Annotated in this window: 38 protein-coding genes and 2 pseudogenes (1 of these 40 running past the window's edge); 17 read left to right on the top strand and 23 right to left on the bottom strand. The window is 72.0% G+C overall.

What is annotated here, in order from left to right; all coding sequences use genetic code 11:
- From PV419_RS48935 to PV419_RS48910, 6 genes are all read left to right on the top strand, one after another.
- On the top strand, window positions 1-1,619 hold the 3' portion of the coding sequence (locus PV419_RS48935; protein ID WP_319700328.1) for a fatty acyl-AMP ligase. The gene continues 136 nt to the left of window position 1, outside the view; 1,619 of the gene's 1,755 nt are visible here — the last part of the coding sequence; the start codon falls outside the window, past its left edge; its stop codon occupies window positions 1,617-1,619.
- A 3-nt stretch (window positions 1,620-1,622) separates the two neighbouring features.
- Window positions 1,623-16,337 (top strand): SDR family NAD(P)-dependent oxidoreductase, encoded by a 14,715-nt coding sequence (locus PV419_RS48930; RefSeq protein WP_319700326.1) that lies wholly within the window; start codon window positions 1,623-1,625, stop codon window positions 16,335-16,337.
- Between the two features lie 116 nt (window positions 16,338-16,453).
- A complete protein-coding gene (locus PV419_RS48925) occupies window positions 16,454-18,880 on the top strand; it encodes a thioester reductase domain-containing protein (RefSeq protein WP_319700324.1) in 2,427 nt (808 codons plus the stop codon).
- Entirely contained in the window at window positions 18,880-19,986 is a 1,107-nt protein-coding gene (locus tag PV419_RS48920; protein ID WP_319700322.1) for an alpha/beta hydrolase, read from the top strand. Before PV419_RS48925 ends, PV419_RS48920 begins: the two co-directional genes overlap by 1 nt.
- A 64-nt stretch (window positions 19,987-20,050) precedes the next feature.
- Window positions 20,051-20,833, top strand: a complete 783-nt coding sequence (locus PV419_RS48915) for an alpha/beta hydrolase (RefSeq protein ID WP_319700320.1) — start codon at window positions 20,051-20,053, stop codon at window positions 20,831-20,833.
- 47 nt (window positions 20,834-20,880) lie between these two features.
- Window positions 20,881-21,957: a hypothetical protein gene (locus PV419_RS48910; RefSeq protein WP_319700318.1), complete on the top strand. Its 1,077-nt coding sequence runs from the start codon at window positions 20,881-20,883 to the stop codon at window positions 21,955-21,957.
- Window positions 21,958-21,969: 12 nt separating this feature from the next.
- On the opposite strand, the gene PV419_RS48905 is transcribed toward PV419_RS48910, so the two are convergent.
- The 7 genes from PV419_RS48905 to PV419_RS48875 form a co-directional block, all read right to left on the bottom strand.
- The gene (locus PV419_RS48905) at window positions 21,970-24,057 is read right to left on the bottom strand and encodes a beta-galactosidase (protein ID WP_319700316.1); all 2,088 of its coding nucleotides are present in this window, start codon (window positions 24,055-24,057) and stop codon (window positions 21,970-21,972) included.
- Window positions 24,058-24,088: 31 nt separating this feature from the next.
- Window positions 24,089-24,934 carry a carbohydrate ABC transporter permease gene (locus tag PV419_RS48900; protein WP_319700314.1) on the bottom strand — a complete coding sequence of 282 codons (846 nt, stop codon included), beginning with the start codon at window positions 24,932-24,934 and terminating at the stop codon, window positions 24,089-24,091.
- Window positions 24,931-25,872: a sugar ABC transporter permease gene (locus PV419_RS48895; protein ID WP_319700312.1), complete on the bottom strand. Its 942-nt coding sequence runs from the start codon at window positions 25,870-25,872 to the stop codon at window positions 24,931-24,933. Before PV419_RS48895 ends, PV419_RS48900 begins: the two co-directional genes overlap by 4 nt.
- 44 nt (window positions 25,873-25,916) lie before the next feature.
- Window positions 25,917-27,254 (bottom strand): ABC transporter substrate-binding protein, encoded by a 1,338-nt coding sequence (locus tag PV419_RS48890; RefSeq protein WP_319700311.1) that lies wholly within the window; start codon window positions 27,252-27,254, stop codon window positions 25,917-25,919.
- Between the two features lie 146 nt (window positions 27,255-27,400).
- Entirely contained in the window at window positions 27,401-28,453 is a 1,053-nt protein-coding gene (locus PV419_RS48885) for a LacI family DNA-binding transcriptional regulator (RefSeq protein ID WP_415925541.1), read from the bottom strand.
- Between the two features lie 164 nt (window positions 28,454-28,617).
- The gene (locus PV419_RS48880) at window positions 28,618-31,029 is read right to left on the bottom strand and encodes an Orn/Lys/Arg decarboxylase N-terminal domain-containing protein (RefSeq protein ID WP_319700309.1); all 2,412 of its coding nucleotides are present in this window, start codon (window positions 31,027-31,029) and stop codon (window positions 28,618-28,620) included.
- Window positions 31,030-31,156: 127 nt separating this feature from the next.
- Window positions 31,157-32,926, bottom strand: a complete 1,770-nt coding sequence (locus PV419_RS48875) for a glycoside hydrolase family 9 protein (RefSeq protein WP_319700308.1) — start codon at window positions 32,924-32,926, stop codon at window positions 31,157-31,159.
- A 209-nt stretch (window positions 32,927-33,135) separates the two neighbouring features.
- On the opposite strand from PV419_RS48875, the gene PV419_RS48870 reads away from it, so the two are divergent.
- From PV419_RS48870 to PV419_RS48855, 4 genes are all read left to right on the top strand, one after another.
- A complete protein-coding gene (locus PV419_RS48870; protein ID WP_319700306.1) occupies window positions 33,136-35,361 on the top strand; it encodes a family 43 glycosylhydrolase in 2,226 nt (741 codons plus the stop codon).
- A 251-nt stretch (window positions 35,362-35,612) separates the two neighbouring features.
- Window positions 35,613-36,809, top strand: coding sequence for a hypothetical protein (locus PV419_RS48865; RefSeq protein WP_319700304.1), 1,197 nt, complete (start codon window positions 35,613-35,615; stop codon window positions 36,807-36,809).
- Window positions 36,806-37,423, top strand: a complete 618-nt coding sequence (locus PV419_RS48860) for a hypothetical protein (protein ID WP_319700302.1) — start codon at window positions 36,806-36,808, stop codon at window positions 37,421-37,423. The genes PV419_RS48865 and PV419_RS48860 overlap by 4 nt, the downstream gene beginning before the upstream one ends.
- A 230-nt stretch (window positions 37,424-37,653) precedes the next feature.
- Window positions 37,654-38,490, top strand: a complete 837-nt coding sequence (locus PV419_RS48855) for a hypothetical protein (protein ID WP_319700301.1) — start codon at window positions 37,654-37,656, stop codon at window positions 38,488-38,490.
- Window positions 38,491-38,615: 125 nt separating this feature from the next.
- Here the strand turns inward: PV419_RS48855 and PV419_RS48850 are convergent, their stop codons facing one another.
- Window positions 38,616-39,497: a site-specific integrase gene (locus PV419_RS48850; RefSeq protein WP_319700299.1), complete on the bottom strand. Its 882-nt coding sequence runs from the start codon at window positions 39,495-39,497 to the stop codon at window positions 38,616-38,618.
- 164 nt (window positions 39,498-39,661) lie between these two features.
- On the opposite strand from PV419_RS48850, the gene PV419_RS48845 reads away from it, so the two are divergent.
- From PV419_RS48845 to PV419_RS48835, 3 genes are all read left to right on the top strand, one after another.
- On the top strand, window positions 39,662-40,069 hold the full coding sequence (locus tag PV419_RS48845; protein ID WP_319700297.1) for a hypothetical protein: 408 nt from the start codon (window positions 39,662-39,664) through the stop codon (window positions 40,067-40,069).
- 176 nt (window positions 40,070-40,245) lie between these two features.
- Complete coding sequence (locus PV419_RS48840; RefSeq protein WP_319700295.1) at window positions 40,246-40,608, top strand: hypothetical protein; 363 nt, start codon at window positions 40,246-40,248, stop codon at window positions 40,606-40,608.
- Window positions 40,584-40,769, top strand: coding sequence for a hypothetical protein (locus tag PV419_RS48835; RefSeq protein ID WP_319700293.1), 186 nt, complete (start codon window positions 40,584-40,586; stop codon window positions 40,767-40,769). The genes PV419_RS48840 and PV419_RS48835 overlap by 25 nt, the downstream gene beginning before the upstream one ends.
- Before the next feature lie 76 nt (window positions 40,770-40,845).
- Here PV419_RS48835 and PV419_RS48830 read toward each other — a convergent pair whose 3' ends face one another.
- The 12 genes and pseudogenes from PV419_RS48830 to PV419_RS48775 form a co-directional block, all read right to left on the bottom strand.
- Window positions 40,846-41,763 (bottom strand): recombinase family protein, encoded by a 918-nt coding sequence (locus tag PV419_RS48830; protein ID WP_319700291.1) that lies wholly within the window; start codon window positions 41,761-41,763, stop codon window positions 40,846-40,848.
- A gap of 78 nt (window positions 41,764-41,841) precedes the next feature.
- Window positions 41,842-43,134: an RNA polymerase sigma factor gene (locus PV419_RS48825; RefSeq protein ID WP_319700289.1), complete on the bottom strand. Its 1,293-nt coding sequence runs from the start codon at window positions 43,132-43,134 to the stop codon at window positions 41,842-41,844.
- Window positions 43,131-43,478 carry a YciI family protein gene (locus PV419_RS48820; RefSeq protein WP_319700287.1) on the bottom strand — a complete coding sequence of 116 codons (348 nt, stop codon included), beginning with the start codon at window positions 43,476-43,478 and terminating at the stop codon, window positions 43,131-43,133. The genes PV419_RS48825 and PV419_RS48820 overlap by 4 nt, the downstream gene beginning before the upstream one ends.
- 149 nt (window positions 43,479-43,627) lie before the next feature.
- Entirely contained in the window at window positions 43,628-44,155 is a 528-nt protein-coding gene (locus PV419_RS48815; RefSeq protein WP_319700285.1) for an ATP-binding protein, read from the bottom strand.
- A 46-nt stretch (window positions 44,156-44,201) separates the two neighbouring features.
- Window positions 44,202-44,552: a UBP-type zinc finger domain-containing protein gene (locus PV419_RS48810; protein WP_319700283.1), complete on the bottom strand. Its 351-nt coding sequence runs from the start codon at window positions 44,550-44,552 to the stop codon at window positions 44,202-44,204.
- Window positions 44,549-46,018 carry an ATP-binding protein gene (locus PV419_RS48805; RefSeq protein WP_415925542.1) on the bottom strand — a complete coding sequence of 490 codons (1,470 nt, stop codon included), beginning with the start codon at window positions 46,016-46,018 and terminating at the stop codon, window positions 44,549-44,551. Before PV419_RS48805 ends, PV419_RS48810 begins: the two co-directional genes overlap by 4 nt.
- 11 nt (window positions 46,019-46,029) lie before the next feature.
- Window positions 46,030-47,706 carry an FAD-dependent oxidoreductase gene (locus PV419_RS48800; protein WP_319700280.1) on the bottom strand — a complete coding sequence of 559 codons (1,677 nt, stop codon included), beginning with the start codon at window positions 47,704-47,706 and terminating at the stop codon, window positions 46,030-46,032.
- 99 nt (window positions 47,707-47,805) lie between these two features.
- A pseudogene (locus PV419_RS48795) lies at window positions 47,806-47,943 on the bottom strand (VOC family protein); the annotation flags it as partial.
- 51 nt (window positions 47,944-47,994) lie between these two features.
- Window positions 47,995-48,837: an alpha/beta hydrolase gene (locus PV419_RS48790; protein ID WP_319700278.1), complete on the bottom strand. Its 843-nt coding sequence runs from the start codon at window positions 48,835-48,837 to the stop codon at window positions 47,995-47,997.
- Window positions 48,838-48,945: 108 nt separating this feature from the next.
- Window positions 48,946-49,761 carry an oxidoreductase gene (locus PV419_RS48785; protein WP_319700277.1) on the bottom strand — a complete coding sequence of 272 codons (816 nt, stop codon included), beginning with the start codon at window positions 49,759-49,761 and terminating at the stop codon, window positions 48,946-48,948.
- A 191-nt stretch (window positions 49,762-49,952) separates the two neighbouring features.
- Window positions 49,953-50,162, bottom strand: coding sequence for a hypothetical protein (locus PV419_RS48780; RefSeq protein WP_319700276.1), 210 nt, complete (start codon window positions 50,160-50,162; stop codon window positions 49,953-49,955).
- A 691-nt stretch (window positions 50,163-50,853) separates the two neighbouring features.
- Window positions 50,854-51,477: a TetR/AcrR family transcriptional regulator gene (locus PV419_RS48775; RefSeq protein WP_319700275.1), complete on the bottom strand. Its 624-nt coding sequence runs from the start codon at window positions 51,475-51,477 to the stop codon at window positions 50,854-50,856.
- 294 nt (window positions 51,478-51,771) lie between these two features.
- Here PV419_RS48775 and PV419_RS48770 point away from each other — a divergent pair, with 294 nt between their 5' ends.
- The 4 genes and pseudogenes from PV419_RS48770 to PV419_RS48755 form a co-directional block, all read left to right on the top strand.
- Window positions 51,772-52,713 carry an alpha/beta fold hydrolase gene (locus tag PV419_RS48770; protein WP_319700273.1) on the top strand — a complete coding sequence of 314 codons (942 nt, stop codon included), beginning with the start codon at window positions 51,772-51,774 and terminating at the stop codon, window positions 52,711-52,713.
- A 31-nt stretch (window positions 52,714-52,744) separates the two neighbouring features.
- Window positions 52,745-52,891 (top strand): hypothetical protein, encoded by a 147-nt coding sequence (locus tag PV419_RS48765; RefSeq protein WP_319700271.1) that lies wholly within the window; start codon window positions 52,745-52,747, stop codon window positions 52,889-52,891.
- Window positions 52,892-53,134: 243 nt separating this feature from the next.
- On the top strand, window positions 53,135-54,376 hold the full coding sequence (locus PV419_RS48760) for an FAD-dependent monooxygenase (protein WP_319700269.1): 1,242 nt from the start codon (window positions 53,135-53,137) through the stop codon (window positions 54,374-54,376).
- Window positions 54,377-55,634: 1,258 nt separating this feature from the next.
- Window positions 55,635-55,882, top strand: a pseudogene (locus PV419_RS48755) (IS5/IS1182 family transposase); the annotation flags it as partial.
- Window positions 55,883-55,945: 63 nt separating this feature from the next.
- On the opposite strand, the gene PV419_RS48750 reads toward PV419_RS48755, so the two are convergent.
- The 3 genes from PV419_RS48750 to PV419_RS48740 all read right to left on the bottom strand — a co-directional run bounded on the left by PV419_RS48750 (window position 55,946) and on the right by PV419_RS48740 (window position 57,295).
- Entirely contained in the window at window positions 55,946-56,668 is a 723-nt protein-coding gene (locus tag PV419_RS48750) for a methyltransferase domain-containing protein (protein ID WP_319700360.1), read from the bottom strand.
- A gap of 116 nt (window positions 56,669-56,784) precedes the next feature.
- On the bottom strand, window positions 56,785-56,985 hold the full coding sequence (locus PV419_RS48745) for an alpha/beta hydrolase (RefSeq protein ID WP_319700267.1): 201 nt from the start codon (window positions 56,983-56,985) through the stop codon (window positions 56,785-56,787).
- A gap of 73 nt (window positions 56,986-57,058) precedes the next feature.
- Entirely contained in the window at window positions 57,059-57,295 is a 237-nt protein-coding gene (locus PV419_RS48740) for a hypothetical protein (RefSeq protein WP_319700358.1), read from the bottom strand.
- Window positions 57,296-57,671 lie beyond the last annotated feature (376 nt).

Below are 57,671 nucleotides of genomic sequence, written 5' to 3'. Positions count from 1 at the left end.
CCCGGGCCATCGGTGCCTGGCTTCAGGAGCGCGGCCTCGCGGGTTCCCGTGCGCTGCTGCTGTATCCGCCCGGCGTCGAATTCATCTGTGGCTATATGGGGTGCCTCTCGGCCGGGGTCATCGCGGTGCCGGGCGTGCCGCCGCAGGGGCGGAGGCAGAACCACCGGGCCCTGACCAGGATGAGGCGCCTGATCGCCGACGCGGACGTCAAGGTGATCCTGGGCGGGCGGCAGGTCATCGAGGCCCTGGACGGCATGGCGGAGCACCTTCCCCAACTGGCCGACATCACCTGCGTCGTCACCGAGGAAATACCCGACGAGGCGGAGAATTCCTGGCGCGCACCGGACATCAGGGCGGATTCCGTCGCGTTTCTCCAGTACACGTCCGGATCGACCTCGGCTCCGCGCGGGGTGACGGTGACGCATGGCAATCTGATGGACAACCAGCGGGTCCTTACAAAAGGATTCGGGCACACTCCCGACGCGCTCGCGGAGCGCGAGGGGGATCTCTTCGTCAGCTGGCTGCCGGTGTATCACGACATGGGACTCATCGCTCCCGTACTCAACACCCTCTACCTGGGCGCGACGTCCACCCTCTTCTCCCCGCTGCATTTCCTCCAGCGGCCCGAGCGCTGGCTGACCGCCATTTCCCGGTACCGCCCGCACACCAGCGGGGCGCCCAACTTCGCCTACGAACTGTGTCTGCGGCATGCGACGCCCGAGCTGATGGACCGCCTCGACCTGCGGCGATGGCGGGTGGCGTTCAACGGCGCCGAGCCGGTGCGGGCCGCGACGCTGCGGCGGTTCTCCGACACCTTCGCCGCCGCCGGCTTCCGGCGTGAGGCCTTCCTCCCGTGCTACGGGCTCGCGGAGGCGACACTGATGGTGAGCGGCAGTTCGGTGGACGCGGCGCCGACGCTGGTGGGCAGGCGCGACATCGGTTCGCGCCCCGGGACGGCGGACGCGGAACTGGTCGGCTGCGGTCGACCGGGTCCCGGCATGACGGTGGTGATCGTCGACGGCGAACGCCTGGAGGAGTGCCCCGAAGGCGAGGTCGGCGAGATCTGGGTCGCCGGCGAGAGCGTCGCCCGCGGCTACTGGCGTAACACCCTCGCGACTCGCGAGGTGTTCCGGGCCTCGCTGAAGGACGGCAGGAGCGGTTTCCTCAGGACGGGCGACCTGGGATTCCTGCGGAACGGAGAGCTGTTCATCACCGGCCGGCTCAAGGACCTGATGGTGATCGACGGGCGCAACCACTACCCCCAGGACCTGGAGCTCTCGGCCGAGACGTCCCACCCCGCGCTCCGGCCCGGCTGCACCGCCGCGTTCTCCGTCGAGGACGGGGCGCTGGGCGAGCAGCCGGTCGTCGTCGCGGAAGCGGCGCCGGAGGCCGCGCCCGAGTTCGACCGGATCACCGCCCTGATCCGCAGCACGATCGGCGAGGCCCACGGCCTGGCGGTGCGGGATGTCGTCCTGGTCAGCCCCGGCACCATCCCCAAGACGTCCAGCGGCAAGATCCAGCGCCGCGCCTCCCGGACGGCGTATCTCGAGGGGACGCTGTCCGTGGTGGGCTCGTCGGTCGGCTCGTCGGTCGGTTCCTCCAGCGGCAGCGCCGGCTAGCCCATGTCCGCGAGGAAGCGCACCGGGGCCTCCGCCGAGGCCGTCCAGGCATGGCTGGTCGGGGCCGTCGCCGACCGCACCGGGCTCGATCCGCTGCGGGTCGAGGTCGAGCGGCCGATCGCCGAATTCGGCCTGGGATCGCGCGATCTGGTGACGCTGGCCGTGGGCCTCTCGGAGCGGATCGGCCGTCAGCTGGATCCGTCCCTCCTCTACGACCACCCCACCATCTCCTCGATCGCCGAGGCGCTGTCCGGCGACGGCCCCGCCCCCACGTCCGGCGCCGGGGCACCGCGGGTGGCGGGCCCGGCGGACGACATCGCGATCATCTCGATGGCCTGCCGCTTCCCTGGGGGCGCGGACGACCCGGAGGGGCTGTGGCGGCTGCTGGCCGCGGGCGAGGACGCCATCCGCGACGTCCCCGCGGGCCGTTGGAACACCCAGGCGCTGTACGACCCGGATCCGGAGGCCACCGGCAAGGCGTACACCCTGCGCGGCGGGTTCCTCACCGACATCGACCGCTTCGACGCCTCGTTCTTCGGGATCGCACCGCGCGAGGCCGCCGCGATGGACCCCCAGCAGCGGCTGCTGCTGCAGACCGGCTGGGAGGCGATCGAGCGGGCCGGGATGGCCCCCAGGGCGCTGAGCGGCAGCTCCACCGGCGTCTACCTCGGCCTGTACGACAGCGGATACGGATACCTGGTCTCGGCCGGGCTGGGGCAGCTGGACGGGCACGTCGGCACGGGCGCGGCGGCGAGCGTCGCCTCCGGCCGGCTCGCCTACGCGCTGGATCTGCGGGGCCCGGCCGTGACGGTCGACACCGCCTGCTCCTCCTCGCTGGTCGCCCTGCACCTGGCCGCTCGGGCTTTGGCGGGCCGCGAATGCGATCTCGCGCTGGCCGGCGGCGTCACGCTGATGGTCACCCCGCGCGGCCACGTCGAGTTCAGCAGACTCCGCGGGCTGTCGCCCACCGGGCGGTGCCGGCCGTTCTCGAACGACGCGGACGGTGTGGTGTGGGCCGAGGGCTGCGGCCTGGTGCTGCTCAAGCGGCTGGCCGACGCGCGGCGGGACGGCGACCGGGTCCTCGCGGTCGTCAAGGGCTCGGCGATCAACCAGGACGGCCGCAGCCAGGGGCTGAGCGCCCCCAGCGGCCCGGCGCAGGAGCGGGTCGTACGCGCCGCCCTGAACACCGCGGGCCTCCAACCGCACGACGTGGACTATGTGGAGGCGCACGGCACCGGCACCCGGCTCGGCGACCCCATCGAGGGCCGCGCTCTGGCCTCCGTCTTCGGCCCCGGCCGCGCGGCCGACCGGCCGTTGCGCGTGGGGTCCCTGAAATCGAACATCGGCCACGCGCAGGCCGCGGCGGGGATCGCCGGCGTCATCAAGACGGTGCTGGCCCTGCGGCACGAGCTGCTTCCGGCGTCGCTGTACGCCGAGAACCCGACCGAGCAGATCGACTGGGCGGACGGCGGCCTGGCGGTGCCCGGCCGTGCGCGGGCGTGGCCGCGCGGCGAGCGGGTCCGCCGCGCCGGGGTGAGCGCGTTCGGAATCAGCGGGACCAACGCGCATGTGGTGATCGAGGAGGCGCCGGAGGACCTGGCGCCACCCGCCGCGCCGTCGCGGCCGGACCTTGGAGGCGAGCCGCCGGAGGTGACGCTCTTCCCGCTGTCGGCCCGCGGCCTGCCCGCGCTGCGTGGACAGGCCGGCCGGCTCCTGGACGCCCTGACGGCCGAACCGGGCCCGCCCCTGTCCGCCGTCGCCGCGACGCTGGCGCATCACCGTACGCACTTCGAGCAGCGCGCCGTCGTCGTGGCGCGCCACCGCGACGAGTTGCTGAGCGGGCTGCGCGGCCTGGCCTCCGGGCGGCCCGAGGAAGCACTGGTCGTGGGGGTGCGCGAGACGCTTCCGCCGGGGAAGCTGGCCTTCGTGTTCCCCGGCCAGGGCGCGCAGTGGGCCGGGATGGCCCGCGATCTGCTGGCCCGCTCCCCGCTGTTCGCGGACGAGCTCGACCGCTGTGACGCGGCCCTGCGTCCGTACACCGCCTGGTCGGTGGCGGCCGTCCTGCGCGGCGACGCGCAGGCACCTCCGCTGGAGCGGGTCGATGTGGTCCAGCCGGTGCTGTTCGCCGTCATGGTGTCCCTGGCGGCGGTGTGGCGGGCCCGTGGGGTGCGGCCGGACGCCGTGGTGGGGCACAGCCAGGGCGAGGTCGCCGCGGCGTGTGTCGCCGGGGCGCTCAGTCTGCACGACGCTGCGGCCGTGGTCGCGCTGCGCAGCCAGGCGCTGACGGGCGTGGTGGGGACCGGTGCCATGGCCGTGGTGGCCCTGCCGTACGAGGAGGTCGAGGCCCGCCTCGCGGAGCTGGGCGGGAAGGTGTCCGTCGCGGCGGTCAACAGCGGCAGGTCGACGGTGGTGGCCGGGGACGTGGCGCCGCTGGAGACCCTGCTGACCGGCCTGGAGCGGGAGCAGGTGTTCATCCGGCGGCTCGGGGTCGACTACGCGTCCCACAGCGCGCAGGTCGAGCCCGTACGCGAGGCGATCCTGTCCGAACTCGACGGCATCGTCACCTGTCCGGCGGCCGTGGCGTGGTATTCGACGGTCTTCGGCGGGCCGGTCGGCGAGGAGTTGGAGGCCGACTACTGGTACCGCAACCTGCGCGAGCCGGTCCGCTTCGCCGCCACCGTGGAGCGCATGGCAGCCGACGGATACCGGTGTTTCGTCGAGCTCAGTCCGCATCCGTCGCTGATCACGGCCCTGCGGACGGTCGCCGAGGACACCGGACACGACCTGGTCGCCGTCGGTTCCCTGCGGCGCGACGAGGACGGGCCCGGCGCTCTGGACCGGGCGGCGGCCGAACTGCATGTCCACGGGCGCGAGATCGATTGGTCGCGCCTGGTCGCCGACGGCCCGTGGGCCGAGTTGCCGACGTACGCGTGGGATCCGCAGCGGTACTGGACCGAGCCCGGCTCCTCGGCCGGTGCCTCGGGCCTGCTCCCCCGCGCCGGACATCCGCTGCTCGGGGTCCAGCTGCGGTCGCCGGACGCGACGCGCTGGACGTTCCGGGGCGAGTGGTCCCGCGCCACGGCCGAATGGCTGCCCGACCACGCGGTGTTCGGGCAGGTCGTGGTCTCGGGGACGACGTTGGCGGAGCTGTGCCGGGCCGCGCTCGCCGTGGCCCGCCCCGACGGTCCGGTCGACGTGGCCGGCCTGCTGCTGCTCGCGCCGCTGACGCTGCCCGCCTCGGGCACGGTGGAGGTGTCCGTCGAGGTCGTGGCCGCGGACCCGCGGGCCGTGCCGGAGGTCTTCGTGCACAGCCGGCCGTGCGGGCAGGAGTCCGAGTCCTCGGAGTGGACACTGCACGCCACCGCGTCGGCCGGCGAGCCCGCCACCGGCGCCTTCGGCCCGCCGCCGGTGTGGCCGGATGCGCCGGAGCCGTGCTGGGGCCCGGAGGCCTATGCGCGTCTCGCCGAGGCGGGCCTCGCCTACGGTCCGGCGTTCCAGGGCGTCCGGTCGGCGGTGCGCACCGGCGACGGTGAGCTGCTGGCCCGTCTGTCACTGCCGTCGCGGGCCCGCGACGTGGCGGACCTGTATCCGGTCCATCCGGCCCTGCTGGACGCCGCGTTGCATGTGGCCGCCGCGTTCGACACCTCGGGCCGGGTGCTGCTCCCGGTCGCCGTCGGCCGGTGCGAACTGCCGCCGGGCGGTGCGGCCGACCTCATCGCGTCCGTGCGGCGGACCGGCGGCTCGGGGGCGGATGTCACGCTGGATGTGACGCTGTGGGACTCCGACGGCCTTCCGGCGGGGCGTCTGGAGGGCGTACGGCTGCGCGCGGCCGATCCGGCGGATCTGCGGGGCGCCGCCGAGAGCGCCCGGCATCTGTACGAGGTGGCGTGGACGGCGGTGGCCACCGAGGCCGAGCCGGACGGCACTTTGTCGCCGGGCGGTGGCTGGGCCCTGCTCGGCGACCCCTCGGACGGGCAGGTGGCGGCGGCCCTGAGGAGTCTCGACCCGGCCGGGGCCGAGGTGCGTAGGGCCGCCACGGTGGACGCGGTGCCGGATGGCGCCGACACGCTGGTCAGGTTCTGGCCGGCCTCCGGTTCGGAGACCGACCCGGCCACCGGCGCGGAGGAGTTGGCGGCCGCGGGCCTCACCGAGCTGCGGGCTCTCCTCGCCCTCCCGCGGGGCCGGGCGCCGTCACGGGTCGTCTGGGTGACCCGCGGCGCGGTCGCGGCGGACGGCGGCGACACGGTGCCGGGTCTGGCCCAGTCGGCGCTGTGGGGCCTGGCCCGCGGCGCGCGCACCGAACACCCTGAGCTCGGACTGCGCCTGGTCGACCTCGACGGCCCCGGCCCCTGGCCCGCCCTGCCCGCCGCCGTGGCGGAGTCCGGCGAGCCGGAACTCGCGGTCCGCGGCGGCAGGTTGCTCGCGCCACGCCTCGTACGCGCCCGCGCCGGCGACGACCTGCGGCCCCCGGCCGACGACTGCTACGAGCTGGCCTACCGCCCGGATGCCCCGCGTCCCGTGCCCCTCGACGACTGGTCGGACCTGGAGCTGCGCGCCGTGCCCCGGCCGGACCTGCCGCCCGGCCGGGTACGGATCGAGGTGCGCGCGGGCGCGGCGCCCGGCTCCCGGGGCGCGACCTCCGAGTGCGCCGGTGTGATCGCGGAGGTGGGCGCGGGCGTCGAAGGGCTGTCGCCGGGGCAGCGGGTGATCGCCCTCGCCGATACGGCGCTCGGCTCCCAGGCGGTCGCCGACGCGCGGCTGGTCGCGGTGATCCCGGAAGACCTTTCGTTCACCGTCGGGGCCTCACTCCCCCTCACGTACGCCACCGCCCATCACGCCCTGCGCGGCCTCGTCGACGTCCAGCCTGGCGAGCGGGTGCGCATCGCGCCGGATACCGGCAGGCGCGGCGCGGCGGCCGCCCGGCTCGCGGAGGCGCTCGGCGCCCGGCCGACCCAGGACGCCACCGAACCGGCCGATGTCCTGCTGGTGGCGGCGGACGCCGAGCGGCACGCCGAGGCCGCGCCCGGCGGCAGGGTGGTCGCCCTCGGCTCGTCCGACGCCCCGTCCCCTGTCGGCTCATCCGGCGCCGGCTCGGCCCGCACCGGCCTTTCCGACGACAGCCTTCGCGAACGGCTCGGCGCGTCCCTGCGCGCGGTCGTGGCGCTGATCGGCTCCGGCCGCCTCCACCCGCCACCGCCACAGGTGCTGCCCATCACGGCGGCGCGCGAGGCCGCGCGCCGAGGGGCCGTGGACCGGAGCCCGGTCGTCCTGGAGCTGGCCGGCCGCGGCGCCGTGGTGCCCACCGACGGCACGGTGCTGGTCACCGGTGGCCTGGGCGCGGTGGGTGGGCACATCGCACGGTGGCTGGCGAAGAGCGGTGTCCCGCGGCTGCTGCTGACCTCCCGGCGGGGCCCGGACGACCCGCGCCACGCCGAGGTCACCGCGGAGCTGTCCGCGCTCGGCGCCGAGGTCGAGGTGGTGGCGTGCGATGTGGCGGACGGGGCGGCGCTCGCCGAGGTGCTCGGCCGCGTCGGCCGTGAACTGCCGCTGCGCGGCGTCGTGCACTGCGCGGGCGTGCTGGCCGACGGGGTACTCGCCGAGCAGACGCCCGAGCGGTTCGCGGAGGTGCTGCGCCCGAAGGTGGCGGGCGCGGCCAACCTCCACCGGCTCACCGCCGGCGCACCGCTCGACCTGTTCCTGCTGGTGTCCTCGGCCGCCGGGGTGGTGGGGAACGCCGGGCAGGGCAACTACGCCGCCGCCAACGTCTTCCTCGACCAACTGGCCCATCACCGGAGGGCCTTGGGCCTGCCGGGCGTCGCAGTCTCCTTCGGAGCCTGGTCGGGAGCCGGGCTCGCCGCGGAACACGCGGATCTGGAGCGGATGGCCCGGGCCGGATTCCGCGCCCTGACCCCCGATCAGGCCTGCGAGCTGGTCGAGCTCTCGCTGTCGCGCCGGGCACCGCATCTGGTCGCCTGGGCGCTGGACCGGTCGCGGCTGCGCGATACCTTCGCCCGTGACGGCGGTCCGGCGCCGCTGTGGCGCACGCTGCTGCCCGCTCCCCGGGCGGGCCGGGACGGCGCCGAGCCGGCGGACCGGCTGGCCCGGCTCCCGGAGGCCGAGCGGGCCGAACGAGTGCTGTCCCTGGTCCGCGAGGAGGCGTCCGGGGTCCTGGGGCTGCGCTCGCCCGACGCCATCCGCCCCGACCAGCCGCTGCGCGAGCTGGGCATGGACTCGCTCATGGCCGTCGAGCTGCGCAACCGGATCGGTGCCCGGCTCGGCTCCCGGCTGGCGGCCACCGTGCTGTTCGACCATCCGACGACGGCCCGGCTCGCGGACCATCTGCTGGACACCGTGCTCGCTTCCGGAGACCGTGCCGCCAGGCGGCCCGCGACCGGCGCGCCGCGGGCGCGCAGCGCGTCCGACGAGCCGGTGGCCGTGGTCTCCATGGCCTGCCGGCTGCCGGGCGGCGTCGCCGACCCCGAGGCGCTGTGGCAACTGCTGGCCGACGGCCGCGACGCGGTCGGGCCGTTCCCGGCGGACCGCTGGGACGTCGCGTCGCTGTACGACCCCGACCCGGAGGCCCCGGGCAAGACCTACGCCCGGGAGGGCGGGTTCCTCCAGGGCATCGACGCCTTCGACGCGGGCTTCTTCGAGATCACCCCGCGCGAGGCCGCCGCGATGGACCCCCAGCAGCGGCTGCTGCTGGAGACTGCGTGGGAGGCGCTGGAGCGCGCCGGGATCGTGCCGGCCGCGCTCGCGGGCAGCACCACCGGTGTGTACATCGGCATGTTCGGCAGCAACTACCTGGCCGGGTCCCGGCTCGACCAGTTGGACGGCCATGTCGGCACCGGGTCGGCGCTCAGCGTGGCCTCGGGCCGGCTCGCCTACGCCCTGGGGCTGCACGGCCCGGCCCTGACCGTGGACACCGCCTGCTCCTCCTCGCTCGCCGCGGTGCACCTGGCCGCCCAGGCGCTGCGTTCCGGCGAGTGCGACCTGGCGCTGACCGGCGGGGTGACGCTGATGGTGACGCCGCAGACGTTCGTGGAGTTCAGCCGGTTGCGGGGGCTGTCCCCGACCGGCCGGTGCCGGTCGTTCTCCGACGACGCCGACGGCGCCGTGTGGGCCGAGGGCGCGGGGATGGTGGTGCTCAAGCGGCTGGGCGACGCGCGGCGCGACGGCGACGAGGTGCTCGCCGTGCTGCGCGGCACCGCGGTCAACCAGGACGGCCGCAGTCAGGGCCTCTCGGCGCCGAACGGCCCGGCCCAGGAGCGGGTCGTCCGCCGTGCCCTGGGGCTGTCGGGCCTGGCGCCCGCGGACATCGACTACGTGGAAGCACACGGCACGGGCACCACACTGGGCGACCCGATCGAGGCAGGCGCCCTGTCGGAGGTGTTCGGCGCCTCCCGCCCGCAGGGCCGCCCGCTGTACTTGGGCTCGCTCAAGTCGAACCTCGGCCATCTGCAGGCGGCTTCGGGCATCGCCGGGCTGATCAAGGTGGTGCTCGCGCTGCGCCACGAGACGCTGCCGCGCACCCTGCACGCCGCCCGGCCCAGCCGCCACGTGGACTGGGACAGCAGCGGGCTGCGGCTGCTGCGGGAGCCGGTGGCCTGGCCGTCGGGCCCGCGGGTGCGGCGCGCGGGAGTCAGCGCGTTCGGGATCAGCGGCACCAACGCCCACGTCGTCGTGGAGGAAGCCCCGCCTCAGGCGCCGGTCCCGCCGGTCTCCCCGCGCGCCGACGAGGCCCCAAAGCGGCAGCTGTTCGTGGTGTCCGCGCGCAGCGACGCCGCCCTGCGCGGCCAGGCCGCCCGGCTCGCCGGACACCTGGCCGCGCTCCCGGCCGACGGCCCCGCCCCCGCGCTGCCGAACATCGCCCATACGCTGGCCCGCCACCGGAGCCACTTCGAGCGGCGCGCGGCGGTGCTGGCTGGCGACCGGGCGGAGTTGTTGGCCGGTCTCGACGCGGTGACGAGAGGAGAGGCCCGAACAGAGGCGCGAGCGGATGTGTCGCTGTCGCGGGCGGGGGCCGCGCCCGGCGGCAAGGTGGCGTTCGTCTTCCCCGGGCACGGCGGGCAGTGGCCGGGCATGGGCGTGGAGCTGATGGCCGGCTCGGAAGCGTTCCGGGAGGAGCTGTCCCGCTGCGACGAGGCGATCGCCCGCCACACCGGCTGGTCGGTGCTCGCGGTGCTGCGCGGCCAGGAGGACGCGCCCGGCCTCGAGGGAACGGATGTCCTGCAGCCGGTGCTGTTCGCGGTCAACGCCGCGCTGGCCGCCGCCTGGCGCTCCCTGGGGGTGGTCCCCGACGCGGTGGTCGGCCACAGCCTGGGCGAGATCGCCGCGGCGTACGGGGCGGGTGCCCTCACGCTGGACGACGCCGCGGCCGTGGTGACCCGGCGGGCCCACGCGGTGGTGCCGCTGGCGGGTGCGGGCGGGCTGCTGTCCGTGGAGCTGCCGCGCGAGGAGGTCGAGCGCCTCCTCGCCCCGTACCCGGACCGGCTGTTCGTGGCGGCCGTCAACAGCGGGACGTCCACCGCCGTCTCCGGCGACCTCGACGCCCTGGCCGAACTGCGGCGGCGGCTCGACGAGGAGGGAGTACCCGCGCGGCGGCTGTCGACGGCGTTCGCCTCCCACAGCCCGCTGATGGCTCCGCTGCGCGGGGAACTGCTCGATGCGCTGGACGGTGTCCGGGGCACGTGGGCGCCGACCCCGCTGTACTCGACGGTGCTGGCGGAACCCGTCGCCGGCGACCGGCTGGACGCCGACTACTGGTACGCGAATCTGCGGGAACCGGTCCGGTTCGCCGACACGGTGCGGCGCATGCTGGCCGATGGCTACCGCTGCTTCGTCGAGCTGAGCCCGCATCCGTCGCTGGGCCCGGCGATCGAGTCCGTCGCCGCCGAGGCCGGGGTCGACGCGGTGAGCGTCGGCTCGCTGCGCCGCGACGACGGCGGCCGGGACGGGCTGCTGCGCCGGCTCGGGCGGCTGTACGGCGCGGGGCACACGCCCGACTGGTCGGCCCTGTTTCCGGCGGGCCGCCGCGCCGACCTGCCCACCTACGCCTTCGCCCGGGAGCGCCACTGGCTGTCGGCCGCTCCCGCGCTGCCGCCGGGGCCGGGCACCTCGCCACTGCTCGGCACGCATGTGGAGGCCAGCGACGAACCGGACCGGCACCTCTTCCAGACCGACATCGACCTGCGGGACAGCCGGTTCGGCTATCTGTTTGACCACCGGGTCGCCGGGGAGGTGTGGCTGCCCGCCTCGGCTTTCCTGGAGATGGCGCTCGCGGCGGCGGCCGCACTCCACAACGACGGGGACCGCCGACGGATACGACTGGCCGAGGTCGAGTTCGAAGCGCCGCTGCGCCTGGAGGCGGAGGCGCCCGTACGGCTGCAACTGGTCCTGCGGCCCGAGGAGAACGGCGTCCGGAGCCTCACCATCGCCTCGATGGAGGTGAACGAGCGGCGGCCGACGTGGGTACGGCATGTCAGCGGGCATGTCACCCACGCCGGCGCCGAGCCCGGCGCCGCCCGCGAAGGGCTCGCCGCGCTGCGGGACATGTGCGCCGAAGCGGTCGACCTGGCCGGTGTCCACGCCGGCCTCGCCGCCCTGGGCATCGACTACGGCCCGGCGTTCCGGCGCCTTTCGGAGGGCCGGCGCTCGGATGCGGCGGCGCTCGGCCGGCTGGCCGAGACGCCCGCCTCCGGGCATCTGCTGCACCCCGCGATCCTCGACGCCGCGTTCCAGACGGCCGCCCTGCCGGGCGACGCCCCCGCGGGCCGGGCGTTCGTACCCGCCGGGGTCGGACGGCTGACGTTCACGGGACCGGGCACCGCACCGGCCTGGGCGACCTGCCGGCTGCGGGCGGTGGACGGGGACACCGTGACCCTGGATCTGCGGCTCTGGGACGAGCGGGAACAACCCGTCCTGGACATCGAGGGATTCCGGCTGGCCGCGCCGGCCGCGCTGTCTCCGCTCGACGGGGCGCTCTTCGAGACGCGGTGGCTGCCCCGGCCGGCCGCGCGGGAGGTGCCCGCCCAGGGCAGCTGGCTGATCCTGTCCGACGAGTCGGGTGTGGGGGCCGCGCTCAGCGGTCTGCTCGGCCCGGTGCCGCACGTGGTGGCCCGCAGGGGCGACACCTTCGCGGCCGAGGCGCCGGGGCGCTACCGGCTCGATCCGCTGAACCCGGAGCACGTGGCGCGCCTGCTGGAGGAGGCGTTCCCCGAGGGCCCGCCCGAGCGGGTGGTCCAGCTGTCCGCCCTGGACGCCCCGGCGATCACCCCGGCCACCGACCCGGCGATCGAGCCGAACGAAGCGGCCGCCCGGGCCGCCCGGCTGTGCTGCCTGACCACCCTGCACCTGGTACGGGCGCTCGCCGAGCGCCCCCGCGGCCGGACCCCGCGCCTGTTCCTCGTCGTAAGGGGCACCCAGGCCGCCGGGGACAGCACCGAGGTGACACACCCGCAGCAGGCGCTCGGCTGGGGCTTCGGCCTCGCGGTGGCCCAGGAGTACCCGGAGCTGGCCACCACGCTGATCGACCTGCCGGCCGACGGCGGCCTCGACGCCCTGTGGACCGAGCTGCGGCACGCCGACGACGAGCGCCTGGTCGCGCTGCGCGGGACGGGCCGCCTGGTGCCGCGCCTCGTACGCACCCGCCCGGACGACGCCGGGCGCGGCGGGATCCGCCCCGACGGCACGTATCTGATCACCGGTGGCCTCGGCGGCCTCGGCCGGGTCGTCGCCGAGCGCCTGGTGGGGCGCGGGGCACGCCGGCTGGCGCTGCTGACCCGGGGCGCTCCCACGCCCGAGGCGGCGCTCTGGCTCGAGGCCCTGCGGGAGCGCGGCGTCACCGTATGCCACGCCCGGGCGGATGTCGCCGACCGGGAGGGCCTGGCCACCGCGCTGGACGGCCTGCGGCGCGCACTCGGCCCGGTCACCTGCGTCGTCCACACCGCGGGCGTCCTCGACGACGCCACCCTGCCGAATCTGACGAACGAGCGGGTGCTGCGCGTCCTCGCCCCCAAGGTGCTGGGCACGGTCCTGCTCACGGAGCTGGTGCCGGAGGCGGAGAGCCTGGTGCTGTTCTCCTCGGCGGCGGGCCTGCTCGGCTCGGCAGGGCAGAGCCCGTACTGCGCGGCGAACGCCTTCCTGGACGCCTGGGCGCACCATCTCGCCCACGCCGACCGGCCGGCGCTCAGCCTCGACTGGGGCGCCTGGACGGGCGTCGGGCTGGTCGCCGAGTCCGACACCCGGGCCGCGTCGGTGAGCCGGTCGGGCCTGGACGGCTTCTCCCCGCAGGAGGGAGGCGAGCTGTTCGAACGGCTGCTGCCCACGGCGCGCCGCCAACTCGCGCCGCTCGCCCTGGACTGGGAAGCGCTCGCACTCGACCCGGACGCGGCACGGTCGCGGCCGTTGCTGTCCGGCCTGGTCACCACCCTGGTCGCGGACCCGGACGCCGCGCCGGGCGCAGACGGGCTGGTCGACCGGGTGCTCGGGGCCACGACGGCCCAGGAGCGGACCGACCGGCTGGAGGCCTATGTACGAGCCCGGGTCGGCGAGGTGGCCGGTCTCGGGGCCACGGACACCGCCCCCACCACGGCCTTGAAGGAGCTGGGGCTCGACTCCTTGATGATCGTCAGGCTGCGCAACGCCTTCACCCGCGAACTCGGCGTCGAACTGCCCGCCTCCGCGGTGTTCTCGGCGGCCGACATCCGCGGCCTCGCGCGGGACCTGGCGGCGGCGCTGATCGAGCGGGACACCGCCACCGGGCCGGGTGCGGTCCACAGCGGGCCGCCACCGGCCGACGTCCCGGCCGACGTGCCCACGGCCGAACTGCGGCCCGCGACCCGTGACGTGGTGCGGCTGTTGCGCAGCGCCCGACAGGACACCCCGAGTGCCGCGCACGCCATCGGCCTCGCGGTCCGGCTCACCGCGCCCACCACGCGGCGGCGGCTGACGCACATCCTCACCCGGCTGGCCGGGCGGCACGCGGCGCTGCGTACGGCGATCCTCGCCGGCACGGGGGAAGGGCCGCTGCTGCGGGTGGAGCGGAATCCGGCCGGGTCCCTGCTGCGCTGGACCGAGCTCGGCGACAGCGCGGACGCGGGCGCGGAGGACGCGGAAGTCGAGGGTCGGCTGCGGGAGCTGCTGGAGCCGCCGTTCGACCTGGCGGCCGCGCCGCTGTGGCGGTTCGAGCTGCTCGACCGCGGCTCCCGGGGCCAGATCCTGGTGTTCGGCGCGCACCACGCGGTGAGCGATCTGCAGTCGCTGCTGCTCGTGGCGGCCGAGATCGACCGTGAGCTGTCCGGCACCCCGCTGGGCGACACCGTCTCCAACCGCGACATCGACCTGCTGCTCCAGGCCCAGGAGGCGCGGCAGGCGCGGCCCACTGACCACCCCGACGACCGGGCTGACGGCGCGGCGGCCGACTGGCGCGAGGCGTTCACCGGCAGCGCCCGGCTCGACCTGACGCTCGCCCGGCCGCGCCCGTCGGTGCGCTCCTTCCGGGCGGGCAGTGTGACCCTGGCGATTCCCGACCGGCTGATGGAGCGGGTGTCGTCCCGGGCGAGCCGGCTGGCGATCACCCCGGCCGCCTTCTGCCTGGGCACCCTGACCGTGCTGCTCGCCCGCGAGCGGGAGCGCGACCGGTTCGTGCTCGCCGTCCCGGTGGACACCCGTATCCACGTCGACGCGTACGACGCGGTGGGGTTCTTCGGGGTGCCGGTGCCCATCCCGGCCCAGGCCGCGCCCGGCGAGGCGATCCACGACGTGCTGCGACGCACCGACGGCCGCCTGGACCGGGTCCTGACGAAGGGTGCCATGTTCTCCGACGCCCTGTCGGCGCTCGCCGCGCAGGGGCTCCACCGGGCGAACGCGCCGCTGGTCGAGGTGTACTTCAACTACGTACGGTCCTCGGCGGCGCGGCTGGACAACCTGGAGGTCCTTCCGGCCGGGACCGGATACTCCGATCTCGACCTGATGGTCACCATGACGCCGGACGCCGGGCGGCTGCGGCTGGACTACAACCTGGACATCATGGACGAGGCCGGCTGCACCGCGCTCGGCGAGGGGTTCCTGCGGCTGCTCGCAGAAGCGGCCGACGATCCCGCGGCACCGGTCCGCCCCGCGGCACCGCGGCCCTCGCTCGCCCTCGCGGCCACCTTCGCCCTCGGCAACCTGCCGCTGCTGTGCGGGACGGCCCTGAATGACACCTCGTCAGGAGACGGCGGCGGGGTGACGGTCGTGGAGGCGCCCTATCACCACGTCCTGGCGAGCCTGCGGGATCCCTCCGGCGTCTTCGCCGACTCCTCGACGGCGCTCGGCGTGGTGCTGCTGAGGGCCGTCGACCTGGAACGGTTCGGGCCGGTCAGCGACGCGCTGCTCGCCGAGCTGCGCACGGAGTACCCGGCCGCGCTGCGGGCCCTGTCCGAGCGGACCGGGACGCCGCTGGTCGTCGGGTTCCTGCCGTCCTCGTACGGCGACGACCGACTGGAGCGGTGGCAGCGCGAGATGGCCGCCGAGCTCTCGGACCTGCCCGGCGTCGCGGTGCTGCGCGCCGACGACTGGACCCGGCACCATGCCGTCGAGGAATGGTTCGACGACCACACCGACAAACTGGCACACCTGCCGTTCACCCCGTCGTTCCAGGCGGCCGTGGCCCTCACCCTGGCCGAGGTGGTACGGGCCGTACGCCGCACACCGCCGAAGGTGATCGCGGTGGACGGCGACCAGACGCTGTGGAGCGGTGTGGCCGGGGAGATCGGCCCTGACAGCGTGGACCTCGGCGGCCCCCGGGCGCTGCTGGCCCGCCGACTGCTCCAGTGGCGTGCCGCCGGGGCCCTGCTGGTCCTGGTCAGCAACAACGACGAGGCCACGGTACGGGCCGTCCTTGACCGCCCGGACAGCCTCCTGCGGGCGGAGCACTTCAGCGTGGTCTCCGCCACGTGGGGCCGCAAGGCGGAACGCCTGGAGGCCGCGGCGCGCACCCTCAATCTGGGCCTCGACAGCTTCGTGTTCCTCGACGACAACCCGGTCGAGATCGCCGCCATGCGGTCCGCGCTGCCCGAGGTGCTGTCCGTGACCTGCCCGTCGGCCGGGGAACTGGCGCCCTTCCTGGCCCGGCTGTGGCCGCTGGTCCCCGCGGCGGCCACGGCGGAGGACTCGCTGCGCGCGGAGTTCTACCGCCAGGAGCGGGCCCGTGACGTGGTGCGCGAACGGGCCGGGTTCGAGGAGTTTCTCGCCCAGCTGGGCCTGGAGGTCGACATCCGGCCGCTGTCCGGACCCGACGTCCAGCGCGCCGAGCAGCTCGTACGCCGCACCAACCAGTTCACCCTGCGAGCCCGGTCGGGCGACGGCGGCGATCTGGAGCGGTGGCGCCGGGAGGGCGAGGTGTGGACGGCCGCGGCCCGCGACCGGTTCGGGGACTACGGGCAGATCGGGCTGCTCGCGGTCCGCCAGGAGGGCGACCGACTCGACGTCCTGGCCTGGATGCTCAGCTGCCGTGCGCTCGGCCGCGGGGTGGAGGAGCGGCTGCTGGGGTGGCTGGCCGACCGCGCCGATGCCCTGGGGTGCGCGAAGGTGTGCCTGACAGCGGAGCGGACACCCCGCAACGCGCCGGCCCGGCGGCTGCTCGCCGCGCTCGGCGGCGGCGAACCGGACGATACGCGGCTGACGCTCATCACGACGCCGGAGCGCCTGCGGGCGTTCCGGTCCTGGCAACAATGACTTTGACGAGAGGACGGAAGGACTTCGTGAGCGACGCACGCGAGGCCGCCCAGCCGCGCCACGCCATACAAGCCGCGGATTCGCCTCGCGGGCGGAGAAGCGAACAGAAGGTCCCAGTGCGTGACGAGGCCATGCAGATGGGCGCGGCGGACGAGGGGCAGCGGCTGACCGGCGAGTCGATCGAGCGGGGCGGGGGCGGGCTCAGCGTGGCCGATCTGCTGGCCCGGGCCCTCCCCGGGGCCGCGTCGGCCCCGGCCTCGGCACCCACAGCGTCGGGCGACGGGCCCCAAGATGGGCCGGCCCCGGACCTCGGCGCGGACGTCGACGCGGACGTCGATGCCGAGGTGGACCGGCTGACGGAGGCCATCGCCGCCGTGGCGGCCCGCTTTCTGCCCGACGGCCGGATGGGGCCCGACACCGACTTCTTCGACGCCGGGGGCACCTCCGTCGACGCGGTGGAACTGGTCGCCGCCGTGGCCCGGGAGTCGGGGGTGGAGCTTGCCCTGGACGATGTGTTCGCCGATGCCCGGCCGCGCCGTCTCGCCGAACGCCAACTCTCGGCCGCCGGGACCGAGGCCGTGCACACCCCGCCCGCGAACACCCCTCCCGCCGGCCCCCCGTCAAGCGCCCCGGCCGCCGACACCCCGGCCCCGAGCCCGACGGCGCCCGTCCCCGCGACGCAAGCCGCCCCCGCCGCCCGCGCCCTCCCCGTGGGCGCCGCCGACGAGGACCTCGACCTGGTCCTGGCCGATCTCGCCCGCGCCGACGCCCTGCCGTGGACGGGCCCGCCGGAGCCCGCCGTACCCCGCCGGATCCTGCTGACCGGGGCGACCGGCTTCCTCGGCGGCCATATGCTCCTCGATCTGCTGCGGTACAGCGACGCCCACGTCTACTGCCTGGTCCGCGCGGCCGACGAGGAAGAGGCCACGCAGCGGCTCGGCACCGCGCTGTCCGGCTTCGCCCTGCCGTGGTCCTCGGAGATCCGCAGGCGGGTCACCGTGGTACCGGGCGACCTCCGCCGGCCGCGCCTCGGCCTGCCGGACGACCGCTGGAGCGGGCTGGCCGAGGAGTTGGACTCCGTCGTCAGCGTGGCGGCGGCGGTGGACTTCCTGCGCGGCTACCCCTCGCTGCGGCAGAGCAACGTGATCGGGCCGCTGACGCTGGCGGAGCTGGCGGCGACCGGGCGGCCCAAGCCGCTGCACCACATCTCCTCGATCGCGGTCTTCAATCAGGTCGGCATCGCCTCCATGGGCGAGGACGACCCGCTCGCCCGCATCGACCGCCTCGTCGCCGGCTACGACAAGTCCAAGTGGGCCGCCGAGACCGCGCTGCGCCGCGCCCGTGACCACGGCCTGGTGGTCACCATGATGCGCCCGGGAGGCATCGGCGGGCACACCCGGACGGGCGCGTACAACGCCCAGGACCTCAGCAGCGGGCTGATCTCGGCGTTCGGCCGGTTCCGTACCGTGCCCGCCTTCCGCTACCTGAACGCCGCCCCGGTGGACTGGGTGAGCCGGGTGGCGGCGGCCGTGGTCTGCGAACCCGAAGCCTGGGGCTACAACTACAACCTGACGGGCGTCCCGAACACCCTGGACGACGTGGTGCGGGACATGGGGTTCGGCGGCATGAACGTGACCGTGCGGGACTGGGACGAGTGGCGGGCCGACGCCCTGGCCCGTCTGGAGGCCGAGCCGGTCCCCGGGCTGGACTTCCTGACCAGGGTGTTGCGCAGCCCCGCGGCCCTGAAGCTGTGCGAGGCGACGCTGAAGGGGCCGGCGGCCACCGATGAGCGCACCGAGGCGTTCGTCGCCGCACACGATCTGCCGGCCGCGGCCCGGTACGACACCCAGGCTCAGCTGAAGACGTTCGAACGGCTGGCCGAGGACGGCCTCGGCCGGCTGCCCGACCGCCAGGACCCGCCGTACCTGTGGTTCCCGGAGACGATCGAGGGGAGCCTGGGGTCGGTCGGCGGGCCCGCGCACAGCAGGTGCACGCTGTCGCTGACCCTGTCGATCGCGAGCATGTACCAGCTGGTGCGGGAGCGCCGGGTCGATGTCCGCGGAGAGCTCTCCTGTGCGCTGCTGCACCCCGATCCGGTCCTGGTGGAGCGGGGCGACCTGTGGGTCCGCCCGCAGGAGGGGATACCTCTGCGGCATGGCCTGCGGCATCAACTGCTGCTCTACCGGCTGTGGTTGTGTGACGCCGACGGCCGGCGGTGGTGGCTGGAGGGCCGGAAGTTCGCCCGCGCGCGGCGCGATGTGTGGCGGCAGACGCGGGCGCTGACCGTCGAGATCGGCCGCGAGGGCGAGCCCGCGAGCCTGGCGGGCGAGGTCGTCGTCCCCGCCGACAGCTATGTGCGCGACCAGATCGACGGCATCCGGGTCGATCCGCGCCTCTCCAGCCAGGAGAAGCGGGTCGCCAAGCTGACCTGGCTGGCCTGGTTCGGCCGCGAGGTGGGCCGCGGCCTGCTCGGCCCGTTCGCCCGGGTGGGGGCGGACCTGCTCGACCTTCGCCGGAACCCGACGCTGACGGAGCGCTCCTGATGACCCCGCTGACCCCGCCGACCCTGCGACCGCTGTACGCCCGGCTCGACGAGGCGACCGTCGAGGAGATGCCCTTCCGGACCAGGGACGGGACCCGGCTCGGCCTGAGCAGGGTCACCACCGGCTCGTCCCCCGGCCAGGGGCACCGGCCCGCGGTGCTGCTGCTGCACGGCCACACCGCGTCCTCCGACATGTTCCTGCTGCCCGAGACCCGGAACCTGGTCGAGGTCCTGCTGGACGACGGGTACGAGCCGTGGCTGCTCGACTGGCGGGGCAGCTGTCGGCTCCCGTACAACGAGACCGGCCGCCGGTACACCTACGACGACGTCGCCGTGTACGACATCCCCGAGGCGGTGGCGCTGATCCGCCGGCGGATCGGCGACCGGCCGCTGTTCGTCGTGGCCCACTGCATGGGCGCGCTCGCGCTGTCGATGAGCATGGCGGCGGGCCTGGTGCCCGGGCTCGCCGGGGTGGTGGCGCAGGGGGTGTTCCTGACGCCGAAGCTGGCGGGCCGGACGTCCCTGCGGATGACGCTGGCCGCCGAGCTGCTGAAGTCCCGTGTCGACCACATCCCCGTGGACTTCCGCAAGGTGGGCTTCTGGTCGCGGTACACCCCGCTGTTCGCCCTGGCCTCCCGGAAGGCGAGCTGCCCGGACCCGACCTGCCAGATCCTGCACAACTCGGCCTGGGGGACGGGCGCTTCGCTGTTCGTGCACGAGCACCTGTCCGCCACCACCCACAACCGGCTGGCGGAGTTGCTCGGCCCCGCGCCGCTGTGGATCCTGCCGCATCTGCGCCGGATCGAGCTGGCGCGCAGCGTGGTGCGCTGGCACCACGGGGACGACCGCTACCGGGCGCTGCCGGAGAACGCGCTGGACCACGCCGGTCGTATCGACTGCCCCGTCCTGCTGCTCTCCGGCAGCGAGAACGGGCTGTGGCTGGACTCCCAGAAGCTTTGCCACGAGGTCCTCGCCGCGCGTCAGCCGCAGCTGGAAGTGGCGTACGCCGAGGTCCCCGGCTACGGTCACCTCGACACGTTCATCGGCCGGGGCGCCGCCCTCGATGTGTTCGGGCACATCCTCGACTTCCTGGGCAAGCGACGGTGATCGACCTGTCGTTCGCAGCTCCCGTACCAGCACCGCACGCACCACAGCCCGGAGGTCATGCCCCATGCCGCAGCTCGAAGTCGGTGGCGCCAGACTGACGTTCGACGACGAGGGTCGCCGCGACGGTGTGCCGCTGGTGTTCATCCACGGCTGGACGGCCAATCGGCACCGCTGGGACCACCAGATGGCGCACTTCGCCCCGCACCGGCGAGTGATCCGCCTCGATCTGCGCGGGCACGGCGAGAGCGACGGCGTACCGCGCACCGTCGCGGAGCTGGCGGGCGACGTGTCCGCCCTGCTCGACCGGCTGGAGGTCGACCGCTTCGTCCCGGTCGGCCATTCGATGGGCGGCATGGTGGCCCAGACGCTGGCGCTGGACCACCCGGAGCGGATCGAACGCATGGTGCTGGTGAGCTCGATCAGCCGGATGGTCTACAGCCGCGGCCGCGGCCTGCTGATGGCGGCCTCGACACTGCTGCCGTTCCGCGCCTTCGTCACTCTGAACATCCAGCGGGCCTTCGGCCCCGGCCACCCGCGCGCCGAGGTGCGCGCATACGCCCGCGCCTCCGCGACCACGCCGCGCGAGGTGGTCATGACGTGCTACGACGCGATGCGGGCCTTCGATGTGCTGGATCGGGTCGGTGAGATCCGGACGCCCACCTTGCTGCTGCACGGCTATCACGACATCCAGCTTCCGGTGTCGCAGATGCTGCGGATGGCCAAGGGCTACCCGGACGCGGTGGTACGGATCGTCGACGCGGGGCACGAGCTGCCGCTGGAGAACCCCGCCGCGGTCAGCTCGGCCGTCGACTGGTTCCTCACGGCGGGAGGTCCGGACACCGCGTAGCGGGGGTGTCGATCCGGTGGTGTGCACGGCTCCTTAGAGTCACGTCCATGACGAGGACCACACCGCCACGCCCGCTGGATGTCGAGGCGCTCTTCCCGGAACTGGCCGCCCACCGCTCCACGACGACCCGGCTGCACCCGCGGCCGGGCAGCCCGGGGGTGTCGGACAGTTCGGTGGGCGGTCCGCTGCTGTGGCCGGCGGACGAGCCGTGGCCGGTGTGCACCGAGCCGCACCGGCGCGGGCGCGGGCGCCGCCCCGCGGACATCCACCGGGCGCGGCGGATGCTGGCCGCCGCGTGGGCCCGCGACCAGGCCTCGGGTCCCACGGAGGAGGAGCGGCGGCTCCTGACGGAGCTGCGCCGTGAGCACCGTGTCGCGGGGATCGGGGACACCGACCCGCTGCCGATGATCGGGGTCGCCCAGTTGTACCGGCGGGACGTCCCCGACCTGGCCGCGGGGCCGGACGGCTGCGATCTTCTCCAGGTGTTCTGGTGCCCCTTCGACCGGCACGGCAGGACGGGGTACGGCATGTCGCCGCGGCTGCTCTGGCGCCGGTCGTGGGAGGTCGGTGAGGTGCTGGCCGCGCCGCCGCGGCCGGAGGTCGTGGGCTTCGAGGGGTATGTGGCGGAGCCCTGTGTGCTCCACCCGGAGCAGGTGGTCACCTATCCGTTCGCCGGGCTGCTGCCCGAGGACCTGACAGCCCGGATAGACGCCAGGGAGGAAGCCCTCGAGGAGGCGGCCGAAGCGGCGGAGGCGGAAGCGGAGGCCGAGGTGGGCTACGGCGAGGAGGGAGACGAGCACGGGGTCGAGCCGCCCCCCTACTACCAGTACGACCTGTCCATTCCGCCCGGCTGGCGCGCCGGCGGTTTCGCGTCGTGGCATCTGACCGACCCCGCCCCCATGAACTGCCGGGCCTGCGCGACGCCGATGGAGCTGCTGCTGACGATCGACAGTTCGGAGTGGGACGGCGGCAGCCGCAGCTGGATCCCGCTGGAGGAGAGGGACCTTCCCGAGGCTCGGCGCTCCGCCACGCCGACCGAGGTGACCGTGGGCCGCTGGGGTGAGTTGAACATCTTCGCCTGCCCGGCCGATCCCGGGCATCCGCACCGCTGGAGCATCCAGTAAGCCCGCCGCGCTTCAGTCGCGGTCGGTGGGGGCCTCCTGTTGCTGGTAGACCCTGACGTCCCAGGCGTCCAGGACGACTTCGTCCCCCGCCGCGTGCTCCTCTCCCGTGAGCACATCACGTGCCGGAGCCGGAAGGGACACGGACACCCGGTCCCAGGACCAGTTGTGCACAAAGCGGACCAGGCGGCCGTCGCGCGAAGTGGCGGTCGTCGAGGTGACACTCGGATGAGCGGCGCGCCAGACGTCCACGGGGGCCGCCCAGCGGAAGAGAGCCGCGGCGAAGTCCGGGTCGGGCACCGTGCCGACGTAGGTGATGCGCCCGGCGCCGTGCCGGTGGGTGGTGGCCGCGGGCCAGCGGCCGAAGTGCGGGTGGTCGTAGGTCGCCAGGGCCTCGGCGCCCCGAAGCGTCAGGCCGTCCGCCCAGTGCAGCGCCCGCGCCTGGGGCGGCAGCGAGAAGTTGCCGATGCCCGTGCCGTGGAGGGCGAGCGGAGCGCCGAGGGTGCTGAACTCGTCGTACGTCACCCCGGCCGCCTTTGCCAGCCGCGCGGGCTGCTCGTCGACGCGCGCCCTGGCCTCGGTGTCGCCGTACCCGGTGCGGGGTCCGAGCACCAGGTGGCCGCCCGCCTCGGCATAGGCCGCCAGCCGGTCGAGGGTGGCGTCGTCCGCCGCGTAGAAGGCGGGGACGACCAGCACACTCGGCAGTTCCGCGGCCGCCAGCTGCCCCGGGTGCAGGATGCGGGTCTGCAGTCCGGCGTCGAACGCGCCACGGTAGAAGGCGTCGCAGATGGTCCGGTACGAGCGCGGGTCCGGGCCCCCGTCGGGGGCGGCCAGGGGCGGCTGGGCCTGGAGGGCCCACTTGCTGGGGTGGGAGTAGAGAAACGCGACGTCGGCGTCCGGGGTGAGCGCCGCGACCAGGTCGCCCGCCGTCTCCAACTCCCCGCCGAGCGCGGCGAGTTCGCGGTAGACACGGCCCGGCTTCCCGTTGTGGGGCAGGATGCCGCCCCAGTATGTCTCGGTGCCGAAGTGCAGGGTGTGCCAGTGCCAGTACTCGATCATCGAGGCGCCGCGGGAGATCAGCGCCCAGGCGGCCTGGCGCCACTGGCCGTCGTAGGCGGGGCGGTTGTTCCAGAGAGCGCCGATGGCCTGGGCGTTGGTCTCGGTGACCAGGAAGGGCTCCTGGCGTGAGGAGTACATGCGGTCGGCGCTCTGGTACAGCGCCCACGTGCCGTTCGTCGTCCAGCTCTGCGCCTGGTCGGTGCGGTCCGGGAGGGCCAGTGCGTCCTGCATCGAGTAGTACGGGTTGCCGGCGGTGACATCGAGGCTTCGGGTCAGCTGGTCGTCCTCGACCGTCGGCCGTTCGTAGGAGATGCAGGTGGTGACGAACTGGCCGGGGCGGGCGTATTCGCGCACGATGCCGGCCTGCCAGGCGATGAACTCGGTGGTCAGGCGGGCCTGGAAGCGGCGCCAGGCGAGCTCGTACTGCGGCTGGGCGTTTCCGTCGGGGGTCCACAGGTCCGCCCACGTCGACAGCCGGTGCGACCAGTAGACCAGTCCCCACTCGCGGTTGAGGGTCTCCACATCGCCGTAGGTCTCCCGGACGTGGTCGGTGAAGCGCTGGAAGACCCCGTGGTTGTGGAAGAGTTCAAGACCGGGCTCATTGTCGACCTGGTAGCCGATGACGGCCGGGTGGGAGGCGTACCGGCCGACGATCTCTCGGATGATCCGCTCGGCGTGGAAGCGGAACGCGGGGTGGGTGAAGTCCACCTCCTGGCGGGCGCCCCACGGGATGCGCTCGCCGGTGCGCCGCTCCCCCGCGATCTCCGGGTACTGCCGGGCGAGCCACGGCGGCACGGCGTACGTCGGCGTCCCCAGGATCACCGATATCCCCCGCTCGTGCGCCCCGTCCAGGACGGGCCGCAGCCAGCCGAGGTCGAAGCGGCCGTTTTCCGGCTCCCAGGTCGACCACACGGACTCCCCGACCCGGATCACCGTGAAGCGGGCCTCGGCCATCAGGTCGAGATCGTCCTTGAGCCGTTCGCAGGGCTGGTACTCGTGGTAGTAGGCGGCACCGAACAGGACTCGGCCCGGCAGCTCGAACATGTTTCTCCTTCAGATGGTGGGGAGGGGTGTGTCAGCCCTTGACCGCGCCCGTGGACAGGCCTTCCAGCAGCTGTTTGCGGAGCAGGACGAAGAGGGCCACGGCCGGGACGACGGCGAGCACGGCACCGGCCATCACCAGGTCGTACTGGCGGTTCTCGGAGACGAAGAGGGTCTGCAGCCCGAGCGGCAGGGTGTACTGCGAGCTGTCGGAGACCAGGACCAGCGGCCACAGGAAGCTGTTGTAGCTCTGCAGAAACGTCCATAGGGCCAGCGCGCCGAGCGAGGGGCGCAGGAGCGGCAGCACGATGCGCCAGAAGATGCCGAACTCGCTCGCCCCGTCGATACGGGCCGCCTCCAGCACCGAGTCCGGGACGGACTGCACGATGTACTGCTGCATCATGAAGATCCCGAACGCGGGCGCCGCCCATGGCACGATCAGGGCGAACCAGGGGCTGCCGAGTCCCGTCTTGACCAGGATCACGAACAGCGGCACAAGGATCACGGCGAACGGGATGGACAGCGAGCTGAACATCACGCCGAACAGCAGCCTTTTGCCCGCGAAGCGGAACTTCGCGAACCCGTAGCCGGCCAGGGCGCAGACGGACACGGAGACGACGGTGGCGATGGCGGCGACCCCGGTGCTCATCAGGAACCAGCGCCAGAACGGCTGCTGGTCGACGAGGTGGCGGTAGTTGTCGAAGGTGAGCGGGTCGGGGATCAGCTTCGGTGGATAGCCGAAGATGTCGCCGCGCGGCTTGAACGAGCCGCTCAGCGCCCACAGCAGCGGGGCGAGGAACGCCAGGAGCAGCAGGAAGAGCGTCGCGTAGAGCAGCGCGCGCCCGCTCCTCACGCGGACGGCTGAGGCGATCGTGCTCATACGGAGGCCCTCCCGATGCCGAGCAGGCGGTTGAAGAGCTGGCTGGCGGCGAAGACGAGCACGAACAGCACCACGGCCGCGGCGGCCGCGTATCCGAACTGCTGGCGCTGAAAGGCCGCCCGGTAGATGAACATCGTCACGGAGAGGGTGGCCTCGGCCGGCCCGCCCCCGGTCAGCAGATAGGGCTCGTCGAAGATCTGGGCGGCCCCGATGAAGGAGGTGACCACGACGAAGGCGGTCACCGGCTTGAGCGCCGGGAGGGTGACGGTGGCGAAGGTGCGCAGGCGCCCGGCGCCGTCGAGGGCGGCCGCTTCGTACAACTCCCGGGGCACCGCCTGGAGTCCCGCGAGGAAGAAGATGGTCAGGTAGCCGGTCCAGCGCCACAGCATCACCAGCCCGATGGTCACCTTGGCCAGACCCGGGTCGCCGAGCCAGTCCACCCCGCCGGTGCCGAACAGGGCGCGCAGCGCGGAGTTCAGCAGCCCGAACTGCCGGTCGAACATCAGGCCGAAGACGAGCGCCACGATGATCGGGGACACCACGATGGGGACGAAGTACGCCGTCCGCCACAGGTCGCGGGCGCGCAGGCCACGGGTGTTGAGGGCCTGGGCGATGAGCAGGGCGAGGGGAACGACGACGCAGACGGCGATCAGCACATACACGCCGGTGTTGCCGATGGCCCGCTGGAAGCTGGCATCGGTGGCGAGCAGCCGGTAGTTGCGCAGGCCCACCCAGCGCGGGCTGCCGAGGCCGACCCATTCGGTCAGGCTCAGCCACAGCGAGACGGCGATGGGGACCAGCATGAACAGGACGTAGAGGAGGTAGAAGGGGGCGATGAAGAGGTACGGGGCTCGCGGACCGCGGGGGCGAGGGGCGGCGCCGCGCCGCGCCGCGCGCGCACCGGTGGTGCGCGCCGTACCGGCGAGGGTGGTGGTCATGGTGGTGTCCTCCCAGGGTCTGTCGTCGCCTTCGATGACAGGCCCTAACGGCCGGCCTGGTCGCGGAAGTCTTCGGTGGTCTGCTTGAGCGCCTGGCGCGGGGTGAGGTCGCCGCGGTAGGCGCGCAGCAGGTTGCCGCCGAGCACGTCGTAGAGGATCGACTGGTCGGGGCTCTGGTGGACGGCCGGCACCTCGGGCAGCAGCTCCCGGTAAAGACCGAGGAGGCGCTGTCCGCCGCAGAAGGTGTCCTTCAGCGCGTGGAGCCGCGGGTCCTGGTAGACGGAGCGGCGGGTGGGCAGATAGCCGATGTCGGTGTAGCGGCGGACCTGGCCGTCGCGGGTGAGCCAGGTGTTCAGAAGGAACTCCGTGGCCGCCCTCGTGTTCGCCTTGTCCTTGATCACGCCGAAGCCGGTGCCGCCGAGGGTGGCCGTACGGCCACCGCCGTTCGCGAACCGCGGCAGGGCGCGGATCCGCCAACGCCCGGACTGATCGGGCACGTTGGGCATGAGGCCGTAGCTCTTGTACCAGGTGGCCATGGGCAGCCCGATGACCTTGCCCTGCTTCAGCGCGGTCTGCATGGCGGCCCCGTAGTAGTCGGAGATGTCGATGACGAAGCCGCCGCGCAGGCCCTCGCAGAGGAAGGTCAGCGCCTCCTCCGCCTCCGGGGAGTCGAGCACAAGTCGCTGGTCGGCGTCGAAGAGGGCGCCGCCGCGCTGGTAGAGCAGCATCTGGAAGGAGGCGACGACCTGACCGACGTCGCTGCCGGTGGCCACGACACACAGCGAGGCGCCGTGGTCCTGGTGCACCCGCGCGCCGAGCTCGGCGAACTCCTCCCAGGTCGGGGTGTCCGCGGGGAGCCCGTACTCGGTGAAGAGATCGTCGCGGTAGTAGTAGACGACCATGGGGGTGTCCGAGTCGAGGGCGTAGATCTTGCCGTCCTTGCTGTACGGGGCGGTGCGGGCGGGCAGCAGATCATCCGCCAGGCCGGGCACGGCGGCTATGTCGGCGGTGAAGTCGTGCAGCAGCCGCGGGGCGATGTCGCCGCGCAGCATCCGGGGGAAGGCCTCGATGACGAAGCCCATCACGTCCGGGGTGCCGCGTCCGGCGACGGCCTGGGCGAGCAGCTTGGTGACGAGGTCGGCCGCCCCGGCCCGGGTGACGGCCAGCTGGTAGGTGTAGTCGGTGCGCCGATCGGCCTCGCGCAGCCCTTTGGAGAAGAAGGCCTGGTAGCCCGGGTCGTGGGTCCACAGGGAGAGGGTGACGGCGCCGGAGGTGCGGACGGTGGCGGCGTCGTGCCCGCAGGCGGCGAGGGCACCGGCCGCGCCGAGGCCGAGGGCGCCTCGCAGCAGGGCGCGGCGCGCCGGACGTGGTGGAGGGTACACACGTGACTCCTCACGTGGTGCGGCTACAGGGTGCGCCTGCGTGGCCGTTCCGGGCGGCGCAGGCGGGCAGGGCGGATCGGGCCGGCGGCGGTGTGCCGTCGGCCGTCCCGCCGACGGTGCGGCGGTACGTGCGGGGAAGGGGTGGGTCAGCGGGGGCGGGCGGTGGAGTCTCGTACGGACAGCGAGGCCACGAGATCGCCGGGCTGGCCCGGGTGGGGCCTGCCCTCGATCATGGCGATCAGGACGGCGACGGCGCGGGTGGCGACGGCGGCGAAGTCCTGTCGGACGGTGGTCAGCGGTGGGGAGAGATAGGCGGCGGCGGGGATGTCGTCGTAGCCCACCACGCTCACCTCGCCGGGCACGCTCAGCCCGGCCTCGGCGAACGCGCGCAGGGCCCCGATCGCCATGTCGTCGTTGGCGGCGAACACGGCGGTGATCTCACGGTTCCCGGCGAGTTTCCGCCCGGCGGCATGGCCGGCGGCCGGGGTCCAGTCGCCGTCCGGCAGCAGCGGGGGCTCGGGGGCGCCGGCGGCGGCCAGCGCCTCGCGCCAGCCGCGGGCGCGGTCCCGCGCGGCCCACCAGTCCTGGGGGCCGGGGATGTGCCACACCGTGCGGTGGCCCAGCCCGAGGAGGTGTTCGGTGGCCATTCGGGCCGCGGCGACGCCGTCGGCGCGGACCACGGCGCTCGGGCCCTTCGCCGGCTCCATGCCCTCGCCGACGCTGACCACCGGTATGTCCGCGCCGATCCTGGGCGGCACACCGTCGTCGATCGGCTCGGACAGGACGATGCCGTCCACGCCCTGCTCCAGCAGGGACTCCACGGCCGCCGCGATGCCGCCGCCCTGCCCTTCAAGGGTGCTGGCCAGCACAAACGAGTACCCCGCCCGCTGCATGGCCCGCTCCAGCGCGATCAGCAGTGTCGAGGGGCCGTAGAGCGCGGTGCCGAGCGTGACCACGCCGATGCGCCGGTAGCGGCCCATCAGCAGGGCCCGCGCCGCGTTGTTCGGACGGTAGTCCAGCTCCCGGATGGCGCTCAGCACGCGGTCGCGGACATCGGCGCTCACATGGGGCTCGCCGTTGACCACCCGGGACACCGTCTTCTGTGAGACGCCGGCGACCCGGGCGACATCCATCATCCCGGGCCGTCCGCGACGGCGCCGAGTCAGCTGGGAGGAGTCCTCTGGACTGGCGGCCGACATGCTGTCTCCTGTGTGGTGCCCACTGGCTGGCTACGTAGTCAATCGCAGGAGACGAGCAACGCCTCGCCGGAATGACTACGTAGTCACAGGAGTTTTCACGGCCTCGTATGAGCGGTCAATACCCGTGCAGCATCCTTGTTCTTCCGTAGCGCTCGGTTCCCCCCTCAGGGCTCGAGAGCGGCGGGCCTGGCGTCCTCGCCGGGGGCCGGGGACGGGACGACCAGCCTGCGCGGATCGTCCAGGGCGCTGCGGTGGGCCTCCTCGCCCCGGGCCAGGCACTCGATCAGATAGTCGCCGGTGTCGGAGTCGATGGTCACCCCGTGGGTCTCGCTGCGGAATCCGGGGAAGCGCCGGTCGAACGACTCGAGCGCGGTCAGATAGCGCAGCAGCGGACCGCTCGCGGTGCCGATGCCCTCGCCGGGCATCAGCACCGGGATACCGGGCGGAGTGACGGTGACCATGGCCGCGGCCACCCGCCCCGCCGCCTCGGCCAGCCGCACCCGCTCGGTGCCACCGCGGATCAGCCGCTGATAGCACAGCTGCGGCGGGACGACCGGCTCCGGCAGCTCCTGGAAGGCGGTGTCCAGCAGCTGGACCAGGCTCACCTCACGCAGGTGGTCGTGCATCTCCTGGCACAGGCCGCGCAGGGTCCGGCCGGTGTAGCGCTGGGGGTACGCGGTGACCAGCTCGGGCAGCACACGGTCGAGCGGCGCGTCCTCGTCGTAGAGGGACTTGAAGTCCATCAGGGCGTCGAGCAGGGTGCCCCACTTGCCCTTGGTGATGCCCATGGAGAACAGGACCAGGGTGGTGTAGCTGTCCGTCTTCTCCACCACGACGTTCCGAGTGGCCAGGTAGGAGGTGAGGACGCGGGCGGGGATGCCCCACTCGGCCATCCGGCCGGTCGCGTCGATCCCCGGGCAGGTCACGGTCACCTTGAGCGGATCGAGCATGCAGTAGCCCTGGCTGAGCCCGGGGAAGCCGTGCCACTCGGCGCCCGGCTCCAGCTCCCAGCACGAGGGTTCGGTACGCAGCAGCTCGACCGGGGCCTCGTCGAAGGGCAGCCGCTCTCCGCCGGCCGGATCGGTCACCACCTCCGGCTGCCAGACCCCGAAGAACCAGGCGGGTCGGTCCCCGGCGGCCTTGATACGACGCCCGATCCGCACCACCGCCTGGCGGAAGCGGACCGCCTCGGTCACCGCCTCGTCGATCAGCCAGCGGCCTTGTAGCCCGTCCATCATCGCGGTGGCGACGTCCAGGGAAGCGATCATCGGATACAGCGGAGAGGTGGTGCCGTGCATCATCAGCACCTCGTTGAACCGATCGTGCTCCACCGGGGCTCGCGGCGCGGGCTTGATGTGCACCATGGCGCTCTGCGACAGCGCGGCCAGCAGCTTGTGGGTGGACTGGGTGGCGAAGACGGTGGGCCGGTCGGGCCCTGGGAAGGTGTCGGGCCCGACCGACATGCCGTAGCGCCCGGCGTAGAGCGGGTGGAAACGGGCATAGGCGAACCAGGCCTCGTCGAAGTGGACCCGGGGAGTACTGGCCGCGAGCCCTCGGGCGGCCTGGACGGCGTCGTAGCACAGGCCGTCGTAGGTGGAGTTGGTGAACACCGCGTACTGGGCCTGAGGGGAGAGCGCCCCGCGCGTCAGCGGGTTTCCCGCGATACGGGCGGTCACCGTCTCCCCCCGGATCTCGCCCGGGGGCAGCGGCCCGGACAGCCCGTAGCCGTTGCGCGTGGGGATCAGATAGACCGGCCGGGAGCCGGAGATGACCAGACCGTGCAGCACCGACTTGTGGCAGTTGCGATCGACCAGGGCAATCTCGTCGCGGGTGACGCAGAAGTGGCCGACCAGGCGGTCACAGGTGGAATCGCCGTGGAGGACGAAGTAGCTGAGGTCGGCGCCGAAGACCCGGGCGGCGTTCCGCTCCGCCTCGCCGATCGGCCCGGTGTGCTCGAACAGGGAGCCGAGCGCTTCCACCGAGATCGACAGATCGCTTCGGAACAGCCGCTCCCCGAAGTAGTCGTGGAAGGACCGGCCCACCGGCGACTTCAGAAAGGCGACACCGCCGGAGTGTGCGGGGGTGTGCCAGGAGTACTCATGCGTGTCGTCGAAGCGTCGCAGCGCTTTGAAGAACGGCGGCAGAAGGGCCTCGCGGTAGGCACGGGCGGCGCTGGAGATCCGTCCGGCGATGAAGGCGGCGGTGTCCTCGGCCGGCCAGACATAGCCGACCACGGTCTCCGACACCCACAGCGGCAGGTCCTCGAAGTGCTCATCGGCCGTGCTCAGGAAGACCGGCAGGTCCTGGAACCGCCGGCCGATGTGGCGCAGCACCACGGCGCCGCCCGGCTCGCCGTCCCACCCGCCGCTGTGCGGGTCGAGGCCCCAGTCCACCAGCGCGGCGGCCAGACCGGCCTCGGTGCGCAGCACGGTCTGGGCGTCGGCGCCGGTGCCGACCCACCGCACCGCAAAGCCGCCGGCCTCGAGCTCATCACGGATCCTGCGCAGCTGCTCGGCTCCGGCCGTGTCGTCCCCGGGGTGCTCCCGGACCGCGAACAGAACGGTATTGCCTGCCATGTCCCCATCCCCCTCCTCGCCCCGCCCCTGTCCGTTCAGTGTCCGAGGGACGGGCCCCGGCACGGCGGCCTAACCCGGGGAGGTCACACGAAAGGAGGAAGTGCCAAACAGACGAACGACAGGATGGTCAGGGTGGTGAAGCGGCTGCCGCCGGCTGGTCGGCGGCGAACGAGACGACCCACGACAGCGCCGCGTTCCAGTTGATGGCGACCTCGTTGGTCGACCACGACCGGATGTCGTCGAGGTAGCAGAACTGCGGCGCGGGCCGCCGGGGCGGATCGACCGTGCGGTCGATCAGCAGCCTGCTCGCCCTCGGGTCCTCCAGGCCGACGCTCGGGCCGCCCGCGAGCGAACCGGCCGGTGGCCGCGGCGACGCAGGGTCGATCTGGTGGCCGTAGAGGCGACTGTGCTGACGGTGGGAGTGGTGTTCGCCGTACCCGGTCACATAGAACTGGTTGAGGGCGTTGCGGCCGAAGAGGTAGTCCAGCCCTTCCAGTACCCCGTCGCGGTACCGCTGGTCACCGGTCAGATCGAAGGCGGTCGCGATGACGACGAGCTTGTTGAGCACCACGCTGTTGGAGCCCTGGACATAATCGCCTTCCCCGAGCGGCATCCCGTACGCCTGGCCGCGTGCCGTCGCGAGATACCGGTCAGCGGCGGCCACCACCGAGGCGCGGGCGGCGTTCCGGTCGGCGTCCGGCAGCGGGCTGGGCACGGTCGCCAGGTCGAGCCTGCCGAGCGCGGCGACCTGCTGCCAGCCGAACCCGGACGGCAAGAACGCCTCGCCGGTGGCATACGGGGAGGCCCGCACCGCGTCGAGGAACGTCTGCTCGCCGGTGGTGACGAACAGTTCGGCGGCCGCCCAGAAGAACTCGTCGGTGACGTCCGCGTCGTCGTACGGGCCACCGCCGATCGCATCGGCCCTGTCGGCGAACAGGTCCTGGTGGGCCTGCGCGGCCGCCCAGGCGGTGCGGGCGGCGGTCCGGCAGCGCTGGGCGAAGCCCTGGTCGTAGGGCGCGTACAGCCGGGCGCCCTGCGCGGCGACCGCGGCCAGGTCGAGCGTCGCCGCCGTGGACGGCGGGTGCAGATGACGCGGCTGCTGGTCCTGGTGCGGAGGCAGCGGCAGCCCGGTCCAGTTGTCGTCGTGCACTTTGTGGTGCGCCATTCCCGCGAGGGGCCGCCCGGCGGGCACCTGCATGCGCAGCAGGAACTCCAACTCCCAGCGCGCCTCGTCGAGGATGTCCGGCACCCCGTCGCCGGTCTCGGGAACGCGCAGGTCACCGTCGCCCGGCGGACCCAGGCGCCCCCGGGGTGCGGTGAGTGTCCGCTCGTACTCGCTGAGGAGTTGGTAGGTGGCGATGGCGCCGCTGACCACGTATTTGCCCTCGTCGCCGGCGTCGTACCAGCCGCCGCTCACGTCCAGCTGGTAGTCGCCGGCACCCGGCCGGCAGGGCACGCTGGTGTCGCCTTTGTTGGGATGGACACCGATGTGTCCGGCCGGCCGCCCGTACCCGGGCGCGAGTGCGTCGGTGATGGGGATGCCGCTGCGCTGGACGTAGAAGAAGTGCAGGGCGTCGGAGCGCAGCTGGTCGTAGACGGTGGCGGAGATGTCGAACGGGTAGCTGGTCTGGCCGTCGACGCTCAGCGTGTATCCGGTGCCGGTCTCGGTCACCGCGCTGAAGTCCAGGGTGTGCACCTGCTGTCCGGAGGATGGGTCCACCCCGGCCGGCGTCGAGGCGCCGGCCGCCACGGCGACGCCGGCGCTGTTGTTCACCTGCCAGGGGATCGATCCGGTGGCGTCGGTCACGACGGTCGCGTGTTTCGGTCCGAACGGCAGATAGCCGACCTGGTTGACCCTGACCCGCGGGCCGGTGTCCGGTCGTGGATCCTGTGCCATGTTTCCAGCCTGTGCGGCGTCCGGCCGGGCATGCCACCCGGGCGGGCCGCGGCATCCGGCAAGGAAACCGACCGTGCCACCGAAACCCACAGCGCGGTCGAAAACTTTCGCTCCCGTGAGCGGCCCGCACCCATTGACGCGTGGGAGTCGACTGACCACACTCAGGCCAGCACTTCAACAGAATCCATCAGACTCCCACAGGATGTTTCATGGCGTCCCGTACAGCCCGAACCCTCCTCCTGCCGCTGCTCGTCCTGTTCACGATGGTGGTGAGCCTCCTGGCCGCATCCCCCAGCCCCGCACAGAGCGGCGAAGCGCCATCGGCGGCGCAGCCGAGACAGAAGTACGCCGGCTATCTCTTCACCTACTTCACCGGTGAGGGCACGGCCGACGGCGAACAGATACGGATGGCCCTCAGCCGCGGTAACGACCCGCTGCACTGGCGCGAGCTGAACGCCGGCAAGCCCGTCCTCACCTCCAGCCTCGGCGAGAAGGGGTTGCGCGACCCGTTCGTCATCCGCTCCCCCAAGGGCGACAAGTTCTATCTGATCGCCACCGACCTGCGGATGTACCAGAACTCCAGCGGCACCTGGGACCAGGTACAGCGCACCGGCAGCAAGTCGATCATGGTGTGGGAGTCGACCGACCTGGTCCACTGGACCGACCAGCGCCTCGTCAAGGTCTCACCGGACACCGCGGGCAACACCTGGGCGCCCGAGGCGTACTACGACGAGGATCTCGGCGAGTACGTCGTCTTCTGGGCCTCGAAGCTCTACGCCGAGGACGACCCGAACCACACCGGCAACACGTACAACAAGATGCTGTACGCGACGACGAAGGACTTCCGCAGCTTCAGCGAGCCCAAGGTGTGGAACGACCCCGGCTACTCGGTCATCGACTCCACCGTCATCAAGGACAAGGGCACGTACTACCGGTTCACCAAGGACGAGCGCGACCCGTCCTCCGGTACGCCCTGCTCGAAGTTCATCACGGCCGAGAAGTCCACCTCGCTGACGGACACCTCGTACGACTTCGTCGCCGACTGCATCGGCAAGGGCGCGATCGACCGCGGCGAGGGGCCGACGATCTTCAAGTCGAACACCGAGGACAAGTGGTATCTGTTCATCGACGAGTTCGGCGGCCGCGGCTACATCCCGTTCGAGACCACCGACCTCGGCTCGGGCAAGTGGACGCCGTCGCAGAACTACCAGTTGCCCGCCAGCCCCCGGCACGGCACCGTGCTCCCGGTGACGCAGGCCGAGTACGACCGGCTGCTGAGCGCCTACCCGGCGTCCTCCACCTCGCTCGCCGACGTCACGGCCAAGGGCCAGAACGGGTACGCGGTCGTCACCGAGGCGAGCGGCAAGGTCGTGCTGCCGATGGACCCGAAAGCCGATCTCCGCCGTCTCGCGCCCCGCTTCGCGCTCCCGGCCGGCGCCACCCTCAGCCCGGCCTCCGGCACCCGGCGGGACTTCCGCAAGGCCCGGACGTACACGCTGAAGACCGCCGACGGGACGACCCGCGACTGGACCGTCGAAGCCGTGCCGATGCGCAGCCCGGTGCTGCCCGGGCTGAACGCCGACCCGGACATCCAGTACTTCGACGGCCGCTACTGGATCTACCCGACGACCGACGGCTTCCGAAGCTGGAGCGGGACCAAGTTCACCGCGTACTCGTCGAAAGACCTGGTCCACTGGGAGAACCACGGAGTCATCCTGGATCTCGGCCCCGATGTGAGCTGGGCGGACAACAACGCGTGGGCGCCCGCGGTGGTCGAGCGCGACGGCAAGTACTACTTCTACTTCTGCGCCGAACAGCAGATCGGCGTCGCGGTCGCCGACTCCCCCGGCGGCCCCTTCAAGGACGCGCTGGGCGAACCGCTGGTGGCCAAGGGCCAGTTCGCCGGCCAGATGATCGACCCGGCGGTGTTCACGGACGACGACGGCCAGGCGTATCTGTACTGGGGCAACGGCCAGGCGTACGGGGTGCCGCTGAACGCCGACATGACGTCCTTCGACACCTCGAAGGTGCGGAAGTTCACCCCGGACAACTTCCGGGAGGGCTCCTTCGTCGTCAAGCGCAAGGGCACGTACTACCTCATGTGGTCCGAGGACGACACCCGCAGCGAGGACTACCACGTCGCCTACGCCACCGGCACGACACCTCTCGGCCCGTGGACCAAGCGGGGCACGATCCTCTCCAAGCGCACCGAGTACGGGATCAAGGGGACGGGCCACCACTCGGTGGTGAACGTCCCCGGTACGGACGACTGGTACATCGCCTACCACCGGTTCGCCGTGAACGGCCCCGGGAAGGCGGGTGGCGACGGCACACACCGCGAGACCACCATCGACCGCATGGAGTTCGCGGCCGACGGGACCATCAAGCCGGTGGTGCCGACCCTGGAGTCCATCGCCCCGGTCCGCGGGCGCTGACCGTTTCGCCCGGAGTCTCGATCGCCACGTGATCGCCACGTGATCGCCACGGCGGCAGGGCGATCGAGACCCGCACCGCCACGCTACTTGGGACCGCCGCTAGGGTCATGGTTCATCACCATCCGTGACGGTTCGCCGGGCGGACGCAGAGAAACCGGGGGTGTCTCCTTATGCCCTTACCGTACGGTGGATCGGACGGGTTCCCGGATGATTCCAGAGCCGAAGTCTTCGTACGTGAGTTCCTGACCGCCGTGGCGCCGGCGCATCGTAAGAACCTGGCGACCAAGCCACCGCTGTTCATCCTGCGGACCCCGGGTGATGCCAGGCAGTACGAGGCCGCCGTTCACCGGGTGCTGGAGGCGCTGCGCCGGTCCATCGACGACAACGGCAGGCTCGTGCCGTACGCGCACCTGACCGCCGCCCCGGACACCGAGCTGCTCTCCGAGCGCGCGGGCACCTGTCTCCAGGTGCCCCAGCACATGGTGCCCGACCGCTTCCCGCACTTCCAGGTGGTCCAAGGCCTGGTGACCTACCTCAGGGAGCGTCCGGAGCGCGGGCCAGGAGCGCGGGCCAGGGAGCTGCGGGAACACGCCTGCGATCGGCAACAGGCCGAGCACCGCGGCCTGTTGGGGAGGCTTCCGGCGAGCGAACCCCCGGCGGACAGCATCCGGGGCTGGCTGCTGCGCGTCGGCTGGCTGTCGTTCGCCCGGAAGCTTCCCCGGAGACTGTGGTCCGGGTGGACATCGCGGAAGGTGATGCGCGCCTGGCTGGCCGGCCTGCCGGTGGCGGCGGGCGGCCGGACGCTGTTTGCGGTGGTGGATCAGGTGGCCGCCGTCCAGGCGGTGCGGCTGAGGACCAACCCCCACCACGAAGAGGCCCTCCAGGAACTGGAGGAGCTGCTGGTGCGGGCCCTGCTGGAGGACCTGCGCACCCCGCCCGTCGGCGGGGTGCTGCCCAGGCGGCGTCGGCGCACCGCACGGCTGGTGCTCCTGGTGGAGTTGCCACCGACCGGGGCACAGGGCGCCCGTGCGGCCGAACGCTTCCTGCGCGCGCTGCACCGGATGCGGGACACCGCGGCGCAGCCGGGGCCGCTGGTCATCGCCGTCGGCCAGCCGTCCCCCGCACTCCTCGCCGAGCTGGGCGGCCCCCCGGAGAGCAACTTCACCCAGGCCGGGCTCCAACTGGGCCAGAAGGACGGCCCGCCGGTCCTGGTGACCTTCAGCGAGGCCGCACTCGCGGGCCCCGGGCTGCCCATGGGCCCGGTGGCGCCGAGGACCTTCGAGCTGAGCTGGCGGACCGCCACGTCCATCGTCGCGGCCCTCGCGGCGCTGGCCCTGGTCGGCGCGGGCCTCACCGTGGCCGGCTCGCTGCCGGACCCCGAGGATAGCTCCTGTCTCGGCGGCAGCCGGTCCGTCGCCGAGTCCGCCCGTGCCACGCCGTCCGCATGACCTCGAAGGCCTGGTACGACGCAGCGCGCAAGGCGATCGACACCGGGAACGAGCGCGCCGAACAATGCGCCGGCCAAGGGCGGACCGTACGGACCGTGGTGGCCTTCGGGTCCAGCAGACCGCGGGACGAGACGGACGCCCTGTTCGACGGGACGACGGAGGTGCGCACCACGGGCGAGAACTTCAAGGACGCCGAACAGGCGGCCCGGCGGCTGGTCGACGAGACCCGTGACGAGGACGCGGCGGGGCGTGAGGACTACGAGAAGGTCGTCGGTGTCCTCGGGTACGCGCAGAGCCGGAACTCGACCAAGGCCGCGCTCCGGGTGCTCGGCAGAGCCGGAATTCCGGCGGTCGGGACCACGGCCACCGCCGACGAGATGCTGGAGGGCCCGGCGAGCCTGAACTACTGGCCTTCCGCCCCCTCCAACTCCACCGAGGCGCGCATCGAGGCCGACTTCGCCGGCCAGGAGAACATCGTGGCGGCACGCGGCGAGAAGCGGAACGTCTGCTCTCCGACGAAACGGGCCCTCGTGATCGAAAGCTCGGCGGACCTCTACAGCCGGAGCCTCGCGGACAAGTTCCGCGCGGAGTTACCGAATCCACCTGGGGTCTGACCGAGATACGGGTCAAAGGGGCCATGAGTTGATCTTGAAGGTCTGACGCGGCAGCCGTTGCCGGTATGCTGCCGGGGCAGGCGGCCACGACCGCCGACCGCTGAAGAGGTCTTCCGCCACGCAGGAGTCCTCGTTGGTAGGCCAAGCCGTCCTTCGACGCATCGTGCACCTGAACCTGCCTGCCTTCAGAGCGGCGTCTGCGTGGGGTGCGCCGCTGTATGGAGTCAGACATGCCTACGAGCCGCCCCCGGAAGTCGCGGAAGCGCATGCGGGAGATCCGTGAGCAGAGCCGGGCCACCGGTACGCGGTACACCGAGGCGATGCGGGCGAACGACCGGGCCCGAGCTGGCGGCCAGCAGTCGCCGCCGCGCCTCACCCCCACCCGCACCTTGCTGTTGCCCCTCGTCCAGGACGCCCTGCCCGGCCTGTACGAACTGGCCGGCCTGCTCCTGAGGCTCCGAATGGACATGGTCTTGGACCATGAGGGGGTGCTGATGGGTTACCGGGACAGCGGAGGGGTGCCGATCCCGGGCGCGCCGATTGAGGACGTCGAAGAGGCGTACTACCGGGTCCGCGACGCGCTGCCCGAGGGGACGGAGGAGTTCGCGGACGGGATGGTGGAGGAGATCCTCCCGCCCACGCCCAACGTCCTGCTGCTGATCGGACCAGACGGTGGGAACGTGGTGCACCTGACCACCATTGAGGTGGCGGAAGCGGACCTCGCGCTGCTCGCCGAGTTCGCCGACGCACTCGACCGCGCGGCCGGCCCGCGTCCCGGCCCGGAGTTCGAAGCACTCACGGAGACGCTGGGCAAAATCGGGCGAGTGCCCTACTACTCGTGGATGCCCGAGGGGGACGAGGCCACCGTCGCCCGCTGGGTGCGGCAGGCGCTGTCAACGGTCCTGCACTCGCCCTTCGAGGGCCCGGGTGGCGCCGCCGACCGCGAGACGCTGTCCAACGTGCTGCGGTACGCCGAGGGCTGGGAGAGCGTCGAGGTGGACCAGGACGAGGAGCAGGCAGCCGAGCGCGCGTTGGTGAGCATGATGCGCGCGGCGGGGTGGACCTGACGGGTCGCCCGGGCCGGGGCAACAGTGAGGTCTTCCCACAGAAGACTGCTCAGCACCGCTGAGCTGCGGCTACGCCGGGCATCGCCCGCTCGGTGTGATCCGGGAGTTGGGCCGGGCCCTGCCAGTCATCCCCGTCGGCGGGCGGCGGGGTCTTGCTGCGCGACGTGCCGGGCGACTGCGTCGACGCCGGGGCGGGCGTAGCGCTCCAGGGAGCGGACGGAGGCGTGGCGGGAGCGGGCCAGCAGCATCGGGGTGGAGGTGCCGCCCTCGGCGTCGTGGGTGAGCGCGGAGTGCCGCAGCCGGTGCAGGGTCCAGCCGTCGAGGTCCTCGATGTCTTCGGGTGAGGCGAGCGGGTTGGCCAGCAGCCGCGTGGCGTACTCGAAGATCTCCTCGGCCCGGCGGTAGGAGAGGCGGGCCCGGCCGGTCTCCTCGCACACGTCCAGCGACGGCGTTCCGGCCGGGGCCTTGCGGCCGGTGAGGAACAGCGGCCCGCGGGTGCGTCCAGCGATGAGCCGGGGCAGCAGCTGGGCGGTGCCGGACTGCCGGTGAATCCACTCCGTCGCCCCGCCCTTGGCGGTGATCTTGCCGCGCTTGTCCTGCGGGTACAGGTTTTCCACGTTCAGGCACAGCACCTCGTCGGCCCGGGCTGCGGACTCGTAGAGCATCTTCCACTGCGTCTTCTCTCGCAGGGTGATGTCCAGGCGCCACAGGGCGGCGATCTGGTTCTCGGCCAGGGCCTTGGTGCGGTCCGGCGGGGCAGGCCGGCGCTCGATGCCGATCGTCGGATCGACGACGATCCAGCCCTGGCGCTGCCACCAGCCGATCGCCTTGCGGGCGATGGACAGCTCCCGGTTGACGGTGTCGGCGTCCATCTCGTCCGCCCGGGCCGCTGCCAGTTCGGCCAGCATCTCGGGCAGCGCCGGGTCGTCGATCGCGGCGACGGGGAAGACGGGCGGCTTCGCGCCCCGGCGGGCGGGTCCGGTCGGCGCCGGTTCGCCGGCGAACATGCATCCCCATGTCGTCAGTGAGATCCGGCTTACGAAGCGGGCGGAGCAGACAGGGGCACCACCCGGGCGCGCGGCAACCGAAGTGCGCCCCCGCTCCCGAGTTCCGTCACCGGTTCGATCGTCATGCCCGCCCCAATCTTCCATCTCTGCCGCAGTAAAGGAGCGTGACCGCACGTGGCTTCCGCGGCTTCGTGCCGTTCCGTGAACTGCCCGGCAGCAACGTCCCCACCGGGCACGGAATCTACGTGGTGATCCGCACGGACACCTCGCCCCCGTCGTTCCTCCCCACCAGCCCTGCCGGGCACCTCAAGGGCCGCGACCCGTCCGTGACCGCCGACACCTCGGACGCACTGCTCGTCGCCTGGCGGCCGAGGACCGAGGACGACCCGGGTGAGGCCGAGCAGGACCTGATCGACGAATTAAAAGAACTCCACGGAGGAGCTCTGCCCTTCGCCAACCTCAGGAACAACGCCCGAAAGACTCCGGAGGCAGACGCCAGCCTCAACTCATCCCGGTCACCCTGTACCGCCCAGCGGCCGCGGCCCCTGGGCGGTACAGGGAGGCGAGCATGACCCCGCCGAGCACTCTGATTCACCAAGATCATCCCGTGGCGGCTTGGGGGGTTACCTTGGCTGGACCCCATCAAGGTCCTGGTGGACCACGACCTGATCACCACCGACATGCGGCCCACCCGGTTCGGGATGATGCACCAGGTGGCCATGACCAAGCCCGGCCGGGCTCTGATGCGGTGGGTGACCGAGCCGCGCACCTCACGCACGGCGGTGCCGCTCAAAGAGCGGGCCCTGAAGTCCTCGGCCAGCTCTACACCGCCTCCCGCGGCCGCAGGGGCCATCTGGACTGGATGCGGTCGCCCACCATCGACAAGGAGCTCATCCCGCGCGGGCCGGCCCGCTCGCGCGGTACCTACGACGGCTTTGAGATTACCGAGGAGGGCGTCGCCCACCTCGCCGAGCACCACGCCGCCTACGCCGCCGCCTACCCGAAACTGAGCCTGCCCGACCCGTCGGGCAGGAGCGGCGGCTGGCCGGAGAAGGCGGACCGGCTGCTCAACGGGCTGCAAAGCGAATGCTGGTCAATTACGACGCGCTGATCTCCCCCGACGGGCAGAAATTCGCGTTCCGCTCGGTGAAGGGGGCCGCGAACGACTACTACCTTTGCGACACCAAGCCGGGCTCCACACCCAAAAAGGTCGAACGGGCTGGGGAGTTCTCCACGCTCGGTGACACTGCTGTGCTCATCGACTGGCGCTGAGAATCAGGGGTCCCAGTAATACTCGCCGAATAAACAACGGAGTGGCCCCTGGCCTGCGGGCACTCCCCGCTCCCCTTCAGCTGCCGCTGTCCAGGGCGTTGACGCGGTTCTCGTACTCGCGGCGGGCCTTGCGCTGTGCTGGGACCGCTGGGGTGCCGTCAAGGGGTCGCCATTGGGCGAGGAGCTGGCGGTGGACCGCGGGCACGGCGCTCACGCGCAGGGTGTAGCCCTGGCCGCACCGTACGGCCTGGCCGCGGTCGAGCGCGGCCCGCTCGGCGTCGTCCAGCTCGGTGGTGCGGAGGAAGTCGGCGACCCTGCCCGGCATGTCGAGGGTGACCGGCAGCTCCGGGGCGGCGGTGTCCTCGGGGTCGGCCGTGGTGTGCTCGGGCATGAGGTCGGCGACGGCCGTGCGGATGGCGCCGCGGCTGACGTCGTGCTCGCGGGCCAGGGCGGCGATGGACCGGCCCTCGAGGTAGGCCGTCCGTACGGTGTCGGTCTTCTCGGCGGGGATGGCCGGGCGTCGGCCGCCCTTGCTGCCCTTGGCCTCGGCGGCCCGCAATCCGTCGTAGGTGAGCTCGCGCTGGAGGTCGCGCTGGAGTTCGCCGGCGGCGGCGAGGGTCTGCACCATGAACTTCACCGTGGACAGCAGTTCTCCGGTGCGCGGGTGGCGGGCGGTCAGGTCCATGGCGGAGAACGCGCCGTCGTGGATGCGCAGCGCGACCTGGTCGCGGTGAAGGACGTCGCGCACGTCGAGGATGTGCCCGGTGCCGCGGACAAGGCGGAACATCTCGGAGATGTGCACGGTGTCGCCCGACCTCGCGTACGCCAGCAGTTCGTCGAACTGCGGCCGCTGGAGCGGGTGGAGGCGGCTGGAGGTGCCGGCCTGCTCCTCGAAGGTGACCGGGTCCTCGATCTGGGCCTCGGCGAGGACGAGGTTCTGCCGATCGGTCGATTGCTGGTCGGTCGAGACCCGCTTGTAGACCAGGTTCGCCATCGAGGCCCCTTCCGTGAGCACCAGTCCGTTCAGCACAACGAAGCCAGCCCGGCCGCCTGCTGCGGAGTACCTGATCCCTTACGCGGGGCTGGTCTCCTGATCGGTGAGGCGCGCGGTGAGGAACTCCCGTTCAGCCTCGTTGCCGGTCAGCTCCAGCGCCTGCCGGAACGCGGCCGCCGCCTCGTTCGTACGGCCGAGGCGTTGCAGCAGGTCCGCCTTGATCGCCGGCAGGTACTGGTACCGGGAGAGTCGGCCGTCCTGCTCCAGCGCCTCGACCTGCGCCAGCGCGACCGCCGCTCCTTGGGCCATCGACACCGGTACGGTCCGGTTCAGCGCGACTACCGGTGAGGGCCACAGCGACAGAAGCCTGTCGTAGAGTGTCACGATCTGTGGCCAGTCCGTCTCCTCGTACGTCGGCGCCTCGGCGTACAGCGAGGCGATCGCCGCCTGCAGCAGATAGCGCCCTGCGCGGCCGCCGCGCAGCCCGGCCACGATCAACTCGTGCGCCTCGGCCAGCGCGGCGCGGTCCCACAGAGAGCGGTCCTGCTCCTGGAGCCGCAGCAGCCGACCGTCGGCGCCGGTCCGGGTGGCGCGCCGGGCGTCGGTGACCAGGAGCAGCGCCAGCAGCCCGCGGACCTCGGGCTCGTCGAGCATGAGGTCCCGCAGTGTGCGGGCCAGGTGCAGCGCGCGGTCGGCCAGGTCGGTGCGCATGAGAGCAGGGCCCGAGGGAGCCGTGTGCCCGGCGGTGAACAGCAGGTGGAGCACGCTGAGCACGGCCGTCAGCCGGTCCGGCAGTTCCGCCGGGCGCGGCACCCGATAAGGGATGCGGGCGGCGGAGATCTTCTTCTTCGCCCGGGTGATCCGGGCAGCCATCGTCTGTTCCGACACCAACAGCGCCCGAGCGACGTCCGCTGTCGGCAGCCCGCACACCAACCGCAGCGTGAGCGCGAGTTGCGCTTCATGCGCGAGTGCGGGATGGCAGCAGGTGAAGATGAGTCGCAGCCGTTCGTCGGGTACGACATCCTCCGGGTCCACGGCCTGCCCCTCATCCTGTTCGTACAGCTCGTCCAAGGCGAGTTCGTCTACGGTCTCTTCGGGCTCCACCAGCAGCGGCAGCTTCGAGCGGAACGTCGATTCGCGGCGAATCGCGTCCATCGCCCGGCGCTTGGCCGCGGTGGTGAGCCACGCCGCGGGGTTGCCCGGGATCCCGTCGCGTTCCCAGGCCGACAGCGCCGCGGCGTACGCCTCCTGTACGCACTCCTCGGCCAGGTCCAGGTCACGGGCGACGCGCACCGTCGCGGCAAGCACGAAGGCCCACTCGCGCCGGTGCGCGTCGGCGACCGCCTGTCCTGCGTCCGTCGCGGCCGTCATCGGGCGATGGGCGTGATGCCGCCCGCGACGGGCCGCACCTCGACACCGCCGCGGCCCCACTGGACGGCGGGGTTACGGCGCGCCAGCTCCAGGGCGGCGTCCAGGTCGGGGGCCTCGATGATGCAGATGCCGGCGATGACTTCCTTGGAGTCGATGAAGGGGCCGTCGGTGACTACGTCGCCGCGCAGCGAGGTGGCGGTGTCGGCGGACTGCAGCGCGTACGCCGTGATCATGGCGCCGGAGTCGATGAGGTCGTCGGCGTGCCGCTTGCTCGCCGCCTGCTGCTCGGGTGTGTAGTCGTCGGCCGAGGCGTTGTCGAAGATGAGGATCGCGTACTGGGCCATGATGGGTCTCCTTGGCTGTGCGTCTGGTCGGTACGCCTCTACGTCGGACAGGCGGCGCGAATTCGACAGACCGTACGCGAATTTTTTCAGACGTCCTCGGGCAGGCTTCGACACGTGCCTCGGCTGCGTGCCGGTCGTGCCGCTCTGCTTCACACCGTGATCGCTGGGTGCGCCCTTCGCATGTTTGGCTCAGCAGCAGTCTCTACCGTGTCCTTCGCGGTGACCGTGTACCCGGGCATGGCGGTGGCCGCCCTGCCCTCCAGCAGGGTGTTGAGGCGTTTCACGTCGTGGGAGGCGAGCCAGGTCTGGGTGTACGGGCCCATGCGGAGCAGGATGCGGCCGGAGTTGTCCGTCCGGCGGGCTTCGATGTGGACGGCGTAGTGCGCGGGTTTCATGCCGACGTCGTCGGGGATGTCCAGGCCCGCCGCGGCGTGGGTGAGCGGCGTGAGGGCCGGGTTCCACACTCCGAGGATCTTGTCAGTCTCGCAGCGCAGCCAGCCCCTGCCGGTGTAGCCGAGCTCGGCCTCCGACAGTACCCACGTCTTGCACACCCCGGCGTCCCCGGCGATGAGCACGGCACGGGCCTCGCGGACACGGGGCCAGCCCAGCACACCGGCGAGACGGGTCAGCTCGTCGTCGCGGCCGATGAGTGGAGTGCCGAACAGGTTCTGCGGCACAGATGAATCCTGACATCCACCACTGACAGCCCTGGTCGGGCCAGGCTCAGCGCAGCGTGTCCGCCCAGTTCGACGGCACGCGCCCCGCCGGTCCCGGCGTGGGCTGGTCGGCAGGGTGGGCGGCCGGGGGAGCCAGGGCCGGGCCGGAATCGTACAGCTCGGACGTCTCGAAGTTCCAGAACCAGGCCTCGCCCGGCTCGTAACTGCGGATCACCGGATGGCCGGTGTCCCGGAAGTGGCCGGTGGCGTGCTTGGCGGGTGAGTCGTCGCAGCAGCCGATGTGACCGCACTGGGCGCAGCGCCGCAGATGGAACCACCAGCCGCCGTCGGCGTCGCACTCGACGCATCCGGCACCGCTGGGCGGGACGCTGGGGTCGATTCCGGTGTCCTTGGTCATGAGGACTCCTGGGCCGGGTCGGGGACGGTATCGGGGTCGGTGTCGGGGTCGGTGGCGGTGAGGGGAAGCAGCACCTGGAAGCGGGTGTCGCCGGGTACGGACTCGACTTTCAGGTCACCGTGGTGCTTGTTGACGACGATCCGCCAGGAGATGTCGAGCCCCAGCCCCGTGCCCTCGCCCACCGGCTTGGTGGTGAAGAACGGGTCGAAGATCCGGCCGCGGATCTCGGCGGGCACTCCCGGGCCCGTGTCGCGGAACTCCACCAGCAGCCGGTCGTGCACCAGAGCGGTGCGTACGGTCAACGTCCCTTCGCCGTCCTCGCACTTGATGGCGGAGACCGCGTTGTCGATCAGGTTGGTCCACACCTGGTTCAGTTCGGCCGGGTAGGCCGGAATCCTCGGCACCGAACGGTCGTACTCCTTCACGACCTTGACCTGTGGACCGATCTTGCCCGACAGCATCAGCAGCGTGCTGTCGAGGAGTTCGTGCACATCGGCGACCTGGTAGGGGGCGCGGTCCAGCTGCGAGTACTGCTTGGCGGCGTCGACGAGGTGCGAGATACGGGTGGTGGAGTCCTCGATCTCGGACATCAACAGCTCGGTCTCGACCGTGTAGTTGAGCCACCCGATGGCACTCTGCAGGATTTCCTGCTCGTCGACGGCCGCCGCGATCTGCTCCAGCCAGTCGATGTCGAGACCGCCCTGCACGAAGGTCGGCGCGATCTGCCAGCCGTTCTGGACACCGTGGTCGTCGAGCCAGTCGGCGAGTTCGTCCTCCCGGTCGGACGCTTCGAGCGGGCTCAGCGCCGGCGCCTTGGAGACCCGCTCGGCCGTACGCTCCTGGAGGTCGACCAGGGCCTTCAGGGCGTCGCCGTGGTAGGGGCCCGAGGCGATGACGCCGAGCTTGTTGCGCATGTGCGCGACCCGGTCCCTGAGCGACGAGGTGGCCCGTACGGCCGCCGCGGCCGGGTTGTTGAGCTCATGGGTGAGACCCGCGGACAACGAGCCCAGCGCCAGCAGCCGTTCGCGCTGCCCGACGGCCCGCTGAAAGGTCTGCGAACCGAGGACGAGCCCCTCCAGGAGATGGATCGCCATCGGAAACCACTCGTGGATGAAGTTCGCGAACGATTCGGCGGGCAGGACGAAGAACCGCGTCGGCTCCGACACCCGCACCGAGTTCATGTACCGCTGCGGTTTCCCGTCCCCGAGGTACGCCATCACGGCCCCCGCGTACACCCCTGGCTGGGACGTGCGGCTCACCTCGATGTCGTCGCTGCCCACCCGGCGCGACATGACGACCGTGCCCTCGATCATCACGTAGAAGCAGGTCGCCGGGTCACCTTCGGCGAACACCGGCCCGGGGTCGAACAGTTCGACCCGTCCCTCGCTGCACAGCCTGCCGATCTGCTCGGCGCTGAGCTTCTCGAAGAGGAACAGCGAGCTGATCTCCGCCGCGCTGCACGGCATCAGCCGCCCGTTCACGACTGCTCCAGATACCGGTGTACGAGCATCACGGCCATGGCTCCCTCTCCGACGGCGGACGCGACCCGCTTCGCGGACTCCGCGCGCGCGTCCCCGGCGACGAACACGCCGGGGATGTTGGTCTCCAGGTGGTACGGCGGCCGGTCCAGTTCCCAGTTGGCCGGTGGCCGCCCGTCGGCGGTCAGATCGGGTCCGGCGAGGATGAACCCGCGCTCGTCCCGCAACACCGTACCCTCCAGCCAGTCGGTCAGCGGGGCCGCGCCGATGAACACGAACAGCCACTGCGCGTCGACCAGTTCGGTCTCCCCGCTCGTCGTGTCGCGCAACGTCAGCTGTTCCAGGTGGCCGTCGCCGTGCGCGGCCTCGACGACCGTGTGGGCCCGCACCGAGATGTTCGGCGACTCGGCGATCTGCTGGATCAGATAGTGCGACATCGACGCGGTGAGGTCCGCTCCGCGCACCAGCAGGGTGACCGACTTGGCGCCCCTGGACAGGTACATCGCCGCCTGCCCGGCCGAGTTGGCGCCGCCGACGATGTACACGTCGTGGCCCTGGCAGGCGGCGGCCTCGGTGAGCGCGGACCCGTAGAACACCCCGCGGCCCGACAGCTCGTCGGCACCCGGCGCCTCCAGCTGCCGGTACGACACACCGGTCGCCAGGATCACGCTGTGCGCCGCGATCGCCGACCCGTCCGCGAACCGTACGAGCCGCGCCGCCCCGCTGCTCTCCAGACCGGTCACCTCCCGCGCGGAGAGGATCTCGGCGCCGAACTTCGTGGCCTGGCGTCGTGCCCGGTCGGTGAGCTGGCCGCCGGACACCCCGTCCGGGAAGCCCAGGTAGTTCTCGATCCGCGAACTCTGTCCGGCCTGCCCGCCGGTCGCCGACCGCTCCACGAGCACCGTACGCAGGCCCTCCGAGGCCCCGTACACGGCCGCGCCCAGCCCGGCCGGCCCGCCGCCGATGACGACCAGGTCGTAGAAGTCGGCCGTGGGTGTCGTCGCCAGCCCCACGTGCGCCGCCAGTTCGGGCACCTCCGGCTCGACGAGCGCCGTACCGTCCGCCGTGATCACCACCGGCAGCCGCTGTCCGTCCTGCCCGCAGGCCGCGAGCAGCCGCTGCCCCTCGGGCTCCTCGGTGGAGTACCAGCGGTACGGCACCTGGTTGCGGGCCAGGAACTCCCGTACGTCCGACGAGCGGGCCGACCACCGGTGACCGACGACCTTGGTGCTCGGCACCGGCCGGAAGTCACTGCACCGCCACGCCTCCAGCAGGTCGTCGAGCACCGGGTAGAGCTTCTCCTCCGGCGGGTCCCACGGCTTGAGGAGGTAGTGGTCGAGGTCGACGACGTTGATCGCGTCGATCGCCGCGTTCGTGTCCGCGTACGCGGTCAGCAGCACGCGCCGGGCGCCCGGATAGACGTCCAGGGCCTGTTCGAGGAACTCGATGCCGTTCATCTGGGGCATCCGGTAGTCGGCCAGGATTACCGCGACCAGATCACCGCGCAGCTTCAGCTCCCGCAGCACGTCCAGCGCGGACTCGCCGGACTCCGCGCGCACGATCCGGTACGACTCGCCGTAGCGCCGTCGCAGGTCACGGGCGACGGCCCGGGACACCCCGGGATCGTCGTCCACGGTCATGATGACGGTCCGCGCAGCGTCCGCGGCCTGTGCCATACGTCTCCCACCTCGAGTGATCGGATCACCGGTCGGCGCCGGCTCGGTGCCGCGCCGCCTTTCAGCCATCGTATGTTCGATCGCCCTGCTTCGCTCCGGTCAGCTCCGCCGCGAGCCGAGCACGCAGAACTCGCTGCCCTCCGGGTCCACCAGTGTGGTCCAGGACTGCTCTCCCTGGCCGATGTCCGCGTGCCGCGCCCCGAGGGCCGGCAGCCGGTCGACCTCGGCCTGCCGGTCGACCCCGCGCCGCCCATCCCGGTGGTCTCGCCGCGAGGGTCGAGTGATCCGCTACTCGGCCCATGCCGCGATCCGCTCCGCGATCGCCTCGGGGGCCTCGATGTGCAGGAAGTGACTGACGTCGGGGACGACCTCCAGCGCGTGCGGGGCGGCGAACCGATGTCGGTCGTCGACCTGCGGGGGGAGGATGCAGCCGTCGTCGGCACCGTGGAGCTGCAGCAGGGGTATCGCGATCGGCTGAGACAGGCGGCGCGTCGCCCCAAGCATGCCGGGTCGCAGCATCGCCCGGTAGTACTTTATGGGCGCGGGCATGCTCGCCCGCAGGTGCTCGTGCAGGTCCGCCTGGAGAGCTGGATCGAGCGAGAGGCTGGGCGACCACTGATGCCAGAGGCGGTCGATGAGGGCGAGATCACGGGCGGTGGCCATCCAGCCGCTTCCCGGCAGTTGAAAGAGCCCCATGTACCAGCTCCGGCGTAGCTGAGCGAGGCGCGGCCGGCTCAGGAACGTGAGTGGGTGGGGGACTGCGAGCGTGACCGCGCGTTCGATCCGCTCCGGCGCGGTGACACAGGCATCGTATGTGATCAGGGCGCCCCAGTCGTGGCCGACCAACTCCACGGCTCGCCCCGGAGACCAGCGGTCGATCAGCGCGAGCACGTCGCTGGTGAGGGATGCGAAGTCGAACGGCCCCGCGGTCGGGGACGGCGCGTAACCGCGAAGCCAGGGTGCGACGACGTGACGTCCGCGGCGGCCGAGCTCGGCGAGGAAGGGCTTCGCGGTCGGCGGATGGTCCGGGAAGCCGTGCAGGACGAGCGTCGGTTGACCATCGGGATCACCACCCTGCAGCGCGTGAAAGGTGCCGTGGGGCAGGTCGAAGGTGACGTGTTCGAACTCCATGTGCGTCAGCCTTCTTCAAGGGCGGTCGGACGAGAGATGCTGATGCCGGCTTCGGTGTCTCTGGTTTGGGACATGTGCGTCTCCTCGGGCCCCGGGTGTACTGCGGGGTCAGCCGGCCAGTCGGTTGAGCTTGCGGATTTGTCTGTCGAAGGCGCGCGAGGGCACGATCCGGCGCAGCACGCTGACGCGTTGGGCCATCGAGCCGGCGGTGTACCGGAGCTTGGGCTTGGAATCGGTGGAGGCCGCGACGATCACCTTCGCGACAACGTCCGGGTCGTCGGCGTTGCGCAAGGCCGTGGCCAGCACGTCTCGGGAGACCTCCCGCTGTGCGGCGTAGATCGGCAGGGGCGAGTCGGGTGCCATGCTGCTCGCCTCGAAACCCGTGCTTGTGTACGCCGGCTCGATCAGCAGCATCCGGACGCCATGCTCGCGAAGCTCGTGGTCGACGGACTCGGAGTAGCCCTCGATCGCATGCTTGGTGGCGGCGTAGACGGCCATGAAGGGGGCTGGGATCAGACCGAGTACCGAGGAGACGTTGACCACGCGGCCACTGCCCTGGGCGCGCATGTGGGGCATCACTGCGTTTGTCATCCGAATCAGGCCGAAGACGTTGATGTCGAAGACCTCCTTGGCCTGGTTGATCGAGCTCTCCTCGCCGGCGCCGACCGCGCCCGCGCCTGCGTTGTTGACCAGGACGTCGATCCGGCCGAACCGCTCGATCACCTCCTCGACCAGGGAGCGGACCGACTCGTCGCTGGCCACGTCGAGATCGAGGAACGTCACCCCGGCGAGCGGCTCGGCGTTCGCCGCGTTGCGGCTCGTGCCGACCACCGCGAAGCCGGCGCCCACGAGGGCGAGCGCTGCCGCCCGCCCGATCCCGGAGGAGGCGCCCGTCACGAGGGCCACTGGGGGAGCTGTCTGCATGTTGGTTCCTTCGGTTGTGGCCATGACTTTGTCGTGCGCTGCGCGGGGTCGCCTGCGCTCAGGTCGACACGGTCCGCACCGGTCCCGCAAGCCCGGACCAAGCCTGTCCGGCAAGCTCAGGACGGTTGTGTACTGAACAGTCAGAAATCTAGGCAGTTCTGTACTGAGTTGTCAAGTACGGCGGGTCGGCTTTACCTTTCTCCGTGGTCGCGACGGCGGTGGCCGAGTGTGTGCGAGCGGCGCAGCAGGGGAACGCACAGCACTCCGTCGTCGTCGGCCACGATCACGTCACCGCGTCGGACGGTGGTGCCGGCGACCACGGCGGGCGCGGTCACCGGGCCGGGGCCGGCCTTCACCGTGCCCTGCGCCGAGACCCCTGGCGAACAGGCAGTTGGGCCCATTGCCGTCAGCTCGGACGGACCATGTGGCCCTGCGCGGTCATGCAGCCCATCGCCTTGGTCTCGACGTCGAACACGGGTGTGATGTCCAGCAGCAGGTCGGGGGTGAACCTCGCAGACCTGTGGCCGGCACGGCTCGAACTGGAACCCCTGGGCGGCGACGAGCGGCCGGGTGCGCGGTGGTGGCCGTGGGTCGGGGCGATCCTGCGCGTCAGCAGGGTGGTCGCCTGTGCCTGGTTGTGGTCCCGGTTGTACGGGGGCGTTCGCCACGTGGGTGAGCAGGACGTCAGGCTGACGCTCGCGCAGGATGGAGACGATCGGGCCAGTCGCCGACTCGTCGACGCCCAGCGGGAGTCCGTACCGCTGCCCGCACCGCGGGGGCGGCACCCAGCTCTACGAGGGCACCGAGGCGGAGCGCTGGCACGAATTCGTGCACACGCGGCCCGAGTTGGCGGAGCGGCGGCCGAAGTGCCGCTGTCCGCTGGCGGCGTGGCGTTCGGCGACTGACCGTGCAGTTCAAGCCCGGCGACACCGCGCATGCGGTGGAGCAACTCGCCTGGATACGGGCGCAGTTCTTCGGCCAGCCGCCCAGGCGACCGCCCGGCGGCGCGTGAACCTGCGGGCCGTGTCTCCGCGGCGTCGAGGTGGGCCGGCCGCATCGGATGCCGGTGCATCGAGGCCGGCCGTGCCCTTGTCAGGGGTGGCGTGGGCGGGGCAGCAGGGCGAACGCGCTCTCCGCGATCGAGGTCAGGCGGTCGGGGCTGTGGCCGTACGCGCCGACGACATCGCTCCCGCGGATGATGGTCAGCAGTAGGTAGGCAAGGTCGTCGGGATCCGCGTCGGGGTCGATGTCGCCGTTGCGCTGCGCCGCTCGCACACACTCGGCCACCGCCGTCGCGACCACGGAGAAGCACTCGTTGGCCAGGCGTTTGACCTCGGGGTCGGAGGTGCCGAGCTCCAGGGCCATCTTGGCGGCGAAGCAGGCCGACGCCGCCCGGTCGGGGGCGGGGGGTACGTCGGCGGCGAGTGGCACCCCGTGGACGGCGCGGAGCAAGTAGGCGTGCAGTCGCTCCAGGGCGCCCTCGTCGGGTCCGGCGAGCGCCTTCGGCGGACCCTGCCCCAGCCGGGCGAAGTAGCCGCCCATCGCCTGCAGCAGCACGCCGTGCTTGCCGTCGAACGCGGCATAGAGGCTGCCGCGGCCCAGGCCGGTGGCGGCGCTGATGTCGTCGACGCTCGTGCCGTTGTAGCCCGAGGTGCGGAACTGCCGCTCGGCGGCATGCAGGACGTGGTCGGGGTCGAAGCTTCGTGGTCTCGCCATGCATCGAAGGTAAAGCCGACCCACCGTATTTGACAACCCAGTACAGAACCATTTAGGTTTCGGACTGTTCAGTAAACAACCGTGCTGAGCTCATCGGACAGGCTTGGTCCGGGCATGCAGGACCGCGACGCCGCGAAGGCGGCTCGGAGGTTGAACTCATGACGTTCGGGGCGTAGCACGCAGCTCGGCGCGAGAACGAGCCAGCCGATGAAGGCTGCTTCAGAACCAATACTTCGGAGGACCTCATGACCGCGGTCAGTACGGACAACACCGCACCGGAAGGCGCGATATCCCGTGATTGCTGCTGAAGAGACGTTCGACGGCACGTGGCCGTATCCCGCCCGCTTCACCGAGGCGGCCGGCTTCCGCCAGCACTATGTCGACGAGGGCCCCGAACGGCCCGGTCAGACGATCGTCATGCTGCATGGCGAGCCCACGTGGGGCTACGAGTGGCGCCACCTGATCGAGCCGCTGTCGCGTCACCATCGCGTGGTCGTCCCCGACCACATGGGCTTCGGCAAGAGCGAGACACCGCAGGACCGCACGTACGACGCGAGCGAACACATCCTCAATCTCGAATCGCTGCTCGTCGACACGCTCGACCTCACCGACATCACCCTGGTGCTCCGTGACTGGGGCGGCCCCATCGGCACCGGGTTCGCGCTGCGTCACCCCGACCGGATCTCCCGGATCTTCGCCACGAACACCGTGCTGCCCCTCGCAGACGACATCGCCCCTCTCATGAAGGCCAACGGCGCCGAGAGCCGTTGGTTCCAGTGGGCCCATTCGGCGCTCTCGGACGGTTCGTTCGAGCAGATCCTCGGAAACGCGGGTCACACCATCGCCCACCTGATGATCGACCTGCAGCACGTCGCCCGGCCCGAGATCGCCACGCCGACCTGGATCCGCGCGTACTCCAGCCCCTTCCCGACCCCGGCGGAGAGCCGCGGTGTCATCGCCTTCCCCCGGCAGGTCCTGGAGGGCCCGCAGGGCCCCCCGCCCGGCCCGCCGCCCATGGAAGCCGTCGCCGCGCTGCGCGCCGTGCCGGCGATGCTGGCGGTCGGGATGCGGGACACCGCACTGCTGCCCGAGTACGTGATCCCGTCGTTCCGGCTCAGCTACCCCGAAGCACCCGTGGTCGAGATTCCGGGCGCCGGCCACTTCCCGACCGAGGACGCGCCCGAGACGCTGCTGGCACTCCTTGAGCTGTTCCTGCAGACGTCCGCGCGCACCTGAAGGCCGAACGGCCGGCTCCGCGGGTGTGTGGGTGGCCGGCAATGCCACCGATCTGGTCGCCCAGGTCGGGGCCTCCGCAGCGGCCGGCACCGAAATCAACAGGATGCCGGCCACCGCGGACACCGACGCGGCCCTCCAGGGGATCACCGAGGTAAGCCCACAAGGGGCCACAGGATGATCTTGAAGCCATGAGATCTCAGCCCGTCACTGCTCGCCTCACCTTCGTCGGCGAGGAAACCGACCTGCTTTCCCTCTGGAAATCGATCAGTTTCCAGACGGTTTCAGCCATGCCCAGCAAGCAAGCAGGAGCGTCCCGCCGAGGTCAACGCCACACTCCTCGACGTCTTCGCCCGCCTCGACGACTCCACATCCTCGGCTTCCTGAACGGCCGACCCACCCCAACCAGATGAAGGACACGACAATGACGGAGCGCAGTCCCATGGACAAGAACACGACATCGCGACAGCGGGCCCTGGTGGTCGGCCTCGGGATCAGCGGGACCGCCTCCGCGCTGCGACTGCATCGCGCGGGCTGGGACGTGGTGGTGCTGGAGAAGGCCCCCGAGCGGCGCCGCGGCGGATACTTCATCGCCCTGTTCGGGACCGGGCTCGCCGCCGCCGAACGGCTGGGCATCGCCGATGCGGTGCCGAATCGCTTCGCTCCGGAAAGCGTGAGCTACGACGTCGACCGCACGGGCCGGCGCCGCCGCGGTCTGGGCTACGCCGATGTGTTCGGCGGGTCTCGAATGGTGATGCGGGGCGACATCGAAGACGCGGCCTTCACCGCCCTACCCGACGAGGTCGAGATCCGGTACTCGACCGTGCCGATCGCGCTGGACCAGTACCTCGACGGGGTGGACGTCGAGATCCGCGACCTGACGACGGAGACGACGACCGTCGAACAGTTCGACCTGGTGGTCGGGGCAGACGGACTGCGCTCGACGGTGCGCCGGCTTGCGTTCGAGCCCGAGCAGAGCCCGATCCGTCGGCTGAACTACATGATCGCCGTGTACGGCCTGCCCGAGCCGGTACCCGGCTACCGCCCACAGGACGGGCTGATCATGGCCGAGGCGGGCCGATCGGTGTGGGTGTTCTCGTTCGCCGACCGTCCGCCGACGGTGCTGTTCTCCTACCGCACCGACGACGTGGACGCCGAGTTCACCCGGCCGGCCATCGACTCGCTGCGCGCCGCCTACGGCCCCGAGCCCACCGGCTCCACGCTCGGTTGGCTGCTCGACCAGTTCGAGAAGGCCCCGGACCACCTGTTCGACTCCGCCGAGCAGGTGCACCTCGACCACTGGCACCGCGGCCGAGTCGTGCTCGTCGGCGACGCCGCGTGGTGCCTGACCGTCTACTCCGCCATGGGGGCATCCACCGGCCTGGCCGGGGCGGACCTGCTCGGCACCATGCTGGAACGCCACCCGCACGACGTGCCACGAGCGCTGCAGGACTGGGAGGACCACCTGCGCCCGTTCATCGACCACCACCTCGGCAGCGGTGTGAGCCAGCGCAGTTTCTTCACCCCAGGCAACCGCGCCGAGTTGCTGCTTCGGTCCATGATGATCCGCCTCGCCCGGCTGCCGATCGCCGGCCGGCTGCTCGCCAAGATGATGACCAACAGGGCGCGGATGAAAAGTCTGGACATCGCCGCCGCTGCAGCGTGAGTGGAGTTCCTCGAATACGAGCGCGAGAACGAGGTCGTCTGGGCCCGCAACTGTGGCGACTACCGTGGTCTGGCTGCGGGTGCCGCACCGGCTGCACGCGATCCCGGTCTTGCGGCCGAGGCGGTGCAGCTGCAGCGGACCCTGGGCGGGTTCAGGGCGCACGACGCGGTTGGCGAGGCGGGCCACCGGCGCCGCGGCTTGGTCGGGGAATCGCCGCCACCGCGGCGGCCGCGGACGACGAAGGAGCCGGGTCCGATGCTGGTGCGTGCGTTGTTGAGGAACGAACGCAGTCGGCCGGTGCAGGCATCGTGCAGTTCGCTGGCCATGCCTGTAAGGCGAGCAGCCACAGCGCAGATCAGCCGCGGGCGGCCCTGGGTGGCCGCAGCGGCCGGTAGCCGTCGGGTCCAGCTTGGCCAACGCCGTCGATGTCCTCCGAGTGGGTTCCGTAAAAGTGGACGTTGGCGTGGTGGCTGGGCCAGAGGCCAGCAGCTCATCGTCGATGGGCCAGCCGGCACGACGCAGCGGGGTCACCGCCAGGCCGTGAAACTCGGTGCTCCAGGTAACGATCGCGTCGGTGGCCACCGGCAGGCACCACATCTGCTCCGACTGGTGCACTGCCCGTACTGCCACGGCTGGGAGGTGCGCGATGAGCCCATCGGTATCCTCGCCGCCGGCGCGGCCTCCAAGTCACGCACGTCACGCCCGTTTCCCTCAAGGCGCAGGCGTGAGCCCCAGGTTCTCGGCCGACTGGCGGCGGGCCTGAGCCACGGCCGCGGTTCGGGGTTGTGGGCCGGACGGGGAAGCGGGCCATACGGCCGCGATGCGGCGGTATGGCCCGCCGCGGGGACCGCGGGGCAGGGCCACGGTTTCGGGTGGGGCGCCGGTGAGGGCGAGGGTGGGGACCACGGCCGCGCCGAGGCCCGCTCGGACCAGGGACAGTGCGGTGGGGAACTCCCGAGCGGTGTGGGCGCGGCTCGGGGGGTAGGCGTACTGCGCGGAGATGCGCGCGAGGGCACGGCCGCACGCCGTGCGGGCGGGGCGGTCACCCAGGGGCGGTCGGCGAGGTCCCTGACCGAGCGGGGCGACGGTGACCAGTCGGCGGGGGTGACCACGCGGTACTCGTCGTCGGCGATCGGCGCGGACGCCAGGTCGCGCCACTGCTCGTGCGGATCGGGATCGTCGCCGTCGTACTCGACGACCAAGCGGAGGCCCGCCGTGAACTCGCCGAGCTGACCGGCCGTTCGACGGGGCCGGTGACAACCTGACCGTCAAGCCGGTCAGCCGCCCCAAGGACGCCTCTGGCTTCGTCGTGCTGCCCCGCCGCTGGGTCGTCGAGAGGTCGCTCGCGTGGATGATGCACGCATGCTGCCATGCCCGGGACTACGAACGGCATCCAGTACTGAGACCCTGATCACCTGGGCCGTTATCACCCTCATGACCAGGCGTCTCGCGCGGAAGGGGGCCACCCCCAGCTGGCCAAGGAAACCCACATCGGCCACGAGTGCCTGACAGGCGTGGTCACCGTTCCCCGGTCAAGCGGATCCCCGCAGCCCGTGCTCCATCTGCTCTCTAGGCGGAGGCGGCAGCCACGAAGAACGGAATGGCGATGAGGAAGCGGCCGGCCTCGGCGCGTCGGCGCTGTTCGGCGAGCCACTCATCGGCCTGGTCACGGCCGACGGCACCGCTCGTGCAGGCCCGCTCGACGAGCATGGTGGGCAACGACAGCATCGCAGGATCGGTGAACACGCTGGTGTGCACCTCGACGGTGACGTCGTTGAAGCCGCCGTCCAGGAGCAGGTTGCGGTACTGGCGGGCGGCGCGGGGCGTGCCCAGGAGGTCGGCGCGGGCGTGCACGATCGTGCGGGTGAGCGCCGCATCATCAGAGTCGACCATGATGGCGTCCCAGTCCTGCCCGACCAGGACGATCCTGCCGCCCGGGCAGAGGACGCGCCGCGCTTCCGCCACCGCGCGCCACGGCTCCTGAAGTGCGTGGAAGACCTTGTCGGCACGGTAGCCGCGCACACTTCCGTCGGCGAACGGCAGATCCTCCGCCCCCGCCTGCCAGAACTCGGCCCCCGGCCACCGTTTCCGGGCCTCGGCCAGCATCCACGGATCGGGATCCACGCCCACCGCGTGGACGCCACGCTCGGCCAGCTCGGCGACGGCCCGCCCGGCACCGCAGCCGATGTCCACGACAGACGAGCCCGGGACAAGAGACAGCAGTTCGTAGGAGCGGGCCCGCAGCAGGCTGGCGCTCGGCATCTGCTCCGCCGCGTCGAGGAGGGCCAGCATGGCCTCGGTGTCGCGGTGCTTTTCCACGAAAGGAGCCGTCACAGCCATGGCCTCCTGCCGTTCCTTGTCAGTCATGGTTCGCTCAGCCCTCCGAGTTCTGGGTGGTTGCAGGGGGGTCAGCTGTTCAGGAAACCCAGGATGTGGTCGGCGACCGTCTTGGGCTGTTCGACGTGCGGGAAGTGCCCCACGCCGGGTATGACGATGCGTTCGAAGCCGTTCGTGAACAGGTCGTCCATGCCGTCGCTCAACTCCACGGACATGCAGTTGTCAGCCCCGTGGAGGTAGAGCGACGGGACGGTGAGGCGCCAGGCGTGCACGCAGCCTGTCCGGTGAGCTCAAAACGGTTATGTACTGAACAGTCAGAAATCTAGGCAGTTCTGTACTGAGTTGTCAAGTGCGACGGGTCGGCTTTACCTTTCTCCGTGGTCGCGATGGCGGTGGCCGAGTGTGTGCGAGCGGCGCAGCAGGAGCGCACAGCACTCCGTCGTCGTCGGCCACGATCACGTCACCTCGTCCGACGGTGGTGCCGGCGACCACTGCGGGCGCGGCCACCGGGCCGGGGCCGGCCTTCACCGCGCCCTGCGCCGAGACCCCTCGCAAACAGGCGGGGAAGCCCCTTGCCGTCAGCTCGGACCATGTGGCCCAGCACGGTCATGCAGCCCATCGCCTTGGTCTCGACGTCGAACACGGGTGTGACGTCCAGCAGCAGGTCGGGGGTGAACCTCGCAGACCTGTGGCCGGCACGGCCGGAACTGGAACCCCTGGGCGGCGACGAGCGGCCGGGTGCACGGTAGTGGCCGTGGGCCTGGGCGATCCTGCGCGTCAGCCGGGTGGCCGCCTGTGCCTGGTTGTGGTTTCGGGGACGGAGACGTTCGCCACGTGGGTGAGCATGACGTCAGGCTGACGCCCAGGCGACCGCCCGGCGGCGCGTGAACCTGCGGGCCGTGTCTCCGCGGCGTCGAGGTGGGCCGGCCGCATCGGATGCCGGTGCATCGAGGCCGGC

This window comes from Streptomyces sp. ME19-01-6 (assembly GCF_033793745.1).
Classification (GTDB): Bacteria; Actinomycetota; Actinomycetes; order Streptomycetales; family Streptomycetaceae; genus Streptomyces.
The sequence above is the reverse complement of the archived record's forward strand: the minus strand, read 5'-3'. Positions and strand labels throughout refer to the sequence as shown.

Coding starts and splice junctions, on each gene's coding strand:
- PV419_RS48930 (WP_319700326.1), top strand. CDS start 1,623: ATGTCCGCGAGGAAGCGCACCGGGGCCTCCGCCGAGGCCGTCCAGGCA.
- PV419_RS48920 (WP_319700322.1), top strand. CDS start 18,880: ATGACCCCGCTGACCCCGCCGACCCTGCGACCGCTGTACGCCCGGCTC.
- PV419_RS48915 (WP_319700320.1), top strand. CDS start 20,051: ATGCCGCAGCTCGAAGTCGGTGGCGCCAGACTGACGTTCGACGACGAG.
- PV419_RS48910 (WP_319700318.1), top strand. CDS start 20,881: ATGACGAGGACCACACCGCCACGCCCGCTGGATGTCGAGGCGCTCTTC.
- PV419_RS48905 (WP_319700316.1), bottom strand. CDS start 24,057: ATGTTCGAGCTGCCGGGCCGAGTCCTGTTCGGTGCCGCCTACTACCAC.
- PV419_RS48900 (WP_319700314.1), bottom strand. CDS start 24,934: ATGAGCACGATCGCCTCAGCCGTCCGCGTGAGGAGCGGGCGCGCGCTG.
- PV419_RS48895 (WP_319700312.1), bottom strand. CDS start 25,872: ATGACCACCACCCTCGCCGGTACGGCGCGCACCACCGGTGCGCGCGCG.
- PV419_RS48885 (WP_415925541.1), bottom strand. CDS start 28,453: ATGTCGGCCGCCAGTCCAGAGGACTCCTCCCAGCTGACTCGGCGCCGT.
- PV419_RS48880 (WP_319700309.1), bottom strand. CDS start 31,029: ATGGCAGGCAATACCGTTCTGTTCGCGGTCCGGGAGCACCCCGGGGAC.
- PV419_RS48875 (WP_319700308.1), bottom strand. CDS start 32,926: ATGGCACAGGATCCACGACCGGACACCGGCCCGCGGGTCAGGGTCAAC.
- PV419_RS48870 (WP_319700306.1), top strand. CDS start 33,136: ATGGCGTCCCGTACAGCCCGAACCCTCCTCCTGCCGCTGCTCGTCCTG.
- PV419_RS48860 (WP_319700302.1), top strand. CDS start 36,806: ATGACCTCGAAGGCCTGGTACGACGCAGCGCGCAAGGCGATCGACACC.
- PV419_RS48855 (WP_319700301.1), top strand. CDS start 37,654: ATGCCTACGAGCCGCCCCCGGAAGTCGCGGAAGCGCATGCGGGAGATC.
- PV419_RS48850 (WP_319700299.1), bottom strand. CDS start 39,497: ATGTTCGCCGGCGAACCGGCGCCGACCGGACCCGCCCGCCGGGGCGCG.
- PV419_RS48835 (WP_319700293.1), top strand. CDS start 40,584: ATGCTGGTCAATTACGACGCGCTGATCTCCCCCGACGGGCAGAAATTC.
- PV419_RS48830 (WP_319700291.1), bottom strand. CDS start 41,763: ATGGCGAACCTGGTCTACAAGCGGGTCTCGACCGACCAGCAATCGACC.
- PV419_RS48825 (WP_319700289.1), bottom strand. CDS start 43,134: ATGACGGCCGCGACGGACGCAGGACAGGCGGTCGCCGACGCGCACCGG.
- PV419_RS48820 (WP_319700287.1), bottom strand. CDS start 43,478: ATGGCCCAGTACGCGATCCTCATCTTCGACAACGCCTCGGCCGACGAC.
- PV419_RS48810 (WP_319700283.1), bottom strand. CDS start 44,552: ATGACCAAGGACACCGGAATCGACCCCAGCGTCCCGCCCAGCGGTGCC.
- PV419_RS48805 (WP_415925542.1), bottom strand. CDS start 46,018: ATGCCGTGCAGCGCGGCGGAGATCAGCTCGCTGTTCCTCTTCGAGAAG.
- PV419_RS48800 (WP_319700280.1), bottom strand. CDS start 47,706: ATGGCACAGGCCGCGGACGCTGCGCGGACCGTCATCATGACCGTGGAC.
- PV419_RS48790 (WP_319700278.1), bottom strand. CDS start 48,837: ATGGAGTTCGAACACGTCACCTTCGACCTGCCCCACGGCACCTTTCAC.
- PV419_RS48785 (WP_319700277.1), bottom strand. CDS start 49,761: ATGCAGACAGCTCCCCCAGTGGCCCTCGTGACGGGCGCCTCCTCCGGG.
- PV419_RS48780 (WP_319700276.1), bottom strand. CDS start 50,162: ATGGGCCCAACTGCCTGTTCGCCAGGGGTCTCGGCGCAGGGCACGGTG.
- PV419_RS48775 (WP_319700275.1), bottom strand. CDS start 51,477: ATGGCGAGACCACGAAGCTTCGACCCCGACCACGTCCTGCATGCCGCC.
- PV419_RS48760 (WP_319700269.1), top strand. CDS start 53,135: ATGACGGAGCGCAGTCCCATGGACAAGAACACGACATCGCGACAGCGG.
- PV419_RS48750 (WP_319700360.1), bottom strand. CDS start 56,668: ATGCTGGCCCTCCTCGACGCGGCGGAGCAGATGCCGAGCGCCAGCCTG.